Source organism: Bradyrhizobium oligotrophicum S58 (genome assembly GCF_000344805.1).
In the GTDB taxonomy this organism is placed as follows: Bacteria; Pseudomonadota; Alphaproteobacteria; order Rhizobiales; family Xanthobacteraceae; genus Bradyrhizobium; species Bradyrhizobium oligotrophicum.
On sequence record NC_020453.1, the window covers coordinates 6756354 to 6814024 of the forward strand.

The following is a 57671-nucleotide window of genomic DNA, read 5'->3' on the forward strand; positions in this document are numbered from 1 at the left end:
GCCGATGGGGAAGGGCATGCTCGGGACGACGCTGCGCTTCCCTTACGAGCTGCGCGACGAAGACGAATTCTTCGACGACATCAAGGCGCCGAAAATCACCAAGGACATGGTCGAGCTCGCCGGCCACATCCTGCAGACCAAGGCGGGGCATTTCACCCCCTCGGAGTTCAAGGACCAGTACGAGACCGCGCTCAAGGCGCTGGTGAAGCGCAAGGCCTCCGGCAAGCCGATCAAGCCGCCGGAGCCGGAGGAGAAGCCCGATAATGTGGTCAGCCTGATGGATGCGCTGAAGCAGAGCCTGGGCAAGGGCGGGAAGAAGACCGCACGTGCAGCACCACGGCGGTCGAGCGCGCACCGACGCCCGACGAAGAAGGCGCACCGTTCGTCAGCGCGGCACCGCAAGGCGGGGTGACGAAACGTAGCCCGGATGAGCGCAGCGACATCCGGGATCTCACGAACTGCGGGTGTGAACCCGGATATAGCTGCGCTCATCCGGGCTACGACGTCCTGGCGCGCGACTGCGCCCGCGTTGTCAGCCTTTCCTGGATGATTTCTTCTTCGTCGTCCTCTTGCTGGTCTTCTTCTTGCTCGACGATTTCGATGCCTTCTTGGCGGTCTTCTTCGCTGCCGCCTTGGCGCCCTTCTTCGGCGGCACCTTCTTGCCTTCGCGGCGCGCTTCCGAGAGGCTGATGGCGATCGCCTGCTTGCGGTTCTTGACCTTGCGGCCCGAGCCGCCGCTCTTCAACGTCCCGGCCTTGCGCTTCTTCATCACGCGCTCGACGTCCTTGGACGCGCCCTTCGAATATTTGCGTGCTGTTCGTGCCATCAAGATGGTCTCCCTATGACACGACAGAAATGAGCGGGAACAGCGATAGTTCCCTTTGGTCACCCACGAAAGAGCAGCTCCTCTGCTCGTTGCAACAAGTTTTCACACGGTCTTATCGCAATTTTCAAAGCCCAGGCCTGAGCGGCTTCAATCGCGGGCGCGAGCTCCGCTAAAGATCCAGATCGCCAATGGTGACGATCTTTTCCAAGCGGCAACGTTTCGGTTTCCGAATCGATGCCCACAAATGGAAGGATGTCGCGATCGGACTCGAGCCGCGCGAACATCCGACATGCCACGATGAGCCTGGCCCCTTCAATTGGAGAGACCTCCTCGGCCAAGATCTGGCGCGCCGTCTCGATGATCGTCTCTCGAGCGCGCTCTATTTCTGATTGATTCCAACTCACAACATTCTACTTGCACGATGTCGTATGACGGTCTGTGCTGATCGAAAGACGAAGCTAATCCGGCGCGCGCAGGCGATAGCCGATGCCGGTCTCGGTCAGCACGAATTGCGGGCGCTCGGGGTCGATCTCGATCTTCTGCCGGAGCTGGCGCACGTAGACGCGCAGATATTGCGCGTCGGTCAATTCGTCCCACAGCTCCTTGAGCAGGAAGCGATGCGTCAGCACCTTGCCGGCGTGCTGCACCAGCACGCGCAGCAGATCGTACTCCTTGGGCGAGAGCTTGATCTCCCGCTCGCCGACCTTGACGATGCGGCGTACAAGGTCGACCGAGAGATCGCCGGTGCGGAACACCGGCCGCTCTCCCTGCACCTGCAGCTGGTGCCGCAGCGCCGCGCGCAGGCGCGCGAGCAATTCATCCATGCCGAACGGCTTGGTGATGTAGTCGTCGGCGCCGAGATCGAGCGCCTGAACCTTGCCCACCTCGTCGCCACGGCTGGACAGCACCACGACCGGCACGGCCTCGTTGCGGCCACGGATGGTTCGCAGCAGTTCGAGCCCATCGATGTCCGGCAGGCCGAGATCGAGAATGATCAAGGCGGGCTCCTGCGCCAGCAGATCCAGCGCAAGCTTGCCATTCGAGGCTTCGAGAATGTCGTAGCCCTGCGTGGTCAGGCCCATCCGCAGCAGCTTGCGGATCGGCGGCTCGTCGTCGATCACGAGCACCTTGATCGGAGCACCGGTCATGCGGCCGTATCCAGCGGTCTGGCCTGCGCCGGCACCGGCAGGCGGATGGTGAGGACGGCGCCGCTGCGATCGGCGCGGTTGCCGGCGGTCAGGCGGCCGTGCATCGCCTCGACGAAACCACGCGAGATCGCAAGCCCGAGGCCGGTGCCGGGCCGCACCTGGTCGCCCTTCTGCACGCGATAGAACTTGTCGAACACGTGCTCGGCCTCCTCGGGCGGAATACCGTCGCCCTCGTCGCGCACCTCGAGAACGACCCACGGACCGTCGCGCCGAGACCGCAGCTCGATGGTCGAATCGGCAGGGGCATATTTGGCGGCGTTGTCGAGCAGGTTGAACAGCACCTGCTCGAACAGCACGGCATCGATCACGACCATCGGCAGGTCGGGGACCAGCTCGAGCGACACACGATGACTGGAAAGGATCTTGCTTGCGCGTCGCAGCGCGCTGCCGATGATCTCACCGACGTCGTGGAGCGCGGCGTTCGGCACGATGGCGCCGGATTCCAGCTTGGTCATATCGAGCAGATTGGCTATGAATCGATTCAGCCGCTCGGACTCGTCGATCACGGTGGCGAGCAGATCGAGCTTCTCCTTGTCCGACAGCCGCGCCGCGAGATCGCGCATGGTCGAGGCCGCGCCGAGCACCGAGGCGAGCGGCGTCTTCAAATCGTGGGAGATCGAGGTCAGCAGCGCCGAGCGCAGACGGTCCTGCTCCATGGTGCGCTTGACCTTGTCCATGTCCTCGACCAGCAGCACCCGCTCGATCGCGAGCGCGCCCTGGTCGACCAGCGCATCGAGCAGCCGGCGCTGGTCCGGCGTCAGCAGCGGCCCGGTGCGGTCGTCGTCGATGCCGATGACGCCGATTAATCCGCGCCCGGTGCGCATCGGCAGGAACAGCCGCTTCGCGCCGGGCAGCGTGTCGGAGCCGCGACCGGCCGCACGGTCGTTGCTCCAGGCCCAGCTCGCCGCGGCAAGGTCGGCGTCATCGAGCTGGTCCTCGGGCGGGTAGCCGGTCATGACCGCGAGCTTGCCATCCTGCGGCAACAGCAGCACGACGCGCACCTTCAACATCAGTGCTGCCTGATAGGCCGTGGCCCACAACACGTCATCGAGCGTCGCGGTGCCCGCAAGCTTGCGGCTGAAAGCATAGAGCTGCTCGGTGGTGCGGATGCGCTGGGTCGCGGTGTCAGCCTGCACACGCACGCGCGCGGCGACATTGGAGACCAGAATCGCGATCAGCATGAAGAAGAAGAACGCGCCGATATTGGTCGGATCGGTGATCGTGAATGTGTAGAGCGGCGGCAGGAAGAAGAAGTTGTAGCAGAGCGAGGCGGCGAGGCTCGCCAGCAGGGATGGCCACAGGCCGTAGCGCGCGGCGACGCCGACCACCGCCGTGATGAAGACGAGATCGACGTTCTCGATGCCGAAGAAAGGCTGAATCAGCTCGGCCAGGCCGAGCCCGACGGCCGTGATCAGCAGCGCCTTCAGATAGGGCTTCGGCTGCAACGGCTCGCTGCGCGGGCGCGTCTGTACCGACGGCCCAGCCGCGTCGGGCGCCTCCTCGCCGGCGATGACGTGGATGCTGATGTTGCCGGCACGCCTGACGAGATCGTGCACCACCGAGCCCCGGACGATCTCGAACAGCCGCGAGCGGCTGGCCTTGCCGATGATGATCTGGGTGACGTTGTTAGCCTGCGCGAAACTGATGAGGTCGTCGGCGATGCGGCGGCCGACGCCCGGAATCGTCAGCGCCTCGCCGCCGAGGGTCTCGGCCAGCCGCAGCGTGTCGGCGAGGCGATCGCGCTCTTTGTCCGAGAGCTGCAGATTGCGCCGCGTCTCGATGGTGACGGCCGTCCACGGCGCATGGACCCGGTCAGCCAGCCGCTTGGTGTAGCGCACCAGCCCTGTCGCGCGCGGATCCTCCGACACGCAGACGAGAATGCGCTCGCCGGCCGCCCAGGGCCCCGCGATGGCGTTGGCCTGCATGTGGTTGAGCAGTTGCTCGTCGACGCGCTCGGCGGTCCGGCGCAGCGCCAGCTCGCGCAGCGCGGTCAGGTTGCCGGGCGAGAAATAATGCTCCAGCGCACGCTCGGCCTGCTTGGGCACATAGACCTTGCCCTCCTTCAGCCGCTGGATCAGATCGTCGGGCGTGAGGTCGATCAGCTCGATTGCGTCGGCACGGTCGAAGATCGAGTCGGGCACCGTCTCGCGCACGCGCACATGGGTGATCTGGGCGACGACGTCGTTGAGGCTCTCGATGTGCTGGACATTGACGGCCGTGTAGACATCAATGCCGTGCGCCAGCAGCTCCTCGACGTCGAGATAGCGCTTGGGATGACGGCTGCCGTCGGCATTGGTGTGCGCCAGCTCATCGACGATCGCGAGCTTCGGGCGGCGCGCGATCACGGCATCGAGATCCATCTCCTCGACGATCTGGTCCTTGTAGGAGATGCGCTTTCGCGGCACGACCTCGAGCCCACGCACCAGCGCCTCGGTCTCGACCCGGCCATGGGTCTCGACGAAGCCGATCACGACGTCGATTCCGGCCTTCATCTTGGCGTGCGCGCTCGACAGCATCTCATAGGTCTTGCCGACGCCGGGAGCCGCGCCGACGAAGATCTTGAGCTTGCCGGCAGGACTGTCCTCCCGCCGGGCCGCTTCGAGCAGGGCCTCCGGCGAGGGACGTTGGTCAGGATCGCGGCGTTGACTGGCCATGCGGCATTATAGACGGAGGGACCTCGGCGCCAAGGCCGGGACGCAGCGCGGCCTCATTGCACCCTGGCGGCGTCGAGCGCCAGATTGAGCGCGAGCACGTTAACGCGGGGTTCGCCGAGCAGACCGAGCAGGCGGCCCTGGGTCTGCCGGGCGATCAGGGCCTGGACGCTTGCCTCCGGCAAGCCGCGCGCCTTGGCCACCCGCGGCACCTGGAACAGCGCCGCCTCCGGCGAGATGTCCGGATCGAGCCCGCTCGCCGAGGTCGTCACCAGATCGACCGGCACGGCCTGCGCGGGGTTCTCCGCCCTGAGCTTGTCGACATCCTCCTTGACGCGGTCGGCCAGCGCCTTGCTGGTCGGGCCGAGATTGGACCCGGACGAATTCGCGGCGTTGTAGGGCGCCGGCACCGTCTTGGTCGCATCGTTCGGATCGGCGGCCGATGTCGCCGACGGACGGCCGTGGAAATATTTGTCGTCCTTGAACTCCTGGCCGATCAGCGCCGAGCCGATCACCTGGCCGTTGCGCGTGATGAGACTGCCTTCGGCCCGGGTCGGAAACGCAAAGCCGGCGACGGCGGTCATGGCGAGCGGATAGAGCAGCCCGGTGATCAACGTGAGCGCGAGCAGGACGAAGATGGCGGGACGGATTTCTTTGAGCATGTGAGTCTCCTGTATATCTCCCCGTCATTGCGAGGAGCGAAGCGACGAAGCAATCCAGGGCTGCGCGAGGGACTCTGGATGGCTTCGCTTCGCTCGCAATGACGGCGGTTGTGGTCTCAAGCCAGATGCAAGGCGGTCACGATCAGGTCGATCGCCTTGATGCCGATGAAGGGGATGATGATGCCGCCGAGGCCGTAGATCATCAGGTTGCGGCCGAGCAGTGCGCCGGCGCCGATGGCGCGGTAGGCGACGCCCTTCAGCGCCAGCGGAATCAGCGCGATGATGACGAGCGCGTTGAAGATGATCGCCGACAGGATCGCGCTCTGCGGGCTCGCGAGGTTCATGACGTTCAGCACGTTGAGCTGCGGGTAGAACGCCAGAAACATCGCCGGGATGATCGCGAAATATTTGGCGACGTCGTTGGCGATCGAGAACGTCGTCAGCGCGCCGCGGGTCATCAAGAGCTGCTTGCCGATCTCCACCACCTCGATCAGCTTGGTCGGGTTGGAGTCGAGATCGACCATGTTGCCGGCCTCGCGCGCCGCCTGCGTGCCGGTGTTCATGGCGACGCCGACATCGGCCTGCGCCAGCGCCGGCGCGTCGTTGGTGCCGTCGCCGCACATCGCCACCAGCTTGCCCTTGGCCTGCTCGTCGCGGATCAGCCTGAGCTTGTCCTCGGGCGTCGCCTGCGCCAGGAAGTCATCGACGCCGGCTTCGGCAGCGATCGCGGCCGCGGTCATCGGGTTGTCGCCGGTGATCATGATGGTGCGGATGCCCATGCGGCGCAGCTCGGCAAAACGCTCGCGGATGCCGCCCTTGACGATGTCCTTGAGCTGGACGACGCCGAGCAGCCGGCCATCTTTCGCCACCGCGAGCGGCGTGCCTCCGGTCTTGGCGATCTCGTCGGAGATCGCGCGGACCTCCCGCACCATCTCGCTCTCGACCGGCTGGATCGCACGGACCGTGTTGCCGGAGGCGAGCTGGGTCACGCCACCACCGAGATGGGCCAGGATCGCATCGACCGCGCCCTTGCGCACCGAGGAGCCGCCGGCATCGACGCCGCTCATGCGGGTCTGCGCCGTGAACGGCACGAAGGTCGCGCCGAGCTCGGCCATGTCGCGGCCGCGGATGCCGTATTTCTCCTTGGCCAGCACCACGATCGAGCGGCCCTCCGGCGTTTCGTCGGCGAGCGAGGCGAGCTGCGCCGCATCGGCGAGCTCCTGCTCGCTGACGCCCCTGACGGGGCGGAACGCGGTCGCCTGACGGTTGCCGAGCGTGATGGTGCCGGTCTTGTCGAGCAGAAGCGTATCGACGTCGCCGGCGGCCTCGACGGCGCGGCCGGACATTGCCAGCACGTTGAAACGCACCAGGCGGTCCATGCCGGCGATGCCGATCGCCGACAGCAGCGCGCCGATCGTGGTCGGAATCAAGGTCACGAACAAGGCCACCAGCACCACGACCGAGATCGAACCGCCGGCATAGGCCGCGTAGCTCGGGATCGTCACGGTCGCGAACACGAAGATGATGGTGAGGCCGGCGAGCAGGATGTTGAGCGCGATCTCGTTCGGCGTCTTCTGTCGCTCCGCGCCCTCGACCAGCTTGATCATGCGGTCGATGAAGGTCGAGCCTTGCGCGGCCGTGATCTTGACGCGGATCCAGTCCGACAGCACCTGGGTGCCGCCAGTCACCGCCGAACGATCACCGCCGGATTCGCGGATGACCGGTGCCGACTCCCCGGTGATGGCGGCCTCGTTGACCGAGGCGACGCCTTCGATCACCTCGCCGTCCGAGGGGATGGTGTCGCCGGCCTCGACCAGCACGAGATCGCCGACCTTCAGGCTGGTGCCGGGGACGAGCTTGTAGGTGTGATCCGTCGGGCTCGTGCCCGTCAGCAGCTTGGCCTGGCTCTCGGTGCGGGTCTTGCGCAGCGACTCCGCCTGCGCCTTGCCGCGGCCTTCGGCGACGGCCTCGGCGAAATTGGCGAACAGCACGGTGAACCACAGCCAGAGAATGATCTGGAAGGTGAAGCCGAGGTTCGCTCCGCCGGTGACGACGTCGCGCAGGAAGATCACCGTGGTGAGCGCGGCGACGACCTCGACGACGAACATCACGGGATTCTTGATCATCAGTCGCGGGTCGAGCTTGACGAAGGCGGCCTTGATGGCCGGCAGCACGATCTTCGGGTCGAGCATGGTCGACATCGACGAGCGCTTCTGCAGTTTCATGGTTTCCATGGAGGTTGCTCCAAAATCAGAACACGGTGCCAGCGGTCATCGCGAGATGCTCGACGATCGGACCAAGGGCGAGAGCGGGGAAGAAGGTGAGGCCGCCGATGATCAGGATGACGCCGACGACGAGACCGACGAACAGGCCGCCGGTGGTCGGGAACGTGCCGGCCGAGGGCGGGATCGACTTCTTCTGCGCGAGCGAGCCCGCGATCGCCATCGCCGGGATGATCATGAAGAAGCGGCCGACGAACATCGAGGAGGCGAGCGTCAGGTTGTAGAAGAAGGTGTTGCCGGTGAGGCCGGCGAAAGCCGAGCCGTTGTTGCCGGTGGCCGAGGTGTAGGCATAGATCACCTCGGTAAATCCGTGCGGACCGGCGTTGGCCATCGAGGCCACTGCGGACGGCAGCACCACGGCGACCGCGGTCCAGCCGAGATACATCAGCGGCAGCACCAGGATCGCCAGCATCGCCATCTTGACCTCGCGGGCCTCGATCTTCTTGCCGACATATTCCGGCGTGCGGCCGACCATCAGGCCGGCGACGAAGATCGCGAGCACCACGAACAGCAGCATGCCGTAGAGGCCGGCGCCGACGCCGCCGACGATGATTTCGCCGAGCTGCATGTTGATCAGCGGAATCATGCCGCCGAGCGCAGTGAAGCTGTCATGCATCGCATTGACGGCGCCGCAGGAGGCCGCCGTGGTGATCACGGCGAACAGCGACGATGCGACGATGCCGAAGCGGACCTCCTTGCCTTCCATGTTGCCGCCGGTCAGCCCGAGCGCGTTGAGCACGTTGCTGCCGCTGGCCTCGGCCCAATAGGTCACGGTGACGCCGGCGACGAACAGCACGCCCATCACGGCGAGGATCGCCCAGCCCTGGCGTTGGTTGCCGACCATGCGGCCGAATACGTTGGTCAGCGCGGCGCCGAGCGCGAAGATCGAGAGCATCTGGATGAAGTTCGACAGCGCGGTCGGGTTCTCGAACGGATGCGCGGCGTTGGCATTGAAGAAGCCGCCGCCATTGGTGCCGAGCATCTTGATCGCGACCTGCGAGGCCACGGGGCCGACCGCGATGGTCTGCTTGGCGCCTTCCAAGGTCGTCGCCTCGACATAGGGCCCGAGCGTCTGCGGGATGCCCTGCCAGACCAGGAACAGCGTGTAGACGATGCAGAGCGGCAGCAGCACGTACAGCGTGCATCTGACGACATCGACCCAGAAATTGCCGACGGTGCGCGCCGAGGCGCGTGAGAAGCCGCGGATCAGCGCCATCGCCAGCACGATGCCGGTCGCGGCCGACAGGAAGTTCTGGTGCGTCAGGCCCAGCATTTGCACGAGATAGGAGACCGTGCTCTCGCCGCCGTAGTTCTGCCAGTTGGTGTTGGTCAGGAAGCTGATCGCGGTGTTGAACGACAGATCTTCGGCAACCGCCGACTGCCCGGCGGGATTGAACGGCAGCACGGCCTGCAGCCGCATCACGCCGTAGATGATCAGGAAGCCGCCGACATGGAACAGCAGCATCGCGACCGTGTAGGTCAGCCAATGCTGCTCGCGGCGCTCATCGACGCCGCCGATCCAATAGATCGCGGCCTCCACCGGCCGCAGCACCGGCGAAAGGAAGGTACGCTCGCCGTTGAAGACGCGCGTCATGTACCAGCCGAGCGGCTTGGCGAGCGCGACGATGACGGCGCAGTAGAGCAGGATCTGGATCCAGCCGATCACAGTCATGGGATGTTGTCCTTGAGAACGATCGCGGGCGCTCGGCGGTCAGAACCGCTCGGGCCGCAGCAGCGCATAGGTGAGATAGATCAGAAGGCCGAGCGACACCGCGCCGGCGAGCGAGTAGTCGAAGATCATGGCCCGTCTCCTAGAGTCGCTCGCAGGCGTAGGTGTAGCCGATCGCCAAAGCGAAGAAGCCGGCGGCCAGCGCCAGCATCAGGATGTCCAGCATGGTGTGCTCCTCATGCGCGCAGAGACGCGCAAAGCATAGGGTCAGCCGGGAGCACACAACTTGTGATGGATCAAGCCCCATCGCCGTGCCCGCGGTCCGCTCCATCGTCCCAGATGGCATCCGGAACCATAGGTTTTCGAGACGGCGCCGCCGACAGAGTTATAGGAATCTCATAAAGACCACTGCATTCCCCAGGCAAAATCGCACGGCTGCGGCGGCGTCCGCATATGAGCGGCCGCACGGCGGCGGCGTCTTTATGCGCCGCTTATTTCTCCCCGCCCCCGCCCCTCTCGCATTCCTACGGCCCCGTCGGCCACATTGCCGGTCAGGGCCCATCGGGCCATCGCTTACTGACGACGGGAGGCCACGCATGGCTGCCTTGACCACACGATCGGATATCCCTGAGCCGGCGCAGATCGCGCAGACCACGACGGCGATGCTGACGGCTTTGCTTGACGACGACGAAGGCGTCTCCCCCTTGTCTGCGCGCGGGCGGAGCCGAAAGCGGATCGCACGATTCCTGGAGGTCGAGGCGCGGATCGATGCCGCGCTCGAGCTGATCGCGCTGCAATTGCCGCAATGGCAGCTGCGTCGAATTGCCTATGATGACGGCGAATGGCACTGCGCATTGTCGCGACAGCGGGAATTGCCGGACTGGCTCGATCGTTGCGCTGAAGCCCGCCACAGCGATCTCGCCCTCGCCATTCTCCACGCCGCGACCGAAGCCCGCCGACTCCAGCCAGGCGTCTCGCAGACTGACGCAAGGCGCGGCATCACGACCGAAGCAGGGGTCACCGACCTGCTCTGCTGCGACAATTTCTGAGCCGCCGCTGTCAGTCGCGCGATGCTCCTTTCCACCGACAAGCCCGCGGAGCTTCCGGCCGCCAGGGTGCTGGTTCGATTTCTGCTGCGAATAGCAATCCTCATCCTGTTCGCCGCGTTCGGCAGCATCGGCTTCGGTCGCAGCCTCGCCGCCCTGCTCTGGATGACCACGATCCTGTGTGCCGTGCTCGCGATGCTGCGCCGGGAGCGCGCGTTCGCCGCGAGCCTGAACCATTGGGACGAGATGATCGGCTATACCGCGCTCCATTGCGCGGTGATGGCGCTGATCCAGCCGTCCGGAAACTAAGCTCTCCCTTACGCCGCTCCTATGCGATCGCAGGCGGCGTCATCTCGAATTCCTACCCTTCGCCTTCGATATTGCCGAGCGTGAACGCCGATCGTTCCGACCGGCCTGCTCACACGCAGCAAGGATCAGTCCCGTGAAAAGTCTCGAACCCCCATCGTGCAACATGCCGGCCCCGGCGCTCGTCTTCATCGGCAGGAACGGCCATGGCCAATGGGTCGCCCAGGAGCAGAACGGGCTCTATGGCGGCCTGTTCGTGAGCCGTGCCGAGGCGATGAAATATGCGCTGTTCGAGAACGGCCACCATCCGGAAACCATCGTCGAGCTCTCGCGCACGATCGAGCTCGATACCGATGGCCGGCTTGCTCCGGTCGGCCTGCTGTTCTCGCGGGGCAGGCGGCCGGTCGCATGAGCGACGCGCCGAGGATGCAGCCTGGATCGGCCGCGCGCTGGCTCGCCGGCACCATCGCGGACATTCCAACCCCGTTCGATGCCGACGGTGCGCTCGACCAGCCGGCCCTCGCCAGACTATGCGAGCGGCAGATCGAAGCGGGGGCCAGCGCGATCCTGGTCTGCGAGACTGCAGGCGAAGCGTCCACACTCACCGCGGCAGAGCGCGAACAGGTCATTCGCACGGCAGTGACGGTGGCCGCCAATCGGGTCCACGTCATCGCCGGAGCAGGATCCAACGCGACGCTCCAGGCCGTGCAGAACACCCGCCAGGCTGCATCCGCCGGCGCGGATGCGATCATGTCGGTGGTCCCTTACTACAACCGGCCGACGGCAGAGGGCATCTACGCGCATTTCCGCGCCGTCGGCGATGCGACGGCGCTGCCCGTCATTCTGCATGATTGCCCGTCGCGCACGGGACGCGCACTGCCCGACGATACATTGGTGAGCCTGGCGCGGTGGGCGCAATTCGTCGGCCTGCGTGACGGCAGCGGCGATATCGCACGCACCGTGCATCTGCGATCGCGGCTTCCGGCCGGCTTCCGCCTGCTGTCAGGCGACGATGCGATGGTCGTGCCGTTCGCAGCCGCCGGGGGCGACGGCAACATCTCGCTGGTGGCCAACGTCGCGCCGCAGCTCTGCAGCAAGCTTTTCGCCTACTGTCAGCGCGCTCGCTGGCCCGCGGCACGACGGCTGCACCATCAGTTGCTGCCGCTGATCGAGGCGTTCAACCGCGATACGCCGGCCTCGGTCAAATACGCACTCAGCCTCCAAAGCATCATTGCGCCTCGCGTCCGCCTGCCCCTGACGGAGTTGGAGAGCGCGGCAAAGACGATGGTGGCGCAGGCGATGACGCAGTCGAGCACCTCGTTCGCCACGACCTAGGCACAAAAAAACGGGGCGGCCAACCGGCCGCCCCGCTTGTCTCATCGTCGGTCGATCAGAAGATCTTGACCGCGCTTTCCAACGTCTTCCAGACGCCCCACGCCAGCGGCACGCCGACGAAGGCCCAGAACAGGGCGGACTTGACGTCGAAGCCGCCCTTGCCGATGCCGAACGACCCGTGCTGGATCGCCGACTCGTTCTTGGCGAGCTCCGCCTGGTACTTTGCGACCTCGTCCGCGCTCATGTTCCACTTGTGATCGACAGGCTTGATCAGGAAGTTGCAGATCAGGCCGGCCAGGAGCATGGCGCAGAGAATATACATCGTCGTGTTGTACAGCTGGTCGCGCGGCACGCCGGCGGCGAGCTGGAACTCGCGGATGTAGTTGACGACCACCGGACCGATGATACCGGCGGTGGCCCAGGCCGTCAGCAGGCGGCCATGGATGGCACCCACGAACTGGGTTCCGAACAGGTCGGCCAGATAGGCAGGTACCGTCGCGAAGCCGCCGCCATACATCGACAGGATGATGGCGAAGGCGGCCACGAAGAACAGCTTCGAACCCATCGCTGCGAAGGTCGGCGCCAGTGCATAGAGCACGATGCCGATCAGGAAGAAGCAGTAATAGGTGTTCTTGCGGCCGATGTGGTCCGACAGCGACGCCCAGAAGAAGCGGCCGCCGATGTTGAACAGCGACAACAGGCCGGCAAAGCCTGCCGCGATGCCCGCGATCGCCGCCTTCTGGCCGGCGTCGAGCTGGTTGAAGCTCACGTCGGGCAGACCGATCAGCTTGCCGGCAAAGATCTCCTGCAGCATCGGCGAGGCCATGCCGATCACGCCGATACCTGCCGACACGTTCAAGCAGAGCACCCACCAGACCAGCCAGAACTGCGGAGTCTTGTGCGCGTTGTCCAGATGCACATGGTGGTCGGAGATCATCGCCTTCTTCACCGAAGGCGGCGTCCAGCCCTCGGGCTGCCAGCCGACCGGGGCGACGCGATAGGCGAAGGCACCGATCATCATGAAGGCGAAATAGATCACACCCATCGTGACGAAGGTCTCCCAGACCCCGACCGAGGTCGGCGTCTTGAAGTAGTTCATCAGGAGGTTGGCGAGCGGAGCGCCGATCATCGCGCCACCGCCGAAGCCCATGATCGCCATGCCGGTGGCCATGCCGCGGCGGTCCGGGAACCATTTCACCAGGGTCGAGACCGGTGAGATGTAGCCGAGGCCGAGGCCGATGCCGCCGATCACGCCGGCGCCGACCCACATCATCCAGAGCTGGTGCATATAGACGCCTAGTGCCGCGATCAGCAGGCCGCCGCCCCAGCAGCAGGCCGCCACTGCGCCCGCCTTGCGCGGACCGGCACGCTCGAGCCAGCCGCCCCAGATCGCCGCCGACGCACCGAGCAGCACGAAGAACAGGGTGTACATCCAGCCCAGGCTGGCGACCTTCCAGTCGCAGCTCGTCGTGAACAGCTCCTGCACCAGGCTCATGTCCGGGCAGGCCTGGGTCTGAGTCACGCCGATCGCGCGCGACAGCGGCAGCCAGAACACCGAGAAGCCATAGGCCATGCCGATGCACAGATGGATGCACAGCGCAGCCGGGGGAACCAACCAGCGATTGAAGCCCGCCTTCGCGACCGTGTGCTCACGATCGAAGATCCCCGCTTGCGCACCCGAGAGCGTGCCCGCGCTTTCAATGGTAGCCATGCATTCCTCCCCTACGGACTCTCGTCCAACGCAACAACGTCATGTTCTGTCCCCTTGATCAGAATCAATACGCCCACTCACCCCGCCCGCTGTTGCCGCACCAGCTCAGTTTCGCAACGCACAAACACTCATGACTGGTCTGATGGTCATAACACCCCCACCCGAGGAGTTATGCCCTGACCATTCTTGTGCCCCGTTCTGCCTGGCCCGGTCACCGGCGGGCATGACTCGTCTCCCGCAACCTCCGCGGAAGCGCCTCAATTGGTGCAGAACCGTGGCAAATTGTCGATAGTAAAATGGTAATACTTGGTCAAACTTCGTGGATTGATCGCAATGCACTGCACATGTGTTGCTAACAAACACACAAATTCACGTGCAACCGACGCCACCGCCACTCTCGGCTGTAGACGTGGTGCCCGCGATTACTTTCAGACGGCCGGCTCAGCCCATCGAAAGAATCAACTAATCAGATGATCCGATCGATCAAGACGGACATCGTCGGCGCGTTATGTGCACTTGCTCTCGAACTTGTGAAGAGAAGAACAACCTCTCCTTGCCTCCTAACAGCAGCGCAAGCCTGGACTGAGAACGCGGCATTGTTGTGGGCGGGCCTGGGCACGGATGCGACGATAGGAAGCAGCTCGCGCGCTTGACAGCTGCAGCGGCTCAGGCGCCTCGCACGAACTACTTAGTTTCGACAACCTGCAGCAGGCAGATGGGCGCGCGATCTCGCGGGCAGATCATCCCGCCTGCCCCGTCTTCTCGATCAAAAACAGAATGCCCCGATCGCTGCGATCGACGATCTCGACCCGATCACCCGTCTCTCGAATCAGGTTCGGGATATCGATCACTGCCAACGGGTCCGTGCAGCACACCTCGAGGCGCTCTCCCGCCTTCAGCGACTGCAACGCCTTGCGGGTCTTGAGCGTCGGCAGCGGGCACTTCAGCCCCGTGAGATCCAGCCTTATCATGGTCATCGACGGGAACATGACGAACCGACCCGAGCGCGTCAACAACCCATGACAATCCCGCAGGGCTCAGACTAGGACGAACGGAACTCGGTTCCATGAGGATGCTGCGGCCCAGGGTTCCATTTCCAGTTCCATCAGCGAGACCTGATCGGCACACACAGCGCGAGCACATCAGCCAGGGGCATCGCGAGCTGTCGGACCAGCGCCGCGACCGCCGGGATGTCGTCGAGATGAGCCCGCGGCAAGGCCGCATCGACTGGCGCATCACTGGCGATACCGACGATGCCCGGATCATCGGGGAACAGCAGCGGCTTGCCGTTGCCAGCGCGGTGCACCTCGATCCGGTGATGCGGTCCTGCCTTGTATCCTTCGACGATGACGAGATCGACCGGAGACAGCTTCGCCAGCAGATCGGCCAGCGAGGGCTCCGGCGCTCCGCGCAATTCGTGCATCAGCGCCCAGCGGGTGCCGGACGCCACCAGGACCTCCTCGGCTCCTGCCTCACGATGCCGCCAGGAATCCTTGCCGGGCACGTCGACATCGAACCTGTGATGGGCGTGCTTGATGATCGACACCCGCAGCCCCTCCGCGTTGAGATGGGGGATCAGCCGCGTCAGCAGCGTGGTCTTGCCGGCACCACTCCAGCCGGCGAGGCCGATGACGTTCATCGCAATCTCCAGAAATGCCCCTGCGGGCCTACGGGCAGGAGCGCGAGATCCATCAACGACTCCATGGGCTTCGTCCAGCTCTATATCCGCTGGCGGCGACGTGACGCCAGCACCCACGCGGCCTCGAAGGCCGGGCAAGTGGCCAGCGCGGCGGCCTGACAGGCGCAAATGGTGGATCGTGCCGGGCCGGACACTGACGCAGCAGCGGGAGACGTGATAACGGGACCGATGATGAGAGCCATGATCACGAGTTCGATCCCCGGCGTGCTGCTTGCCGGCGGTCTCGCGCAGCGGATGGGCGGCGGCGACAAGCCGATGCGCATGGTCGACGGCCGCACCATCCTGGAGCGCGTGATCGCGCGACTGGCGCCGCAGTGCAGCCGGCTGATCCTCAATGCCAATGGCGATCCCGCACGATTCGCGGCCTGCGGCCTGACCGTCGTGCCGGATGGCGTCGCCGGCTTCCCGGGCCCGCTCGCCGGCATTCTCGCGGGCCTCGATTGGGTTGCGATGCACACGCCGAGCGCGCAGTGGATGCTGAGCGCCGCCGCCGACTGCCCGTTCCTGCCGCGCGACCTGGTCACGCGCCTCGCCGGCGCGTGCGCGACGGAACAGGCCGAACTCGCGCTGGCGGCGTCCGGCGGACAGACGCACCCCGTGATCGGCCTGTGGCCGGTGGGGTTGCGCGATCACCTCCGCCACGCCCTGGTGACGGACGACATCCGGAAGGTCACCCGCTTCACCGCGCGCTACAAGGTTGCGACCGTGACATGGCCGCTGCTCCCGCTCGACCCGTTCTTCAATGCCAACACCGCCGCTGATCTCGCCGAGGCGGAGCGGATCGCCGCGCTCGATGATTGAGGACCTCTGATGGATGCCACGGCCCCGGTCCGCCGCGCGGTGATCGTCGTCGCTTTGCTCAATCTCGGCTATTTCGGCATCGAGTTCGCCGTCGCGCTCGGGATCGGCTCCGTCGCGCTGTTCGCCGACAGCGTCGATTTTCTCGAGGACGCGTCGGTCAATCTCCTGATCGCGCTGGCGCTGCGCTGGAGCCCGATGCAACGCGCGCGGCTCGGCAAGGTGCTGGCGCTGATCCTGCTCGCGCCCGCGCTCGCCGGCCTGTGGACCGCGGGCGAGAAGTTCTTCACGCCGGTCGTGCCGGCACCGCTGCCGCTCACCATCACCGGTCTCGGCGCGCTGATCGTCAATCTCGGCTGCGCGCTGATCCTGGCGCGGGTCAGGGATCATCAGGGCAGCCTCACCCGGGCGGCCTTCCTGTCCGCGCGCAACGACGCCTTCGCGAATATCGCCATCATCGGCGCCGGTCTGGTGACGGCCACCCTCTGGCAGTCGATCTGGCCCGACCTGATCGTCGGCGTCGGCATCGCGCTCATGAACGCGGACGCCGCGCGCGAGGTGTGGGAAGCCGCGCATGAAGAGCACAAGGCCGCCAAGTCCTGAGCCGCTGACGACGACGATTGCTGTGCTGCAACGCGGACGATCGCGGCCCAGCCGCGCCACGAGGCATGATTGACGATCGCCCTGAATTGATTGCACAAAGGGAGATCGGTTGGCAGAGCCGCGACGAACGACGGCAACAGGCCGATATCAGGGAGGACGGATTGCAGCTCAGGTCTTTGCGAACAGCGGCGTTGGCCGCGGCAGCGCTGCTGGCGACGACGGCCGCACGGGCCGAGATTTCCGACAACGTCGTCAAGATCGGCGTGCTCAGCGACATGAACGGCCCGGCTTCGACGCCGACCGGACAGGGCTCGGTCACCGCGGCGCAGATGGCGGTGGATGATTTCGGCGGCAAGGTGCTGGACAAGCCGATCAGCGTCATCGTCGGCGATCACCAGCTCAAGCCCGACATCGGCGCTGCGATCGCGCGGCGCTGGTACGACACCGAGCAGGTCGATCTCATCGTCGACGTGCCGGTCTCCGCCGTCGGCCTTGCGGTGCAGACCATCGCGACCGAGAAGAAGAAGCTGTTCATCACGCAGTCGACGGGTGCCGCCGACTTCCACGGCAAGTTCTGCTCGCCTTATGCCATGCAATGGGTGTTCGACACCCGTGCGCTGGCCACCGGCACGGCGAAAGAGGTCGTCAAGCGCGGCGGCGACAGCTGGTTCTTCATCACCGACGACTACGCCTTCGGCCATTCGCTGGAGCGCGACGCTTCCAGCGTCGTCACTGCCAATGGCGGCAAGGTGGTCGGCGCCGTCAGGCCGCCGTTCGCGACGGCCGATCTCTCCTCCTTCATTCTGCAGGCGCAGGCCTCCAAGGCCAAGATCATCGGCATCGCTGCCGGTCCGCCCAACAACATGAACGAGATCAAGACGGCGTCCGAGTTCGGCCTGCTCAAGGGCGGCCAGCAGATGGCGGCGCTGCTGGCGCTGATCACCGACATCCACTCGCTGGGATTGCCGGCCGCGCAGGGCCTGCTGCTCACGACGTCGTTCTATTGGGACATGGACGACAAGACCCGCGAATGGTCGAAACGCTATTTCGCCAAGATGAACCGGATGCCGACGATGTGGCAGGCGGGCGTTTACTCCGCCGTCACGCACTACCTCAACGCCATCAAGGCCGCCGGCAGCGACGATCCGCTCGCGGTGGCCGCGAAGATGCGCGAGACGCCGGTCGAGGATTTCTTTGCCCGCAATGGCAAGCTCCGCGCCGACAATCTGATGGTGCACGATCTCGTGCTGGCGCAGGTCAAGTCGCCGGAGGAGAGCAAATATCCGTGGGACTACTACAAGATCCTCGCGACCATCAAAGGCGAGGACGCGTTCGGGCCGTCCGATCCGGCGTGTCCGCTGGTGAAGAAGTGACGCTGGCCGCCGCATGAAAGCTGTCGTCTCGGCGTTCGCCGGGACGACAACGAACTACCTGGCGGCCCCGATCTCCCTCAAATATCTCATCACGCCCGGATGAATGAGATCGAGGCTGGGCGTCGCCGCCACCGTATTGGCGGCCGTGGTCTCGCAGGCCTGCGCCAGCGTCTTGCACAGCGCGGCTTCCGCGCCGTGCAGCGTCTTCGCCAGCCGATAGGCGACGTCGTCCGGCAGGCTGTCGCGCACCAGCACGTAGCTCCAGGACCCGATCGAGTCGATCGGCGTATCCTGCCCGGCATAGCTGCCCGCGGGCACGGTCAGGGCTTTCAGGAAACCGTGCTTCGCCCTGACTTGCGCAATCTCCTCGGCGGAGGGCGCGATGAAGCGCGCGCCGCCCGGCGCCTTCGCCATCGCATCGAAACCGGGCCAGCCGATGCCGGCGCCCCACAGCGCCGCGGCGCGGCCGTCCTGCACCATGGCCGGGCCGTCGCCGGCACGGTCGAGATACACAGACTTGAAGTCCTCGTCCTGCTTCAGGCCGAGCCCATCGAGCATGTAGCGCGACATGATCGGCAGGCCCGAGCCCTTGGCGCCGAACACGACGGTCTGGCCGACGAGATCGCGGATGCTGCGATACGGGCTGTCGGCGCGCACAACGAACAGGCCCGGGCTGGAGAAGATCGCGGTCAGGATCTTCAGCCTAGTCTTCGGGCGGTCGATGCCCATGAACGCCTGGTAGGCCGGCTCGCCAGCGACGAGGCCGAGATCGAGCTCACTTTGCTCCAGCAGCGGAATGTTCTCGTTGCTGCCCTTGGTGTTGCGCGGGACAATCATGAGGCCGGCATCGGCGTCATTCATGACCTTGGTGAAGGCGTCGCCGTAGAGCGGGAAGCCGCCGCCTGGCGTTGCCGTCCCGAGACTGAGCGTGAGCTTGCTGATGGCGTTCCCTCCCTGTTGCGCTGCGGCACCGCCGGAGAGCAGCGCGACGGCAACGCCCAGCATCCGCAATGACTTCATCGGCTCGCCTTTCCGTGTCTGCGACACGAGCTTGTATGCAAGCGCGCAGAACTATGGAAGCATGTCGCAGACAAGAACGACAAGAGCTTCGGGAGGACAAGATGAAGTGGGCGCGTGCGTTCCTGGTCGGCCTCGCGGCCGCGGCCTGCCTGGTGACACAGCCGGCTGCGGCGGCCTATCCGGACCGTCCGATCCGCTGGCTGATCGGATTTTCGCCGGGCGGGCCGGTCGACATCGTCGCCCGCATCATGGCGCAATGGCTGTCCGATCGCCTCGGTCAGCAGGTCGTGGTGGAGAACCGCACCGGCTCGGGCGGCAACATCGCGGCCGCCGCGATGATCAACGCACCGCCGGACGGCTACACGCTGCTGTTCGTGGCGCCCAACAACGCGATCAGCACCTCGCTGTACAAGAAGCTGCCGTATGACTTCATCCGCGACACCGTGCCGGTCGCGAGCATCATGCAGCTCACCAACATGCTGGTGGTCAGCAACGACGTGCCGGCCAAGACGGTGAAGGAGTTCATCGACTACTGCCATGCCAATCCCGGCAAGATCGCCTTTGCATCGTCCGGCAACGGCACCTCGGTGCACATGGCGGCCGAGCTGTTCAAGGCGATGACGAAGTGCGACATGCTGCACGTGCCGTATCGCGGCTCGGCGCTGGCCTTCCCGGACATCATCTCCAACAAGGTGCAGCTGATCTTCGACAATCTGCCGACCGCACTGGAGCAGTCGCGCGGCGGCAGCGTGCGCGCGCTCGGCGTCACCTCGCCGCAGCGCTGGCCGACGGTGCCGGAGGTGCCCGCGATTGCCGACACCGTGCCGGGCTACGAATCGGTCGGCTTCTACGGCATCTCGGCGCCGAAGGGCACGCCGCCTGACATCGTCGAGATCCTCAACAAGGCGGTCGGCGAGGCCTTGAAAGACCCCAAGCTGGTGGCGCGGCTGACCGAGACCGGCGGCATCCCACGCGCGATGACCCCGGCGGAGTTCGGCAAGCTCGTCGCCGACGAGACCGAGAAATGGCGCAAGGTGGTGGAATTCGCCGGAGTGTCGGTGGATTGAGCCGTTTGTTCGGATGCCTCTGACGGCCGGTTGAGACCTTGCGATCCGGCGCGCGCGAGGCCAGCCATCCACCTCCGGCTGCGAGACACCTGGCAACCGCGGTGCCATTGCCGGAACGCAGCAGACGCTGTAAACGAAGCCCGCACCGCCGCCGGGTCCGCCTCGCCGCCGGACAGGCTCACCCCTGCCCGCCGCCGTCACGAGCCCCCTGGCGCCGCGGGGCCTGTAGCTCAATGGTTAGAGCCGGCCGCTCATAACGGTCTGGTTGCAGGTTCGAGTCCTGCCGGGCCCACCAACAAGCTCAATAGTTTACGGCCTGCGTGCCAAGTGCTTCTTGAGATCAACCACCGTTTCGACCACCGATACGTTCTGCTTGCGATCCTTTGACGTAATCGCGGCCGCGGCCTCGCGCATGTAGTCTGGATGGTGATGACCGTAGGTATCGAGCAGCACCTTGACTGACATGCCGAGAAAGCCTGACGCCTGCCAGGGATCGGCGCGCCGCTGCATGAGCCACGTCGCCGCCGTGTGGCGCAGCGTGTGTGGCGAGATATTCCCCTCCTTCAGCGACAGCCCAGACATTCGCACCGCGGTCGCGAATCCGGTTTTGACGGATTTGACCGGCTGGCCATTCCATTCGACAAAGTGCGAACGCACGACGCCGAGACGCGCCCAGCGCCGCATGTGCGCCAAAAGTCGGCCGGGTATCGGTACCGGAGGCTGTCGCTTGTTGGTCGCCCGCTTGCCTTCGGCGAGGCGATAGAAGATACCCCGCTCAAGATCGACGAATGACCGACCCTCGTCACGCACAGGCGAAGCCGACGCGATGGCCCCAGCGCGCGTACCCGTGTACATGCCAATCAACAGGAACCGGGCGATATGGCGCAGCGGCCGCTTATGCGTCTCAATCTTCTGTCCCTTGAAAGGGCCGCGATGGACAGTCTGTGTCTCGCGGGCGCGCCAGCAGGTCCAGATCAGGCGCGCCGCTTCTTCGCGGGTCAGCCAACGCTCGCGCGGCCCCCCCTTCTCCGGCAGCGTCACATGGATCACGGCATGGTGCAGGTTCTCACGGGCATGATGCCCGATCGCCGCCCGCAAATCCTCAAGATCACGGCGAGCGCCGCCGGAATTGCCGCGCGCCCTGACATAAGCAGCGCAAAGCCCGGAGTTGATCTCTCCCAGCATTTTGCCGCCAAAGAAGTCGTTCAGCCGTTCGATCCGTCCATCGAACTTCTTGGGTGACGCTTGCCGATCGCGGCTGTCTTGACGATAGATTGACAACACATCGGCGATGTCAATCACGTCTACATCGCGCGTCTTCCGGGGCGGCTGGTACTTGTTGGCAATATACGCTGCTAAGGCACGCTCGGCTTTGGCCGGCGGTCGTTTTCCAGACGGTTCCGCAAGGCATCCCGTGGCGATATGTTTGCCACCGTCTTTGATGATCCAGACGGAGGCGGCAACGATCCGCCCGTTTTTTCGACGGGCTGGCCGCTTCCAGAGTCGTGGTCCCTTGCTTGTACGCGGCATAACCGTCGCATCTCCTCGATTGCGGCCAGCGTCGTGAACTGTTTCCCGGCCATAACCTCGACGGTAAGCCTTTTTCGGCGGATTTCCTTGCGCAGGCCCGAGACCGTCATCCCGCCCATAGGAAATGCGATCTTGAGGGCATCGGCAAGGCGCAGTGGGGTATCCGGTGCAATTTCGGGCTGCGCTCGATTTGTCATCGACGCTCATGGTGCTTCTAGTGAAAGACCCAGCGATGTGATCGACTATAGTGGCGGCGGCCCGTTCAGAGTAAAGCGGTGCCTTCCTTCTATCGAAGGATCGGTCGTCAATTCGCGTAATGGAGTACACGGACCGGGCCTCGTCAGGCAAAGAGAAGGTTCAGGCCGACCCGCTCGCGATTGTTCTGGCTAAGGTGCACGGAGACACCGTCACCACCAAAGAGACTGGCATCGGTAGCCTCAGCAGAATACCCGGGGTCTGCAACGCGATGAAGGTCGAATGCATCTCGCCTCAACCCGGATCGCCGCTCTCTGGACGGTTCTGGAGCGGCTCCGCTCGGTCCGGCCACGGACGGCGGCGTAGAGGTCCGACAGGGACAGGTAACGCTCGTCCGGCGGCCGCGAGAACCATTCCGACGATACGCGGTCGATCCGCTCGCCGCGCCTCACATCCACCTTGTAGCCGCCAGCGCGGTCGCGAGCGGCGTCCAGAATCTTCACATGGGTCATGGCTAGTCTCCATGACGGACGCAGGAGGCTTATCCTCCAACCCTCAACCCGTCACGGCGAAGCCGGTCCGCCCTCTCGGTTTTTAAAATAGGCGTTGGGGGGATCTCCCCGCAGAAGGGGGGGCGTCGGCGACCGCGGCGCCGGCCAGGGGGAAGGCCTTTCCCTCCAGGCCTTCCAGATCGCGGTCCCGTAACTTCCAATTGGCGGACCGTTGACTTCCAATCAGCCGAGGCCAATAGTTCCGACCTTCCGGATTCGGAGACGGCATGTTCGAGCGGTTTGTGGAGCGACGGGCGGAGGAAGCCCTTTCTGATACGCCAGTGGTCCTGATCGTAGGCCCGCGCCGTGCCGGCAAGACCACGCTTGTCCGAAAAATGGGAGAAGCCGGGCGGACATATATCACGCTCGACGATCAAACGGTCCTCGAGGCCGCCCAGTCCGATCCCGCCGGCTTCATCCGCGGCCTCGACCGGGCCATTATCGACGAAATCCAACGTGCCCCTGACCTGCTGTTGGCCATCAAGAAGACCGTCGACGAGGACTATCGGCCGGGTCGCTTCCTGCTCACGGGCTCGGCGAATGTGCTGACTTTGCCGAGGGTCGCCGACAGCTTGGCCGGCCGTATGGAGACCATCCAGATGCTGCCGCTCGCAAGGGCTGAGATCGAAGGCCGGACGCCGACTTTCCTGGAGCATCTCTTCGCAGGAAAGCTCCGGAGCCAGCGGGAGGCAATCTTGGGCGACGATCTTGTCCAGCTTGTCCTGCTCGGCGGTTTTCCCGAAGTGATCAGCCGCGACAGCGAGCGCCGGCGACAGGACTGGTCGAGGTCCTATCTCACATCGGTCCTCACGCGCGATCTGCGGGATATCGCTGACGTCGAGAAGCTGACGGAACTTCCGAGATTCGTAAGGCTGCTGGCCGAGCACTCCGGCCAGTTGGTCAACTATTCGCAGTTCGGCGCCGGCATCAACGTCAGCCACAAGACGGGGCAGCGATATGTCGGGCTGCTTGAGCAGGTGTTCCTGATCGCCACGGTGCAACCATGGTTCACCAATGCCCTGAAGCGCATCGTAAAGACGCCGAAGCTGCACTTCCTCGATTCCGGCCTGCTAGCGACAGTGCGCGGTCTTTCCTGCGACAGGGTCAAGGCGGATCGCAGCACGTTCGGCGCGCTGCTCGAAAGCTTCGTGTTCGCGGAGGTTCTGAAGCTGATGACGGCCTCGGACCTGCGGCTGACGCCGCACCATTTTCGGGATCGGGGCGGACGCGAGGTGGACATCGTGCTGGAACGCGATGATGGGATGATCGCGGGCATTGAAGTCAAGGCGAGCGCGACGGTCAAAGCCAGTGATTTCGGGGGCCTGCGGGCCTTGGCCGAGGCGTGCGGAGACCGCTTTGCCTTCGGCATCGTCCTCTACGACAGCGCCGACGTCGTGCCATTCGGCGACAGACTGGCGGCGGCGCCATTGTCAAGTCTTTGGAATGGAGCGCCGCAGACGAACAAGGCGGACAAATCAAGATAGCCGCCGGGAAAGGGGGAAACGATGCTCAGCAGAGGGTCAGAATGGCGGAGATGGGAACCGCATATCCACGCGCCAGGCACGGTCATGAACAATCAGTTCAGCGGCCCGAACGCTTGGGGCGATTATCTGACCGCGCTTGAGCAAGCCACGCCGGTCATCGAGGCGATCGCGGTCACGGACTACTACGTGACTGATACCTACGAGGAGGTGTTGCGGCACAAGGCGGCCGGGCGTTTGCCCAGCGCCAAGCTGGTCTTTCCCAACGTGGAACTCCGGCTCGATGTGGCGACGGCGAAGGGAGGCTTTGTCAATCTCCACCTGTTCGTCAGCCCGGAGGATCCGCAGCATCTCGACGAGCTGCAGCGTCTGCTCTCGCGCCTACAGTTCAACGTCATGCAAGATCGTTTCGATTGCACGCGGGCTGATCTCATCCGGCTGGGCAAGAAGGCCGATCCCAACATCACGGACGAACGGGCCGCGCTGGCCTATGGGGCCAACCAGTTCAAGGTCAATTTCCAGCAGCTCCGCGAGGTATTCTCCGAAAGCGGATGGGCGAAGAAGAACATCCTGATTGCGGTAGCCGGCGGAGCCACTGACGGCACGTCGGGGGTGCGGGAGGCCGCAGATCAAACAATCCGACGCGAGATCGAGGGCTTCGCCCATGTGATCTTCGCGGGCAGCCCTGCGCAACGTGAGTTCTGGTTGGGTCAGAAAGACCTCGGGCCCGACGAAATCCGTGCGCGTTATGGCGGGCTGAAGCCCTGTCTGCACGGGAGCGATGCGCATAAGCTCGACGACGTGGCGTCGCCATTTGGAAATCGATTCTCGTGGATCAAGGGCGGGCTCGAATTCGATGCGCTCCGCCAAGCTTGCATCGATCCCGACGGGCGCGCCTATGTCGGTGAGCAGCCGCCGCGTTCGGCCATGCCGTCGCAGGTCATCTCGCACGTCCAGATCGCCGATGCGGATTGGGCCATCACGCCCGACATCCCCCTCAATCATGGTCTCGTCGCCATCATCGGCGCGCGTGGATCGGGGAAGACGGCCCTGGCCGACGTGATCGCAGCGGGAAGCGACGCGATTTCGCCGTCCGGCTGGAACGCCGATGAGAACATCAGCCCATCGTTCCTGGCTCGGGCGCGCAAGTTGATCGGTGACGCATCGACGACGCTGACCTGGGGAGGGGGCGCGACGGTCACGCGCGCCCTGGATGGCAGCGACGCCAACGGCCATATGACCTTTCCGCGCGCTCGGTATCTCTCCCAGCAATTCGTCGAGGAGCTTTGCTCGGCCAAGGGGGTCTCCGACGGCCTGGTGGACGAGATCGAGCGCGTGATCTTCAAGTCGCATTCCCAGGACGATCGTGAATGGGCGCTCGATTTCGCCGAGCTACGCGACCAGCAGATCTCGCGGTTCCAGCAGGCGCGCGAGCGCGAAGCCGAGGCGATCGCCGATATCTCGGACCGGATCGCCACCGAGTTTGAGAAAGAAAGCCTTGTCACTACGCTGACCACCCAGGTCGGGCAGAAGAAGAAGCTGATCGCAGATTACACAGCCGATCGCGCCAAGCTCGTCGTCAAGGGCACCGAAGCGCAGGTCACCCGCCACACGCGGCTCAGCGAGGCGGCCCAGAAGCTCCGCAACAAGATCCAGTCCTTCGGCAATCAGCGCCGCACCTTCGTCGCCCTGCAGGATGAGGTACGCAGCATGCGCGCCACCGGGGCGCCGGAAATGCTCCGCCAGGCCCAAGCGCGACACGCCAACAGCGGTCTCGACGCCAAGCAGTGGGAAGACTTTCTGCTCATCTACAAGGGCGACGTCGATAAGAGCCTGACGGCCTACATCGCGTGGGCCGATGGCGAGGTTCGCAAGCTTAATGGTGTTGCGCCGCCGCCCGGTGATCCGAATGTCGCGCTGGTACCCGACATTGCCGATCTCTCCACGCTTCCGCTCGCGCCAATCGCCGCCGAAATGACGCGCCTCGAGGCGCTGTTCAGCGCCGATAAGGTCGTCCGCGATCAATACGCGGCGCTGACTGGCCGCATCGCGCAGGAGAACTCCGCGCTCCAGACCCTCGAAACCCGGCTCGCCGATGCGCAAGGCGCCTCAGCGCGCCGGAAAGACCTTCAGACCGAGCGCGACGATACCTACGGCCGGGTGTTCGAGGCGATCATCAACGAACAGAGTGCGCTAGCTGCTCTCTATGCCCCGCTGATGGCGCGGCTTGCGGCGTCGTCGGGCACGCTCAAGAAGCTCAGCTTCTCGGTCCGTAGGATCGCCGACGTTCAAGCCTGGGGTTCGGTGGCGGAGACAGAACTCCTCGATCGGCGCAAGACCGGCCCCTTTTACGGGCGGGGCTCCCTAATCGCGGCCGCCACTGAAGCGCTCAAGCCGGCCTGGGAGACGGGATCGGCGGCCGATGTCCAAGCGGCCATGACGGCCTTCATGGCAAGATACCTGAGAGACCTGCTGTCACACGCACCCTTTGCACCGACGCAGCAGGCCGAATTCCGGGCCTGGTCGAAACGGTTCGCGCATTGGCTTTTCGGCACCGATCACATCACGGTCCGGTACGAGATCTCCTACGACGGTGTCGACATCCGGAAGCTGTCGCCTGGCACGCGGGGCATTGTGCTGCTGCTGCTGTATCTGGCGCTGGACGATTCAGACGATCGACCATTGGTAATCGACCAGCCTGAGGAAAACCTCGATCCCAAATCGGTTTTCGACGAGCTGGTGGCGCTGTTTGTCGCGGCCAAGGCGAAGCGCCAAGTGATCATGGTCACGCACAACGCCAACCTCGTCATCAACACCGATGCGGACCAGATCATCGTCGCATCGGCGGGTCCGCATCCTTCGGGCGGTCTTCCGCCGATCACCTATGTGTCGGGCGGTCTTGAGAGCGCGGAAATCCGCAAGGCGGTGTGTGACATCTTGGAGGGCGGCGAGGCCGCCTTCCGCGAACGGGCCCGAAGACTGCGCGTGAGGCTGGAGCGATGAGCGCGGCCGACCTCATCAGCAAGCGGGCCAGGAAAACGCAGCAAATGGACGCCGAGATTTGACCGCGCTGCCTCCAGAATCTGTGGCAGGCGGCGCCAAGTCCGCACTAGACGGCTACGAGTATCAGCTCGGCGTCTCGGTGTTGGCCGCTCTGCGGTTGATGCTAGTCACTAAGTCGGCGAGCCGGATCACGCTCGAACCCGCCAACGAGGAAGATCTGGAGTCGGACCTCGAACCTGCGACGCCTGGCCGTGTCCAACCTAGCGCGAACGTGGCAGACGGCTACAAGCTCGTTGTGCAGGTGAAGCTCCGCAACAGCGGCCCCTGGTCAATCACCGACTTCGAAGCGTTGCTCAAACGCGGCACGACCCGTCGACCGGCCAAACATCATCTCGACGCTCCTGGCACGCGCTATCTTCTGATCACGAACGCCGACGCCGGCGGCGTGGCGCGCGACCTCTTGGTACGGGGCTTGGAGGAGTGGCCGGAAGAGCAAACTTTCCCGGCCAGCCTATCGGGGACGTTACCCCATGGGCCGGAAGGCCGGATAGCTATCTGGGGCGTTCTCACCGAGCGTCTATTGGACTTGGAGATCAACGACATCCTCGGCTCTCTTTTGCGGGTGCCGCAAAGCCGACAAGCCGAATGTCGCGCGCGGCTGCGCGACGAGGCTCGGCAGAGAATGCGCGGGACGAGCCCAGGTGTGTGGACGCGCGAGGACTTGCTGAGCATCATCCGCGGCTGTGGAGGTTATCTGGCGAGCGCTCCACAACTCGAGGCGTTCGTGCCGCCGGGAAACTACAAAGCCCTAAGCGATCTGCTCGAACGGCGGAACGCCCTTGTCATCACCGGACCTTCGGGTACGGGCAAGACTTGGACGGCGCTGGCGCTGGTTGATCAGGCGCGGCAGCGGTCTTCCGCGCCAGAAATCATCCAGGTCAACGTCAACAACGGTCCCTCAAGCATGCGGACGCTGACCGACACCGGCCCGAAGCTCTTCTATGTCGAGGATCCGTGGGGGCAGTATAGCTTGCGGGGTGGCGCCGACGTCTGGACCGAACAACTGCCGAGGCTGCTGCGCGAGGCGCACGCTGGGCATCAGTACGTCATCACCTCGCGTACCGATATGCTCGGCCATGCTAAGGCCGACGAGGGCCTCAAGCGTTGGACCGTGGTGCTAGACGCTGACCAATACCGGGATGGCGAACTCGCGGATATCTACGACAAACGCTTGGAACTCCTGGCGACGGAGCTGCAGGCCAAGGCCCTGGATTTCCGGACGGACGCCTTGGAAGCGCTTGAAACACCGTTCGAAATCGATCTGTTCTTTACTTACATGGCCGACGGCCCTGAGCCGGATGAAGTCGATCTTGCCTTCTTTCGGCGAATCCTCGCGCTGGCCCATCGCGATGCTGTGGAAGGCGTGGTCGTTTCTTATCTGAATGCCGGCGATCAGACCGGCTGGTCGGCAATCATCTGGGCGCTGCTGACGGCCAGATCGCAATTTGACCGCGGCCAGTTGATCGGGCTTGGCCGACAACTGCGGATCACGGACCCGACTTTTTTCGATGGGCTGGAGAAGCTGGTGAATCGGCTCGTCGCGACGCGCCATCTGCGCCAGCCCGGCCCGACCGTCAGCTTTTCGCACCCGAGCGTCCGCGCTGGTTTCGAGATCTTCGTCAAGGAGAATTGGCCGCGTAGTGAAACGGCATTGACGTCGATGATCTCCGCCTTAACCCAGCTCGGCGGTTCGCAGCGGGACTGGGCGCTCGAGACCGCGGCGCGTTCGCTCAAGGCGATCGCCGATCTCGTCGCCGCCGCTGAAAATCTTGACATGGAGTTTGAGGCCGATAGCGCCAGTCGGGCTAGGATCGACGCCTGGCTGGAGGAGAGCTTGGTCGATCCGCGAGCCGATTTCCGGCCCGTGCTGCAACTGGCGTCTGACGTCGGCACGCAGAAGTCGATCCCGTCAGAACTCGCGCGCTGGTTCATCCAGGGTATACGGCGCGGCGGCCAGTTCTTCCTCGACAGATGGCAGCCGCCGAGCTTCGACGACGCTTGGTATGAGCGCGTCTCGGCCGATCCTCGGTCGTTCGTGATCGCTGACCGCTTTGTCCGTGAGCAATTGCCTGAGGACCGGGACGGCTTCGGCGACACCTTTCCTAACAAGCTTGATCGGATCGCGACCGGCCTAACACCAGCCTTCCTCGCGGCGGCGCGCAAATTGGTTGGCTCCGGCTTCGATAGAAATGTCGGCGCGGTGGCGGCTGGGGCCGTGCGAGACCTCGACCGCTATGAAGAGGTGCTCGAGGCGGCGCTCGATGAGCTTGCGGGGCTTCGCCGTTCCTATGAGCGGGAGGGCAAGGAACAATGGCGTGCGATCGAAGACGGGGAATGCGACGCGGCCGTTGAGGAAGGCTATCAATCCCAACATGAGGACGATGGCTATGCAGCCGGCATTTTCGTCGATGCCTATGTAAGGCAGGTCAGATCGCTCGGCCGGTGGCGGAGCCTGAAAGAGCATCCGCGGATCTCCGAGCTGTGCCGCGCTTGGGCGGACGAGGTGGCGCGAGCAAGCGATTCGGTCTCGCTAGAAGAAATTCGGGCCGTCATCTCCGTCACGGCAAACAACAATCACGAAGATCGTGCCTGGGAGGCAGCGCGCGAGCACTGGCAAGCTCCGCTCTCCTCAGACCTTCAACAGCGGATTCTTTCCAATCCGAGTGATGAAAGCTTGCGCGGAGCGCTCGCCTCTTGCGCCTTGATCAAAGCGCCAGCCGCGCTTGCGCAGTGCTTCGAGCGATTGGCCGCCACACCCGCATCTTTCGTGCATCTGCTGGTGGACGCGCACGCGGCGCAGCGCCGCATTTCAAGCAAGACGCGGGCGCGGCGGATACGATCTTTCATGGCGATGCTTCCGGGTGTGGCCGTCGAGATATTTCAAGCCCTGTCCCTGAAAGATAAGGCCGCATCAGCTGTTGGCCAAGAGGCCCTGTACTTGCTGGACCAAGCGGCAGAAGCAGCGACGCCATCCGTACTTGACGAGATCGTGCCGATAATGATCGCCAGCGGCGGTGCCCCGTCAGCGGCCATCCAACGTTGGCTTATTGAGACCGCGGACCATCGACTGGCAAAGGCCGCTGCCGAAGCCGCAATTCTTATCGAGGACGATACGCTGGTGTGGCTCGCGCTTGATCACGGTCGAGCGGACGCCCGTGAGGCTGCGCTTCCGTATCTCGCAGCGCGACTGCAAGATCCGCTGCCGCCGCGCCTGCTGGACTTCTCGTCCGATCCGGGTAGCCGGGTCCGGCACGCCCTGGTCCGCATCCTTGCGACGCGGCGGTGCGCCGAGCATCAAAGCGTGCTCCGCAAACTTATCGATGATGATTGGTCGGATGCTGAAGCGTTTCACAACGAAGAGCCATCCTATGGCATCGCGCGTGAGGCGGTTGCCGGGCTCGCCGCCTACGGCAGCCTTTCGGATGATATTGGTGAGGCCCTATTGTTTAGGGCAGAGCGCACAGACGACCGCTCGTTTGGCAGGGTGGCGTTAGAGACCGCTGCGCAATGCTGCAGTCCGGCCATACGCAAGAAGATCTGGGCTCTGTCCTTCATCGACCAAGCTCGCTGGGTCCGGGTCGACGCCATAGATGCCCTGAGTCAGGCCGATGTCGTCGAAAGCGAGATTCTCGACGCGATCACCGCCAAACTCCTCCTGCGAATAGCGCCGCCCTTGGCAGCTTCCGCCTGCGTTTTGCTCGCGACTCATGGTCGGGTCGAGGCCGTGGTCGAGGCGATGGAGCGAGTTGCATGTTCGACCAAGCGGCGCGCGCTGTTGCTCCTTGGCGTCTGTGGCCTGGCCGCCCGCGACCGCCCAGCCGCGCTCGGGCTGCTGGCCTTGCTCGGATCAGATCACCCCGCGCGGCGGCTGCTCGATCTGGGCGATGACGAGCGGTTGCCGAAAGCAGTGCTCGACGATCTTGGCCATATTCGCATTCGTAAGGCCGTGTGGGGCTGGCTCGACGACAAAATCGCAAAGGACTGAAGCCAGGCGCCCGGGCTCTGGGGGAGCCCGAGCGCGAAAATGATGAACGGAGATGGCGCGTGACGCGGCCAACAAAGCATAGCGATCCCCCTGAGAAGCGCTTCGACCTGCTGGCTTTGGCTGCGGCCTTTGCTCAGCGGCATGGGTCGGACCTCAATCATCCGGCTTTGGTCGAGCGATTCCTTGTCGACGCGGCTGATCGCTTGAGGGCCGCGCTTTGCCGATCCAACTCTTCTTCATGGCGCGCGAACTGAGCGTATGTTCGAGGTAATGGTCCTCAGCCTTGGGCGCTTCCGACTGTTCAAGACCGAGGATGTTGGGCGGGTCCACGCCGCGACGAGCTTTCGTGCCGCGGACTATCGGGTCGTGCTGGACGACGGCGACCAGTGGCTCGTCGAGGTCAAGAACGCGCGCTGCGAAAATCCGCAGAAGCAGCGAACGACAATGTCCGCCGCCTATCTCGCTTTGCTGCAAGCCTATGCCGACGCGGTAACCGCGGCCGGTCGCTACCGCAAATCTCGGATACTGACTGACGGTGAAATTGTTCGCCATTCTTCTCATCGCGACTCAGGACGCAAACCGGCCGACGGGCAGCCAAACCGATCTCGAAACACCTGCCGTGGCGCGGACACGTCGGAGGCAAGCATTATGAATAAGATGAATGACTTATGAGCCATCACCGGTTATTCCCGCGCCTTGATCGCAAATGGGACTCAGCCAGCAGCACCCGTCCTGAACTCGGCTATTAGCTTCGCAGGAACTTGCCGCGGCCGCAGAGGAGTTGATGGCCAATTCTATGAGTGGCTAGCGAGTCCGACCCAGGCTTGGAATCTGAGCAATCGGAGCTAACTATCAGCGTGCTAATCGAACTCCGGGCTGGTCGCCGTCGATGAATTGCACGCCTCCTGCCTCCAAGGCACGCCTGACGGCCGCCAAATTGTTGATTGACGGGATGCGGCGGCCTTTTTCGAAATCACGAATAGTGCTCTCGCTCAAATTTGACCGAGCGGCCAATTCAGCCTGAGACCAGTCGAGCAGACCGCGAGCTGCCCGAGATTGATCGGGAGTCATCAAACCGCCAATTCATGGGACACGGTTTCCGTCTAACAGCCACGAAAAGCGTTGACATCCGCGATTATAAACGCTAACCGTTTATGATAGGCGGTTTCCGTTTACCCGAGCAAAAAAATGCGCGAGCACGCCACGGCCACTGCCCCGGAGCTTACTGGGTCGGAAGACCCAGATGCTCCCTTAATCGATTTCGAGAACCAGTTCTTAGCATTGGTAGCTGAACTCGATGGTGACGTTGGAAATCTCGCACAGTACGACGAGTACCTAACGATAAGGGACGAAGCCGTGTTAGCCCGGCTTGATCCCGTTGAACGAGCGATCATGGAGACGCCCGCCTGTACTGTAACGGGTTTGAGTGTGAAGGCGCGTCATTTGGCCTATGTTCTCTCGGAGTACTGGGAGGCCCCAATCGGTCAACTCACTTGGGAGGGACGAGCGGTGCGTCTGCTCGTTGAAGCGATTTGCAACGTCGCAAACGCGCCTTTGCGGATCCGAGAACCTGAGGACGGGAAATAGCGCTGCACTTGACCAAACCGAGGCTCCGACTCCCTAGGGAAGCGGGGAAGGCCAACAAAGTCAGTCGACTAGGATTTCGTTTGGGTGAAATCGGTATCATTGCTTTGCAAGGTCTTTCAGGACCGCCGCCCAAACGACGACTGAGCTCAGCGCCATGGCCTCACAAGCGTTGCTATTCGACGGCTCCTAGATGCGTCAATTGGGATAGAGTTGCAGTTCGATCGCACGACCCGCCTGCTCGATCCGAACACCTGACCCATCGATCGTCTTCACCCGCCAGCCCTGGTACGTTTCGTTCTCATTGACCCAGGAGCCCCCGCCGGGTCCGCCCTTGCTCAGCAGGTAAGCCTTGCTCATCCTGCCATTGATCATGACACCACCAAGCAGGAGGCCGGGGTCAGTGGCCACCACCGGCGGCGGGACCGCGGGCATTGGGAGCGGTCGCGGTGGCGCGGGCGGAGGTGGAACGAACGGCTCGCGCGATCTGTAGAACACCGGATGAGCTGTGATCTCTGCATAGGCCTCGATAGGAGGCCGTCCTGTAAGGTTCACGATCGAACGCGGCAGCGCGGCCTCCCATGCCGCGCGCGGTGCCCCCACTGCTTCCTCTTCCAGCGCCAGCAATACCAGCTTCGTTCCCAGCAGCAGATTGATTGTACCGAGGAGCGCCAGCAGTCCAGCCAGCGGCGTCACGCGCCATCTCGCCCTTCTCATTGGATCGCACCATAGACGTCGAGCTGTCCCTGGAGCATCGGCTCCTCGGCCGCGCCCTGGCGCAGTGCCGATCCGCCCTTCAGGCTCGCGCTGGAAACAAATAAATAAGGCTTCGCACTCTCAATGGCATGCACCACGCGCATCACTGCGGGCAAGGGTCCCGAAAGGTCGACCCGCACGCCGCTGTACCTGATCAGGTCCACCGTCCGGCCCGGCAGGGACTGGATGGCACGGGACTGGGCGCCAGCATTGCCGAGGATCGCCTTCAATCTGGTCTGAAGATCGGCCGCGATGACATTGTCATTCGCCCCGGTCAGAAATTCGCCGCTCTGAAACTGCGACTCCGTCTCTGAGGAGAGCGCCTCGATATGGGATGCCTGCGCGACAACCGCCCTCAGCCGTGCCAGGAGCCGCTGCTGGTCCTGGATCCGCAGATCGCGCTCGGCAAAGACGGCCTCGATCGGCATCACGAGGCCCCAGACAATCAGGCCCAGAATGCCGAGGTTTGCGAAGACGAACAGGATGCGGCGTGTGAACGGAGCGTAGAGCTCGATGGGGTTCCTCATTGCGTCGCCTCCTTGAGTGCATCAGGCAGGCGGACCCTGGCCTGCAACGAAAAGCGCTCGCGCCCTTCGATCGGATCCATCGCAACCGGCGAGGTCAGCGCCGCGTCCACAAACAGCTTCGATCCGTCGAATATGCTGACGAGACTTGGCGCCGCTGCTGAAAATCCGGTCAGAGTGACCGTGGTGCCGCGTGCATTGGCGCCCTCGGTGAGCCGCAGTTCGGTAAGCCAGGAATGCCTTGGGAGAATGCGTGTGGCTTCGTCCCAGACATCGATCAATCCCGGCAGCTCGCTTCGCTGGAGACGGAGCCGCGACAACGTGGTCCGTCGTTCCCGCAACTGCTCAACCATCGTCCGCACGCGTTCTGCATTCCGACGCGCGACCATGATCTCGGCATCGAGCCGGTCGAGTGCGGCCTGTTGCCGGACATAAGTCAGGGCGGCCAGTCCACCTGCCAAAATAACAGCGCTGCAGCAGAGCGCCGCAATGGCGATCCTAAGCGGCTGACGGGCCGTCGGCTTGCGCGCCAGACGGATCGTCGGCGCCGCCTCGTCGGCGCCGAACTCGACAAAGGTGATCTGATCGGCCGGCAGCCCAAGCTCGTCGGCTCTCTGTTGCACATGCTGTCGCCGCGTCACCCATTGCCGGACGGCGACCCGGCCGTCGGGCGCTGCGCTGGATACGTAGTCCGAATAGATGTCCTCGGCCCTGAATGGCGTCCTGCGCAACAGGTCTTGCGGCACGATGGTGTCGATCGCATTTCTTGCCTCCGCCGGGAGGACGATGTCGCGGCGAAAGACGCTCTGCTCCGGCAACCGCAGTCCGAGCTCGACGTCGGCCCGATCGAGGCCGTGACGCTTTACGAGCGCCGCCATTGCGGTCGTCACGGACTCCTCTGGCGATGTCTCGGAAATGTCCATTCCGATCCGAGGATCGCTCAGCCGAAGCCTGCAGCCGGTCGCGCCGAGATCGACCACGACCCGCGGCCTTCCTGTGGCCAGAACGGCGGCAATCCGCTGCGGCAGCAGATTCGCCAACTCCGCGCACCACCATCTGATGGCCGACCGCACCAGCTCGCGTGGACGCATCGCCCCTGCCGTCGTCAGCAGTGATCCCATGTCACTGTTCTCCCGCAGCCGTAGTCATCGGTGCCATCATCCCATCCGCGTCGCGCGCAGGACCTCGTCGATCGTCGTCTCGCCGCGCCAGACCTTTCGAACGCCCATCTCATACATGCTCTGCATGCCGCGCTCGCGTGCCGCACGCTCGATCGCCGCATCCGCCGCCCTCGCCAGGATCAGGCTTTGACAGGCGTCGTCGATGACCAGCATCTCCGCGATGGTTGAGCGGCCGGAAAAGCCGGCATGGCCGCAATCCGCGCAGCCCTGTGGTTGACGAATGTCTGGATCTCCAAGCGATTCAAGGTCGGTAACGGACCGCTCGAAGCTCTCCGCCCAATAGGTCGCCTGCGGATGCTCACAGGAACAACGGGAGCAGAGCTTGCGCACCAGGCGCTGCGCGATCACGCCCTTCAGCGTCGATGCCAGCAGATAGTTCTCGACGCCGATGTCGATCAGGCGCGTGATGGCGGACGCCGCGTTGTTGGTGTGGAGCGTCGAGAGCACGAGATGTCCGGTCAAGGATGCCTGAATGGCGATGCGCGCCGTCTCGAGATCGCGGATTTCGCCGATCATGATGATGTCCGGATCCTGCCGAAGCATCGAGCGCAGCGCGTGCGGAAACGTCAGCCCGATGTCCGACTGGACCTGGACCTGATTGATCCCCGGCATCTGGTACTCGATCGGATCCTCCACCGAGAAGATCTTGCGCTCGGTGTTGTTCAGCGCCTTTAGCGCCGTATACAAGGTGGTCGTCTTGCCGCTGCCGGTTGGCCCCGTCACCAGAATGATGCCGTTGGGCTGCTGCAGCAGGGCGTGCAGCGTGGCGATGTGCTCGTCCGAGAACCCTAGCTCGGCGAAGTCCAGGCTCACGCGATTGCGGTCCAGCACGCGCAGCACGACGCTTTCGCCGAAGGCCGTCGGAATTGTCGAGACGCGGAAGTCGATGTCGATGCCTCGAACGGCGATCTTGATGCGTCCGTCCTGGGGCAGCCGGCGCTCGGCAATGTCGAGCTTCGACATGATCTTGACGCGCGACGTGATCGCCGCCCGCAGATCCGCCGAGAGCACCTGAACCGAACGCAACACGCCGTCGATGCGGTAGCGCACCAGCACCTGATCCACGTTCGGCTCGATGTGAATGTCGGATGCGCGCGCCTCGACCGCATTGGCGATGATCTGGTTGACCAGGCGGATGATCGGCGCCTCGCTCGCCAGATCACGCAGCCGCTGGACATCGGCCTCATTGGCTTCCATGCCGCCGGCAATGCGGCTCTCGTCATGGCTCGTGTGGACCGGATAGAGCGCGCCGCACGCCTTGTCGAACTCTGCCGCCGTAAACAGCCGCATATCGACCGACAGCCCTGTCAGGAATGCCAGCGCCCGGACCGGATCGTGGTTGAACGGATCCGTCACGCCGACGGACAGCCGGCCGTCGTGGCTTCCGAGCGGCAGCACCCGGTTGTGACGCACGAACTCCGCTTCGACCAGTTGGGGCAAGACGGGCCCGGACGGGACCTCGTCGGCATGCACCAGATCGATAGCCAGAAACTTCGCAAGCGCCGCAACGAGACCTGTCTCCGGCACCAGCCCGAGCTTGGTCAGGACGGTGTCCAGCCGGTCGCCGGTCGTCTGCGACGCCCGGCCAGCCCGGTCGAGACTCATACGATCGAGGATGTTCTCCGCCAGCAGGAATTCGCCGAACCGTCGCAGCAGCTCGGCCCTGTCGGTCTCGAACACCAGATGGCACGGCGACGCGCGCGGCGCGCGGACGCCTGCAGCAGCGACAGGGTCTTGGAGAGTCATCGCCATCGCGTGTTCCGTCATCTCGTTGTCCAGCTCAGCACCCAATAGGGTTGCTGCGGGTTCTCGGTCAGACGAATCGCAACGTCGCCCTCGACCATGCGGGACGCAAAGGTGAACTCCGTTCTAATCGTGAAGGCGCGGCCGCGCAGAACGGTCATCGGATTGCCTTCGACCAGGCCGGAGTTGGCACGTCCGCCGTCACGCGCGGCGATGGCCGCCTCGGCGCTCTGCGCCGACATTCCCGGCAGCACGCGCAGAACCTCGCGCGGCGCGAGCTGCGGATCGACGAACTGCCGTCCCGAATGGACCGTCAGCGCCGGTGCAATCCGTTCAAAGATCGCGGGCGTCATATCCATCACCAGCAACAGCTCACCCACGCTCTGGAACGGACCGTTGCGCGGATGGTAGGCGGCATTGCGCGAGGCGTAGTCGCGGTCCTTGGCGCCGTTCAGGTGCTTCAGTGAGGTGGCCGTTCGCCAATCGACGATCTTGTCGGTCAAGCTGCCGGCAGCCTGCACGTCCAGCCCCGCGGACTGCAGCAGGCTGCTCAGCATGGCCTCGTCGGTTTGGTTGAGGTCGATCCGTCCCAGCTCATCTTGAACCCTGATGCCGATCTGCGTGCCGTTGAAATCGATTTTGTTGAGGCTGCCGTCGGCTCGCCAGCGGCGCTCCGCATTCGTTTCGAGCAGGCCATCGATGGCGGCGTTGACGCCGGCTTCGACGAGCGTGTTGAGACCGGCCTGCTCGATGCCGTTGTGAGCAAGGCTGTACGAGACGCTGCCCGACCACGACAGCGACAGCGACAGGACCGTCAGCAGTGTGAGACCCCAGAGCACCGACACGAGCGGCATGTCGTCCTTCCTCTCTGCTAGCGCCCGCGGCAGCGCATCGTGAGCGCGTCATAGACGCAAGCCACGTCCGCCTGCACGCGCGGCGCGATCACCAGCTCCGGCCAGTTGCGTCCGTCGCCGGGACGCATGAGGACGCGAAGGCGGATCAGGCCTGGACTATCGGTCTGCTCCTGCCAGTGGTTGCTCCACGCTGCATTGTCGCTCCCCGTCCCTCGCCCCGCATAGCTGAATTCGACCCGGTCAATGTTCGACACCAGCAGAGTCCGCTCCGGATTCTGCGGCACGGCCAATTCGGGGCGCGCCTGCAGCACGAGGTCGACCCGATCGCGCTGGCGATCCGCGAACAGCTTGAAGCGGAACCGGCCCGCGCCGCCGGAGACGGCCGGCGCATCGCTCAGGAATTCGAGGCTCTCGGCCTGGCCATCGAAATCGATCCGGTGCTGGGCTGCACCCTCACCCAGCACCATCGGATACAGATTGCCGATCAGCCGCCGCAGCACATCCTGGGCCGCGAGCTCGCGCTGAAACGCCTCGGCGCGCGCGCTGCCGCTACGCCAAGCCTGCAGGCCGAACTTGACGTTGTCGAACAGCAGGACGGCGAGCAGGCTGAACAGTGCGAGCGCAACCAGGACCTCGACCAGGGTGAAGCCCGCGCTGCCGTTATTCCGTTCGACTGCTTCCGACGAGGTCATCGACACTGCTCACTGCGACTTGGCGGCTCTGGGTCCGAGACGAAGCGTCGAGAGTGCAAAGGAGCGTGGGTCCTGCCCCTCCTGCCAGCCGATCTGGACGGAGACCTGGTACAGCTCGACCGGCCGCGCATCGCCGCCCTTCTCCGGACGATAGGGCTGCACCTCGAGGTGCCACCGATAGCCGCTCGCCTCGGTGCCGTCGCGCGCCTCGGTGCGCAGAGGAATGACGGTGCCGACCTGCGCCAAGACCGATTGTGCCAGCGACACGGCGCCTGCCAGACGTTCGGCCATTCCCGTCCGCGTCAGCCCTGTCGACAATAGGCTCATCACCAGGGTGAGACCGAGCGACAGCATGGCCAGCGCGACGATGACCTCCACCAGGGTGAAGCCAGCCTCGTCCTCGTCGGTCATGGCTGCTGCAGCGGCTGTCACGGCTGCCAGCTCGTCACATTGGCGTTGGCAGAGGCCTCGTCCTCACGCCCCTCGGGCCCGAGCGAGACGATGTCATAAGCGCCATGCTGCCCCGGGAATTTGTAGACATAGGGTCGCCCCCACGGATCGTTCGGAACCAAGGTGCCGCTCAGATAGGGGCCGTTCCAGCTAACTGCCGCGGCAGGCTTCTGGACCAGTGCGCCGAGTCCCTCGGCTGCAGTCGGATAGCGGCCATTATCGAGATGATAGAGGTCGAGCGCCGACGACAGGCTGCGGATCTGGATCCGCGCCGTCTTGAGCTTGGAGTCGGAGAGATAGCTCAGCACGCGCGGTCCGACCAATCCCATGATGAGGCCGATGATGGTGATGACGACCAGCATTTCGACCAGGGTGAACCCCGCCTCACCTTGGCTGCCGCGGCGCAGTCGTCGCCGCCCGCGCCACCTCGCGACACGATACGTCACGACGTCCCTGATCCCCGCCCACCCCAGCATCATCGCCTCCATCCCCTCAACATGCCGCCGCCGTGCGCACCGTCCCCGTCAGCCACTCGACGCAGAGCCGCACCTCGCGTCCGCCGAGCCCCAGGCTCAGATCGCCGCCGGTCGACGAGCCGTCCGGAAAGAAACGGAAACCGCCCACCGCCGGCCCCGACTGCGTCGCCGCCGCATAGGTCAGCTTCGCCTGGATGTCCGGTGCGAACGATCGCAGCTTCACTGCATCCGAGCCGAAGGTGCGGCGGTCGACATCGACGCTCAAGGTCATCATCCGGTTCTGCACAATCGCCGCGGCACGCGTGGCGCGCAGCGCTGAGGCAATCTCGCCGGTCGCCGCATCCAGGCTCACAGCGACGGCGCCGCGCGACAGCAGCGGCACCGCCGCGGTCGCTGCGAGCGCCAGGATCACCAGCACGGCCAGCATCTCGACCAGCGTGAAGCCTGCGCTCGTCTCCTCCGGCCAATGTGTCGTCAGCGCGCTCATCGCCCGGCCAGATCGTTGATGCTGAGCACCGCATTCATCACGGGCATGATCAGCGCGCCGATGATGACGGCGATACCGACCGTCATCGCCGGCGTCAGCGCCGCCATGAAGCGGTCGACACGGGTCTGCAGCTGCTTCTCCAGCATCTGCGCGACGCGCAGCAGCATGCGGTCGAGCTTGCCGGCCTCCTCGCCGACCGCGATCATCTGCAGCGCCACAGCCGGCAGCGCGACGAAGTCGCGCAACGCCCGGTGCAGCGCCGTGCCCTGTTGCACGGCCTCAATCGCCTGGTCCATGCCGGCCCGCAGATGGCGGTTGCCGACGACCTCGCTTGCCGATTTCGTTGCCGATATCAGCGGCACGCCGGCCATCAGCATGGTGCCGAGCGTGCGGGCGAACCGCGCGGTGTCCTGCTGCAGCAGGAAGCCGCCGAGCAGCGGCAGCCGCAAGGCGAGCCGGTCGAGCCGCCGACGGCGATCGGCATCGGCCATGGCAAATGCAAGCGCAGCACCGAGCAGCGCGATCGCCGCCAGGGTGGCGATCACGATCTCGAGCCAGTGTGCCTTCAACGCCAGCATGATCTGGATCGTCAGCGGCACGGGCTTGCCGCTCTGGGTGAAGATCGGCGCCATCGACGGGATCACGCCGCCGACGATGATCGCCAGCGTGGCGAGGCTGAGCACGATCAGCATCGACGGGTAGATCAGCGCCGACTGGACGCGCGCCCGGATCTCCGCCCGCCGCTCCAAGAGTTCGGCGAGCTCGACCAGCACCTGGGCGAGCCGCCCACCGGTCTCGCCGGCGCGCACGACAGCGATATAATCGGCGGGAAAGACGCGCGGCTGGCCCTGCATCGCCTCCGACAGCGGCCGGCCGTTGAGCACGTCGGCGAGCAGCGCCTCCACCAGCGTCCGCAGCCGCGGCGCGGACGCCTGCGTCTGCACGATGCGCAGCGCGTCGTCCATCGGGATGTCGGCGGCGCAGAGCGTGGAGAACTCGCGCGTGAACGCCAGCAAATCGCCGCGGTCGGAGCCGCCACTGAGCGAGATCTCGCGGTTCCACCATTTGGTGCCGTCGCTGTCCGCAGCGCGCATCTGGAACGGCGACAGGCCCTGCGCCCATAGCGCCGCATCCGCAGCCGCCACTGATGCAGCCTCGATCGTCCCCTCCGCGAAGGAGCCGTCGGTGCTATAGGCGCGGTAGCGGAAGCGCGGCATCAGTCCAAAATCCTGCGGCCGGTGTCCTCGGCGCGGCGCCGCACAGGCGGGCGGCGATGCGGCCCCTCGATCGCTATGTAGCGGCGATATTCCTCGGTGACGTTGCGCGCCTCGTCGAGGCTGCGCATCACATGCGGCCGGATCAGGATGATCAGCTCGGTCTTGCCGATCACGTTGTCGCGGCTGCCGGCGAAATTGCCGACGAAGGGAATGTCGCCGATGATCGGCAGCTGGCTGCGGCCGGTGGTGCGGCCCTCCTGGATCAACCCACCCAGCACCAGCGCATCGCCGTCGTTCACGACCACCGATGTCCTGATCCTGCGCTGCCGGATGGTTGGCGAATCGATATTCGAGGATGTGGTCGGCGCCACGCTCGACACCTCCTGCTCGATGTCGAGCAGCACCCGTCCGCTCTCGTTGATGCGCGGGATGATCGAGAGGATCACGCCCGTGTCCTTGTAGCTGACGGAATTGACGATCGGCGCACCCGTCGTCAGGGTCGAGGTCGCCGACTGCGTCGTGATCGGCACCTGATCGCCGATCTGCAGCACCGCTGGCTTGTTGTCCATCACGGTCAGCGACGGCGAGGAGACGATGTTGACGTTGGTGATCTGGTTCAGCGTGTCGATGGTCGTGGCAATGTTCGCCGCGGTCAGCGCATAGGAGAAGCCGGGGAACACCGAGCTGACCGCGCCGGAGGCCGCTTCCGTCAGGGTGAATTTCGAGCTGTTCTTGCGCATGTACCATTGCACGCCGAAGCGCAGATCGTCGTTCAAGGTGACCTCGGCGATGGTCGCCTCGATCAGCACCTGGTTCGGCATCTGGTCCAGCCGCTCGATCACCTGCAGTACGCGCTTGTAGTCAGCGTTGGCTGCCTCGATCAGGATCGCGTTCTTGGCCTCGTCGGCGACGATGCGCAGCCGCGGCCCATCCGCATCAGTGTCGCGGCCTGACGACGGAGCAGACGTTGCCGCAGCCGGCATGACGCTCGGGGCCGAGGTGGCCGGCGCCGAATTCCGCATTCCGCCGAAGCCACTGCCGGCCGAACCAAGCCCGCCAGTGAAGCCCGACGACGATGATCCGGACGACAGCCCGCCGCCGGACTGCGACGGTTGCGACTGCACGCTCGCCTCCTGATAGTTCGGCGCCACGGTGCGCCGCGCCGATGTCGTCTGCGTGTCCGCGGGGAACATTGACTGCAGCACGTCGACCAGCTCCTGCGCCCGCCGGTTCTGCACGGCGTAGGTGAAGAGCTGCTTCTCGCTGCCTTGCGCCTGCGCGTCGAGCTTGCGGATCCAGGTCTCGGCGCGGCGCAGATACTGGACCTGCGGCGAGATCACCAGGATCGAGCGCAGCCGCTTGTTGGGCACGAACTGCACCATGCCGGCCATTGGCCCGTCGCGATCTGAGGCAAACACGCTCTTAAGCTCGGTCGCGATCGCGTCGGGCGCCGAAGTTTTCACCGGGATCAGCGCGAACGACATGCCCTTCATCGTGTCGACGTCAAACAGCGCGATCGCGTCCATCATCGCCGCGATCTCCTGGCGATTGCCGGACAGCGTGATCAGGTTGCGCGCATCATCCACCCGCACCACACCGCCGCGCGGCGCGATCGGCTCGACCACACGCCGGATCTCCGACGCGGAGACATATTTCAGCTGCACCACCTGCAGCCCGTTGCCGACCATCTCGCCGCCGTCAGCCACGTCATCCGTGCGATACGCGCCCGACACCGCCGTCTGGTCCGCCGCCACGATGCGATAGATGCCGCGATTGTTGACCACGGCCGCATTGTTGGCCCGCAGCGCCGCCTGGAACAGATCGACGACCGCCGCCCGCGCCACCGGCTTCGGCGTCTGAATCGTGACCCGCCCCTCGATCCCCGGATCGACCGTGTATTTGACCCCGAGAATGTCCCCCAGCACCGTCTTCGCCGCCTGCGGCGCCGGGACGTTGACGAGATTGATGGTGACGCCGTCGGCGACATCCTCCGTGCCGCGCTGCACGGCGCCCGTCGGTGGCTCACCGACGAACCGCCCGGTGCCCTCGACCATCGTCGCCGGCCCGCCCTTGTTGTCGTCGAGAAGCGGCGAGCCGGACAGCCTGCCCGGCGAACGCGCACTCCCCGCAGGCGTCCGCATCGCGGCTTGCGCCTGCGCTGTCGCTCCGGCGTCCGCAGCACTCGTGCTCCAAGCGAAGGACGACGTGCCCTCCTCCATGGTCTGGCACGCCGACACCGCCAGAGCGACGGGGAGCGCCATCAACCCAATTCTGCGAACCCCGCCCCGCAACGCAATCACCCCGACTTCGAGCAGGTTGGCTGCTCAACGACTAACAACTGCAGTCTAAGTGCTTTCGATCGCGAGTGATATTGATTGCTGGATGTGCGATGGAGTCATGCACACACTTTTAGACACTTTTCCCAGAACAGTCGTTCTGCGCAATCAAGCAACAGATTCAGTTCGCGCCGATTTCGAGCGCTATTCGATCACGGTAGCTGGAGTCGTACACCCGCGACGTCCACGATCTGGGCTGCTCTAGAGTCCCTGCTGGGACGGGCGAGACCGGGGCTTCGCTATCGCATCTTCGCCGTGCAGCGAGATCTTGTTACCGCTCAATGTGTCGGACAAACATCGTCGGAAGAGTGCCCCCGATTGCGCCACCCAGGCGCTCAACCAGTTTGCCCGCAAGCCAACCTGCAGCAGCGAACGGCTCTCGTCCTACAATGCCACAGCCAGCGCATTCTGTAGACCGGCATCATTGTTGATGGACGCCAACATCGGAGAGGCCAGGAAGCTCGACTCGGCCGTGGAATACGTCGCCATTGCCTGCACGAGTTGAGCGATCTGTCTATCGGTATCGATGCCAGCGCTCGCCTCGCCAATACTCCCGAGGATCGCAGCCAGATTTACACCATCAGCATTGCCCCCCTCCGAGCTCGTCTGAGCGCTAATATTGGCCGCCTGAGCCGTACTTGCGACGGTCACCGCTGATGTCAAGGCAGGGCGCGTATCAATAACCGTCGTGGCAGCATCAACGGCAGCAGCTGCGACAGCTGAAGAGGAATTCACCCCGAGCTTGAAGATGGCGCCCTGGCCATACTGGCCGCCACCTTGCGTTCCTCCGAACAAGTTACCGGCGGCATCCATGATGAGCTGGCTAGGATACAAGCCGTTTAGACCAGTGAAAGTGCTCATGAAGACCGGGGCGCTGTCATAACCACTGCCGCTCTTGACAATCTTGAATATAGCTCCGTGTCCCGAGATACTGCCAGTACCGGTCGTTCCATATAGATTTCCCGCGGCATCCATCACCAAAGGTCCCGAGGGAAAGAGGCCTGCGCTGCTGAAAGACGCGAGCACGATCGGCGTGTTGCTGTAGCCGTTGCTCGTCTTCGCCAACTTATAGATGGCGCCATTGCCATTCCCGCCAGCGGCATCGACCCCGTAAAGATTGCCATCTGAATCCATGATCAGTCCGCCGGCTGGAGATATCGAACTGGAAAGCACGATCATTGCGCCATAGCTTCCTCCGGACTTCGGGATTTCAAAGACCGTCGTGGCCGTCGCTCCAAACAAGTTTCCGGCCGAATCAAAAATCAATTGACCGAAAGGTTGTACTCCGTTGCTGATGTTAAACGATGCGAGAACCGTCGGCGTGCTGCTGTACCCATTCGCTGTTTTGACGATCTCATAAACGGTCCCGCGACCACCGCTACCGCCCAGCATAGCGGTTCCGAGCAGGTTTCCATCCGCATCCATGGTGGGGCTGGATGGATAAGAACCGCTCGTGGCGTTATTGAACGAAACTAACGTCGTTACGCTGCTGTTCCACCCGCTGCCATTCTTGACAAGCTCATAAACGATACCCGCGTTGTTTGCGCCGCCCAGGCCGGACCCGAATATATTCCCAGCGGCGTCCACGAACAGACTGCTCGCGGAACCAATACCCGCGAGCGGCGTAGGCGAACTCCATCCGCTCCCGCTCTTGGCAAGCTCGAAGATCGCATAACCATAAGATGTAGTTCCAAAAAGATTTCCGCCCGAGTCCATCACCAGACCACCAGCGGGGCTTTGTCCGTTGTTGCCGTTGAACGAGGCCAGCACAGTTATTCCGCCATAGGCGGGAGCGACATATCCGGTGCTGCTGTCCGACAAGGTGAACGTGGTCGTGCCGCTAGTATTGGGCACGCCTTCGGCTGGAGCGAATGTCAACGCTCTCAGTTGGCCGGTGATCGTGGACGCGCTGCCCGACAGCGTATAGACGCCATTCGAACCGCTCAGTCCTGTACCCGACAAGATTCCGCCCGCCCCGCTCAACGTGATCGTCAGCGTATCCGTCGCGCCGACGTTTAGATCTTCGATCGTCACCGTGCTGAACGGATGAACCGACGCCTCCGACGTCGTCATCTGGCCTGTTATGGTGCCGGTAATCTTCGGCAGGACACCGGCATAGCTGTCAACGATCGCGGGACTCGTGCCGACATTGCCGTAGCTATCGGCCACTGTTGCAACGATCGCATTTCCACTCAAGCGCTGCAGCGCGACACTCGCCGAGAAAGTGCCGTTGGCCTGTACCGTCGCTGTGCCCACAGTCACGCCGTTGTCCGTCAGCGTGACGGACCGGCCAACGACCGTAGCGGCTCCACCCGAGACCACGGTCCCAGCGATGGTCTGGGTAGCTCCGTAGCCGTTGTGGGACACACCCGTAATGGCAACCGTCGGAGCCAGACTGTAAAGGAAATCGACCACAGATGCGCTGGAGCCAGTACTACCGAAGCTGTCGGTCACGCTCGCAACGATCGCGTTGCTTCCCTGGTTGGGCAATGTCACGGTTGCCGCAAAGCTGCCGTCCGCTTGCACGGTTGCCGTTCCTAGCGGCACGCCATTGTCGGTCAGGGTGACGGTCTGCCCGGCGACCTTGGCAATCCCACCCGATGTTACTGTCCCTGTGATGGTCTGAACGGCGACGTTGCTCGTTTCGGCAGCGCTCGTGATGGTCACAGTCGGCGCCGCGTTGTTGCGCAGGTCGACAACGCTCCCGCTCGCGCCGAACTGAAGCAGTTCGACCACAGTGCCCGCCCCCAGGAACTGGTCCTTGATCGTGAGTGTCTCGCCGCTCGACAGGATACGAAGCAGGAGGTCGTTTCCGCTGCGCGTGATGTCGACGTCGGCCGCGGTCAATCCCACGAGCTCGACGACGTCATTGCCGGTGTTGGCGACGACCTCCTGGATCACGTCGTTTCCAGATCCAGCCCGGAAGAGATAGGTATCTGCGCCGCTACCGCCGTTGAGGGCGTCGTTTCCGCCACGGCCGTCGATGATCTCCGCATTGGCCGTGCCGGTGATCGTGTCGGCCGCATCGGTGCCGAGAATGACCGGCTGGCTCGCAATGATGCCGCCGATGGCCGAAGCAGTCCACGTGACGCCGTCATTGAAGGTTACGCTCGCCAGATTGCCGCTGCTGAACTGGCCCTTCACGGTTATAGTCTTGCCTGTCAGCGTGTTCTCGATCACGAGATCGGCGCCATTGCCAGGCCGGCTCAGGATTACCGCTGTAGAGGCAATGTCCTGCATCACAAGCACGTTGTCGTTCGTGCTGTCCTCGATGACATCATTGCCGCCAGCCGACGTGTAGATATAGGTGTCGGCGCCGCTGCCGCCATTGAGATAGTCGTTCCCGGCGCCCCCTTTCAGCGTGTCGTTGCCGCCCAGCCCATACAGCGTGTCGTTGCCGCTGGTGCCACCGATCACGTCGTTGTTCTGGTCGAAGCCGGTAATGCTGGTCGCGCCCGCTGCCATCTGTTGCGCGATGTAGGCGCTCTCCAGCTGCTGCTTGCTCCACACCGTGCCGTCGCCGAGCACCACCTGCTCCAGACCGACGCTGCTGCTACCGCCGTCGAACGCCACCATGCGGATCGAGCCCGCCTGGTCGCTGAAACTCAACGTCACATCTCCACCGCTGCGGCCGATCACGAGGTTCGCTGGCGTCAGCCCTGCCCCCAGAACGAGCCTGTCGTTCGATCCATCGAACGCGGTGTTGTCCGTGATCGTATCATTGCCGTCACCAGCGTTGTAGATATAGGTGTCGGAGCCGCTGCCGCCGTCCAGGGCATCGTTCCCGGCCCCGCCGGTCAGCGTATCGTTGCCGCCCAAGCCAGACAGCGTGTCGTTACCGCTGGTGCCGACGATCACGTCGTTGTTCTGGTCGAAGCCGGTAATGCTGGTCGCGCCCGCTGCCATCTGTTGCGCGATGTAGGCGCTCTCCAGCTGCTGCTTGCTCCACACCGTGCCGTCGCCGAGCACCACCTGCTCCAGACCGACGCTGCTGCTACCGCCGTCGAACGCCACCATGCGGATCGAGCCCGCCTGGTCGCTGAAACTCAACGTCACATCTCCACCGCTGCGGCCGATCACGAGGTTGGCTGGCGTCAGGCCCGCCCCCAGAACGAGCCTGTCGTTCGATCCATCGAACGCGGTGTTGTCCGTGATCGTATCGTTGCCATCACCGGCGTTGTAGATATAGGTGTCGGAGCCGCTGCCGCCGTCCAGGGTATCGTTCCCCGCCCCGCCGGTCAGCGTATCGTTGCCGCCCAAGCTAGACAGCGTATCGTTACCGCTGGTGCCGATGATCACGTCATTGTTCTGGTCGAAGCCGGTAATGCTGGTCGCGCCCGCCGCCATCTGCTGCGCGATGTAGGCGCTCTCCAGCTGCTGCTTGCTCCACACCGTACCGTCGCCGAACGCCACCTGCTCGAGACCGACATTGGCGCCGCTGTCAAACGCCACCATGCGGATCGAACCCGCCTGATCGCTGAAGCTCAACGTGACGTCGCTGCCGCTCCGGCTGATCACGAGGTTGGCTGGCGTCAGGCCCGCCCCCAGAACGAGCCTGTCGTTCGATCCATCGAACGCGGTGTTGTCCGTGATCGTATCGTTGCCATCACCGGCGTTGTAGATATAGGTGTCGGAGCCGCTGCCGCCGTCCAGGGTATCGTTCCCCGCCCCGCCGGTCAGCGTATCGTTGCCGCCCAAGCTAGACAGCGTATCGTTACCGCTGGTGCCGATGATCACGTCGTTGTTCTGGTCGAAGCCGGTGATGCTGGTCGCGCCCGCCGCCATCTGTTGCGCGATGTAGGCGCTCTCCAGCTGCTGCTTGCTCCACACCGTCCCGTCGCCGAACACCACCTGCTCGAGACCGACATTGGCGCCGCTGTCAAACGCCACCATGCGGATCGAACCCGCCTGATCGCTGAAGCTCAACGTGACGTCGCTGCCGCTCCGGCTGATCACGAGGTTGGCTGGCGTCAGGCCCGCCCCCAGAACGAGCCTGTCGTTCGATCCATCGAACGCGGTGTTGTCCGTGATCGTATCGTTGCCATCACCGGCGTTGTAGATATAGGTGTCGGAGCCGCTGCCGCCGTCCAGGGTATCGTTCCCCGCCCCGCCGGTCAGCGTATCGTTGCCGCCCAAGCCAGACAGCGTGTCGTTACCGCTGGTGCCGATGATCACGTCATTGTTCTGGTCGAAGCCGGTAATGCTGGTCGCGCCCGCCGCCATCTGCTGCGCGATGTAGGCGTTCTCCAGCTGCTGCTTGCTCCAAATCGTCCCGTCGCCGAACACCACCTGCTCGATTCCGGTGCCAACTCCGCCGTCCTCCGCAACCAACCGGACGGAGCCTGGCTGGTTGGTAAAGGACAAGATGATGTCCGTACCATTTCGGCTGATCACCAAAGCCGACGGTGTCAGGCCCGCACCGAGCACCAGCTGGTCGGTGGCGCCGTCAAAGACCGAGCTATCGGTGATCCCGTCATTTCCGTCTCCCGCATTGTAAAGATACGTATCCGATCCACCGCCGCCGTCGATAGTGTCGTCGCCGAGTCCACCGGCGATGATTTCGGACCCACTGGTGCCGGTCAGCGTGTCGTTACCAGCCGTTCCGGCGATCGAGATCAGCATCGTACGCAAGATAGAAGGCGACCAGACGGTCCCGTCGGCGAAAATGATGCTTTCGACGCCTTGGCCATTGAGATTGTCCAGCTCCGCCTTCAGCAGCACCGAACCGCCGTCGCTACCTCCTTGCGTGCTTGGAGCTATGACCAGGGTGACGTCGTTGCCGTTACGCGTCAAGGACACGCGAGACGGCATGATATCGATCAGAATGAGCTTGTCGACGCTGCCATCTGCCGCGCCGCTCTCGGTGATCGTGTCATTGCCGTCACCGCCCTTGTAGAAGAACGTATCGGAGCCGGCGCCGCCATTGAGCTGATCAGCCCCAAGGCCGCCGTTGATGAAATCGACCCCAGATCCCCCATTCAGAGTGTCGTTGCCGGAGGTGCCGGAGATCAGCCGCCAGACCGCGCCGTCAGCGAAGGAGATCGTGTTCAGGCCTTTAGCGCCAGCGCCCAGAAAGGTGACACTATCGCTGGTGCCCGCGAGCACCACTGCGACGTCGCCATTGACGGCGGTCTGGACGGTCACCTCGGACTGTGCGATCCCCGCAGCCAGCTTCAACGTCGCTCCGGTGCCGGTCAGGGTAACGGTCGCATGGCCGATGCCGCGGTTGAAGATGACGACATCGTTGGCCGAGCCAGCCGTGACGGTATCGCCGCCCGGCCCAAGCTCGAAGATGTTGGTGCCGTAGGAGCTGCCGGTCAGAACGGTGTTCGTATCGGTCCCGATGTAGGTGAACGTCAGCGGCTTGGTCAGATTCCAATTCGTACCATCTGCAAAATGGACATTTTTCACCATCGCGGAGAAAGCCGCAAGGGCCGACTGGATCAGGACCGAGTCGGTCGAGCTGCGGAACCGGACGTACAAATCATTTCCGACGGCCTGCAGGAACGCGTCGCTTGCGGCAAGGCCGCGGCCGAACGCCAGGGTATCGGTTCCGCCGGCCTCGATGATCGTGTCTTGGCCATCGTCGGCGTTGAAGATGTAGGTGTCGTCACCGCCGCCGCCCTGCAGCACGTCGTTGCCGCGCAGCCCCTCGAGCGTATCGTTGATGCCGGAGCCAACGATCGTCTCGGCCGCATTGGTACCGAGCGTGACATTGTCCGTTCCACCGATCGCCGCAGCGAGGGTGTCGGAGCTCGACCACACCGTGCCATCATCGAACACGACCTGCTCGATGGTGCCGGTGCCGGCGAACTGGCCTGCCAAGGTCAGCCGGCTGCTGTGATCGGCCTCGAACAGCAGCAGGGCATTGTCGCCGCTGCGCACGACATGAACCTGGCTCGGCACGATGCCATGCAGCAGAACCGTATCACCATCGCTGCTGGCCTGATCGTCGATCACATCGACGCCATCGCCGAGCGAATAGATGTACGTGTCGGCGCCGCCACGCCCGATCAGCCGGTCGTTGCCCGCGCCGCCCGCCAGTGTATTGGCCGTATCGTCGCCGCCGAGGACATCGTCGCCACTGGTCCCTAGCAGCGACTTCGCCAGCAATGTCGCGCGGTCCCACACCGTGCCGTCGGCGAACTGCACGAGATCCACGCCGCCTGTCGTGCCTACCAGCTGATTACCGAGCACGACGCTGTCGCTGCCGCCGGCAATGCTCAGGACGATGTCCTGCCCGCCATTGGCCTGCGCCACCACGATGTCGGCCGGCGCGATATCAGCCGCAAACTGCAGGCGATCGATATCGGCCGCCGCGCCATTGTCGTTGATGCGATCACTGCCGCCACCGCGGCCGAACAGATAGGTATCGTTCCCGACGCCTCCCTCGAGGTAGTCGTTGCCACCGGCGCCGGCGAGTGTGTCGTTGCCGGCCGCGCCATAGATCGTATCATTCCCAGTTCCGCCGGTCAGGACATTGTCGGCGTAGTCGCCATAGAGGGTGGCGTTCGCCGGCGTCGGCAGGGTCGCCTGAGAGAGCAGGTCCGCCCGGCTCCAGACGGTGCCATCCGCGAACACGACCTGGTCGACGCCCCCGGTCTTGGCAATCAGCTGGTTCTGCAGGAGAACGCTGTCCGTCGTCCCGGCGATCGAGAGCAGCAGGTCGCGCCCGCCATTGACCTCGGTCACGGAAACGGCGCCGACGGCGATGCCAGCTCCCAATCGCAGCGTGTTGACCTCGCTGCTGTTCGAAGTGCCGTTGTCGAGAATCGTGTCCTGGCCGTCGCCGAGATTGAACAGATAGGAATCATTGCCGGCGCCGCCGACCAGCACATCACTGCCGGTGCCACCGGCCAGAACGTCGTCGCCTCCCGCGCCATACAGCGTGTCGTTGCCGGCGCCGCCGTTCAGAGTGTTGCCGAGATAGTCACCATAGAACGTGTCGTTGCCACCAGTCGGCGCCGTCGCCTGCGCCAGCAGCGCCGCGCGCGTCCACACCGTGCCGTCGGCAAAGACGACCTGATCGACGCCGCCGGTGGCCGACACCAGCTGGTTCTTCAACGTGATCCTATCCGTCGTGCCGCTGATCGCGAGCACGAGATCCGCGCCGCCATTCACCTCTGTCACGACCACAGTCGCAGGCAGGATCCCGCTGCCGAGCTGGAGCGTATTGGTCTCGCCGCTCGCGGCGCCATTGTCCGTGATCGTGTCCTGGCCATCACCGAGGTTGAACACATAGGTGTCATTGCCGACCCCGCCCGACAGTGTGTCGTTGCCAGCCCCGCCGATCAACGTATCGTCGCCGGCACCGCCCGACAGCGCATCGTTGCCCGCAGCGCCGTTCAGCGTATTGGCGTTGTAGTCGCCATAGAACGTATCATTGCCGCTCGTCGGCGCCGTCGCGAGCGCCAGCAGCGCCGCCCGGTTCCAAACCGTGCCATCGGCGAACACGACCTGATCGACGCCGCCGGCCGCTGACATCAGCTGATTGCGCAAGGTGATCTTGTCGGTGGTGCCGGTGATGCTCAGCACGAGATCCCCGGTGCCGGACTCCTTGACGGTGACCTGCGACACCGAAATCCCCGTTCCGAACTGCAGCGTGTTGACCTCTCCACTGCCGGCGCCGTTGTCGAAGATGGTGTCCTGGCCGTCACCGCGGTTGAAGATGTAGGTGTCATTGCCGAGCCCGCCCTGCAGCGTGTCATTGCCGAGCCCACCAATCAGGGTGTCGTCGCCGGCCTGGCCGTAGATCGTGTCGGCGCCCGATGTGCCGGTGAGCGCGTCGTTGCCTGATGTGCCGAAGATTGTAGCCACGAACACCTCATAAGTTGGGTAAGTGATAGTATCTAAAACTCGGAGCTCTTCAGTCCATCGAATCAGCTGCTCGCCGTCGAAGCCAGAATTTGTGCTTGCTTAGCTTGAAACACATTCGCGGCGATTCTTGTCGCAACCTGTAGATCAAGTAAGGTTTCAAGTTTGCTCAAGAGCGCATCGACATAAAGCCTATTGAATTTCTAAGCTGGAGAACCACGAGAGCCAAGCTTGCTATTCCAAAACGCTGCTATCCGATCCAACTCGTCCATTGGTATAGGAGGGTCGACTCGCGCAGCTGCCACTAGTTTCAGAATTTTTTCCACCGCTTCATGGTCAACGAGCTTTGTCAATTCTTGCGTTCTTTCTGCTTTCCAGTTTCGCCCTTCCTCTTCGGGATCGACTGCAGCGAGCATCGGATAAATGAGAAAGTTCTCCATATCGTCCCGAGCTAACCATTCGTCGATCATCAGAGGCAGGATTGTGGCTAGCACTTCTGCAGAAGCATACGCCGGGGAATCGGGCCGATTCGATATCTCATCATAGGAGAACTCCCCCGACATGAATTTTCGAAACATTGCCTCAGCTTCGGCTGATTCCAAAGTAGGATTCGCTCTGGCGTGCGGAGCCAATAGTTCCACCGGCTTCTTGCCTGTCATGCTCTTATCACTTTCTCAAGTGTGGCTGGGCCAACAAACTCCGACACTTATCAATAGCGCGTTCACGCTGTCTGACTTCCTCGACATGCCCCGGGTTCCCTCCCCGGAAGCACGCGTCATTAATGCGCTTTCGAGCATCCATACATTCAATGTGTAGATCAATTTTGTCATACAAAACTTCTACAGAATCAGTCCCAACGCAACGGGTTGCCGCACCGCACTTGGCTTTCACATCATCCTGCAAGCGCCGATGCTCATCATCCGTACAGTCTCCAGGCGGATCCAGAGCATTAGGAACGACTTGCTGACACATCTGCAAGATTAGCCCAACATACTTCCACCATAATGGCAACTTGGGCATCGGAATCTGCGGCACAGGTGTCGGACCCGGTACGGGTGCCGGTAACGGCCCCGGGAACGGAACTGGCACTACTACTTGCAAACCAGTAGGATCTACTTGCATTGTCGGCGCAGATTTAGCGTACGAATAGATGCTAGGCCCATTGATGAAGTCCAGGGGATCTGGCTGCACATACCGAGCTAACGTCGGGTCATAGTGCCGACTCCAATTGTAGTAGAGTCCAGATTCCAGCAGAAAATACTGTCCAGGAAAGCGCTGGTTGTTCGTAGCGGATCCAAGTATCAGATCCACTGCGCCGAACGGCAAAAAATACGCATTCCAGACCACGCTCTTTCCGTTGTCTGTCATCCGAATCGGACGGTAAAGCTGATCGACGTGGACGTACCAGAGCTTAGGCGTCCCCGTGTCGAGATCATCCGCCAGCGCGAGCGGCATATCGTCGAGCCATATATATTCCCGTGTGACACCGCCGGCAGCTGTCGCCTCGGCGATCAGATGACCGGTGAGGTCGTAGACATAATGCATGGTGCTTGGTGGCGAGACGGCCCGCACCGTGCGGACCGCCATGCGCTCCAGCCCGTCATAACTGTAATCGGCCGTGACGGCTGAATTGACGCTCAGTTCGTCAAGTCGCCCCCGGTTGTTATATCGGTAGGCATAGATCGTACCAGACCGGTTATCGATGGTGATATTGCCGGCCGCATCATGGCTGAACGCTCGGACGCCCGTTCCGTTTCTGGTCACGTCGACCAGCCGATTTGACGTCGTCTCGTAGTCTGTCACCTGCTCCGTAACAGTACCACGGCTGTCGTAGGACTCGAGAACCCGGTTGCCGACGGAATCGTAGGCATAGGCGAAAACGCCCCAGGGGCCGGTAGCACGTTCGAGCCGGCCGGTCGGTGTATAGGAATAATTTTCGCTGCGTGACGCGTCGAGGTTGTCGATAACATCCGTAATATTGACGCCGTCATTGCGGCTGTATTGCCGATTGAGCACGTCGGTTCCGGATGAAGTGTCCGTCACAAGCATCTGCCTGAGCAGGTAGTCCTGATCATACGTCTTGATCAGCGTCAGACCGTTGCCGTATGTCAGCGATTGCAACGGCCCCGCCGCGCCATACGTCACGTTAGACGCCAGAGGTACGGTAGCGCTGCCGGTCCGCGAGGTCACACCGGTGATGCGACCGAGCGCATCTCGTGTATAATCGACCACCCGCCCCGACGGATAGGTCATGCGGATGATGTTGCCATCGAGATCATAGCTGTATCCGACGGCATAGATGGCCGAGCCTGTGGCCTTGCGCTCCTGCGTCACCTGCCCGAGCGCGTCGAAGGTCCAGTCGATCGAGCCGGTCGCGTCCTGAATCCGGGTGACCCGCCCCTTACCCTTGTTGCCGTTGCTGATGTCGTCCCAGGTATAGGTGACGTTCTCGCTGGGCGCCGCCGGATATTGCTTCGCCAGTAGACGGCCGGCATTGTCATAGATCAGGTTGGTAACGACGCCACGGGCATCGACGATCTGCGTCGGCTTGCCCTGGACGTTGAAGGTGTAGGTCGTCGTGCCGCTGTCCGGGCTTACTCGCTGGATCATCTCGCCAAAACCGTTGCGGACGTAGCTGGTGGTCAGCGAGCGCGGGTCGGTATAGGCGGTGATGTCGTCGGCGCCGTTGCGGGTGACAGTGACGGCGTTGCCCTCCTCGTCCGTTGTGCCGATCAGTCGGTTGAGACCGTCGAAGCTCGATCCGAACACGTTCGCGCGGGGATCCGTGACCGAGACCTCGTTGTGGGTGCGATCATAGGCGTGGGTCCAGGTCTGCCCGGATGCGCCGACGAAGGTCAGCAGCCGGCCGAGCTCGTCGTATGTTGCCGTCTGCGACGCCTGCAGAATACCGCTCGGATCCTTGATCCGCCGCGCCGTGACGTTGCCGAGATTGTCGCGGTCGTATTCGACCGTGGCCCCGGTATTGTCCTGCACGCGGACGAGACGACGGCCGTCGTCATAGCTGTATTGCAGGAACGCGCCGTTGGGCCTGATAATCCTGCTGACGTCGCCCATGGGGTTATAGTCGAACGACGTCGTCGCGACCAGGCCGCTGGGATCGACGGCCGTGCTCTTCAAGCGGCCAAGGGGATCGTAGGTCAGGTTGATGTAGACGCCGTTGGGGTCGAGGACTGTGGTCGGCTGCCCACGCCCGTTGTGCGACATCACCTTAGTGACGTGGCCCACCTCGTTGGTGATCGTCGCCACGAAGCCGGTCTGGTCGTAGCTGTAGAGAACCGTATCTCCAGACCCTGGCAGCGGGCCATCGACAGAGGCGAGCAGCCCTGCCGTGGTGTAGCCGTAGGTCCAGGTTCTCGTCTGGCCGTTGGTCGAATATGGCACCGTCTGGCTGGTCGTATCGGTCTTCGTAAGCTGGGTCAGAAGACCGCCGGTCCAGGTGAAGTCAGTGGTCATGCCGGACTCGACCGCGCGCGAGGGAACATTGAGCGTCGGATGCCACGTGTAACTGTTCGACTGCGCGAGTGGCGTTCCATAGCCGCGCGTGACGACGATCGGATTGCCCCGGCTGTCGCGGACATAATGCGTGGTCCGCCCCTCTTCGTCGGTCTCGTCGGTGACATAGTTGTTGACGTCATAGCCGATGACGGAAGCCGAGCCGACGCAATTGGCAGATGGCTGCCCCTCGATACTGGCGAGAATGTTATTTCCCCTCGCGTCTTTGGTGTAATGATACACTGCGACCTTCGACAGCGGATTGGTCACAGTCGCCGTGTTCGCCGCATCATCATAAGCAATCGAATAGCGCTCGACGCCGCCCGCATGCTCCGATGTCAAAACCCGTCCCGTCGTATCGTAGGTCCAGGTCGCGTAGCGCACACCGGCCTCGTTGGTGATGGCGGTCAGAGCATAGGGAAAGCTCGCATTCTCGTAATGATAGCGGATCCGCGGATTGTCCGCCGGATCCGCGGTCGTGTCCGGCTGGATAACATATTCGAGGGCAAAGAAGTCCGCGGCCATCTTCAGCGGATCCGGATCGCCCGTGCCGACGATCGTGTACCGCGGAATGAACGTGTAGCGGTAGACCTGCCCACCCGGAACCGTCATCGTATCGAGCAGCCCCTGTGGCGTATAGGTGAACTGCAAGGTCCGTCCGAAGCTGTCGGCAACCTGAGTGTTGTTGCCTGCGCCGTCGTAAGTCAGATTTTGCGTATAGCCATTCTGGAAGATGATCGACTGCAGCACGCCGTTGGCGTCATAGACCCAACTCATATTATCGTCGGTCGTCAAGGTGTAGAGCTGCGTGGCGGCATTCTTGACCAACGTCGCGGCCCGGCTGCGATTGCCAATGACGAGGCTCTTCAGGCTCCAGTCGTAGTAGCTCTGCGCGTAGAGACCCGTGGAGCTGACGTAGCTGAAGAAGACCACCTCGCCGTTGGGGAGCGTAATCGTCACATTGCTGGGAGTTATGATGGCGCCGGTATCGAAATTCGACCGCCAACCGCTGCCTAGCCGCGACGGACGCAGATGCCCGCTCAGCGTCGCCTGATCGCTCGTATAGAACCGCTCGAACTTGAGCGACACGCCGCCATCGCTGCCGCTCCGCGTCGTGAAATCGGTATAGGTCTCGATCTTCATGCCGCTGCGAAGATCGACGGGATTGGCAATCTGATCTCGGCACGATGGGCAGTGATCCGCCGGGGGAAGGACCAGACAGCCGCTGCCAGAAGCAACCTCCCCAGGATCGCAGCCGAACAAGCCTACACCGCCGCGATACGCCCCGCCCGAATGACCATCACAACCGGCGCCAACCAGGACCCCGCCGCTGTTATAGTTATAATAACATTTATCTAGAACAACGCCTCCCTCTACAGCCCAATATTTCCAAAAATCCTGCCTCGCACACGTAATGCCATCTGAACAAACGTCGCCGTGTGGATTGAACCAGTGGCCGGCGATCGCAAACTGAGGTTCGAAGCAGACCATAAATGCGACGAGTACGATGATCTTCGAGAATATGATTGAGGACAGCCATTGTGATTGCCGTACGAATTTTCCAACCTGGATCATGTGCCCCAACGTCTGATTGCGCCAACAACAGCGACGAAAAGCGACTCAATTTAAGATTGACGTTATGGTACGATATCACCTGAACGTGTCAATCGAACAACACGGCTATCCACATTAGCTTCAAAGAAGTCGGCGGAGACTTGTAGCCGTCCTCGCGGATTAGTTTCACCGCTCGCGAAGACTCTCGGATTTGTATCTAAGCAGCGGCGACATCACATATTCGATGATCCGCCGCGTCCCCGTCTTTATCTCCACTGTCACCGCCATGCCGGGCGCGAGCGCGACCATCTTGTCCTCGACCTGCATCTGCTTCTCGTCCAACGACACCCGCGCCGAGTAGATGAACTCTTGCCCGGCCGGCTCGCTGGTCTCGGCGAGGGCGCCGGCGGGCTTACCGCCATTTTGCTT

43 protein-coding genes, 1 tRNA gene and 2 pseudogenes (2 of these 46 cut by a window edge) are annotated in these 57671 nt (G+C 63.6%); 14 read left to right on the forward strand and 32 right to left on the reverse strand.

The window, feature by feature from the left end; all coding sequences use genetic code 11:
- Positions 1-412: the end of a non-homologous end joining protein Ku gene (gene ku / locus S58_RS29235; RefSeq protein WP_015669030.1), read on the forward strand. 467 nt of this gene lie to the left of the window's left edge; 412 of the gene's 879 nt are visible here — the last part of the coding sequence; the start codon falls outside the window, past its left edge; the stop codon is at positions 410-412.
- A 120-nt stretch (positions 413-532) separates the two neighbouring features.
- Here ku and S58_RS29240 read toward each other — a convergent pair whose 3' ends face one another.
- From S58_RS29240 to S58_RS29280, 9 genes are all read right to left on the reverse strand, one after another.
- A complete protein-coding gene (locus tag S58_RS29240) occupies positions 533-826 on the reverse strand; it encodes a DUF6496 domain-containing protein (protein WP_015669031.1) in 294 nt (97 codons plus the stop codon).
- A gap of 59 nt (positions 827-885) precedes the next feature.
- The gene (locus S58_RS37865) at positions 886-1230 is read right to left on the reverse strand and encodes a hypothetical protein (protein ID WP_144058412.1); all 345 of its coding nucleotides are present in this window, start codon (positions 1228-1230) and stop codon (positions 886-888) included.
- Between the two features lie 54 nt (positions 1231-1284).
- Complete coding sequence (locus S58_RS29250) at positions 1285-1974, reverse strand: response regulator (RefSeq protein ID WP_015669032.1); 690 nt, start codon at positions 1972-1974, stop codon at positions 1285-1287.
- Entirely contained in the window at positions 1971-4688 is a 2718-nt protein-coding gene (locus S58_RS29255) for a sensor histidine kinase (RefSeq protein ID WP_015669033.1), read from the reverse strand. Before S58_RS29255 ends, S58_RS29250 begins: the two co-directional genes overlap by 4 nt.
- 53 nt (positions 4689-4741) lie before the next feature.
- Positions 4742-5347 carry a K(+)-transporting ATPase subunit C gene (locus S58_RS29260; protein WP_015669034.1) on the reverse strand — a complete coding sequence of 202 codons (606 nt, stop codon included), beginning with the start codon at positions 5345-5347 and terminating at the stop codon, positions 4742-4744.
- Between the two features lie 116 nt (positions 5348-5463).
- Entirely contained in the window at positions 5464-7581 is a 2118-nt protein-coding gene (gene kdpB / locus S58_RS29265; RefSeq protein ID WP_015669035.1) for a potassium-transporting ATPase subunit KdpB, read from the reverse strand.
- A gap of 16 nt (positions 7582-7597) precedes the next feature.
- On the reverse strand, positions 7598-9301 hold the full coding sequence (gene kdpA / locus S58_RS29270) for a potassium-transporting ATPase subunit KdpA (RefSeq protein ID WP_015669036.1): 1704 nt from the start codon (positions 9299-9301) through the stop codon (positions 7598-7600).
- Positions 9302-9340: 39 nt separating this feature from the next.
- The gene (locus tag S58_RS29275) at positions 9341-9430 is read right to left on the reverse strand and encodes a K(+)-transporting ATPase subunit F (RefSeq protein WP_042340291.1); all 90 of its coding nucleotides are present in this window, start codon (positions 9428-9430) and stop codon (positions 9341-9343) included.
- Between the two features lie 10 nt (positions 9431-9440).
- A complete protein-coding gene (locus S58_RS29280) occupies positions 9441-9629 on the reverse strand; it encodes a hypothetical protein (RefSeq protein ID WP_015669037.1) in 189 nt (62 codons plus the stop codon).
- Between the two features lie 265 nt (positions 9630-9894).
- Here S58_RS29280 and S58_RS29285 point away from each other — a divergent pair, with 265 nt between their 5' ends.
- The 4 genes from S58_RS29285 to dapA all read left to right on the forward strand — a co-directional run bounded on the left by S58_RS29285 (position 9895) and on the right by dapA (position 11985).
- Positions 9895-10347 carry a hypothetical protein gene (locus tag S58_RS29285; RefSeq protein WP_015669038.1) on the forward strand — a complete coding sequence of 151 codons (453 nt, stop codon included), beginning with the start codon at positions 9895-9897 and terminating at the stop codon, positions 10345-10347.
- A 21-nt stretch (positions 10348-10368) separates the two neighbouring features.
- Entirely contained in the window at positions 10369-10653 is a 285-nt protein-coding gene (locus S58_RS29290) for a hypothetical protein (protein ID WP_015669039.1), read from the forward strand.
- A gap of 133 nt (positions 10654-10786) precedes the next feature.
- Positions 10787-11062 carry a hypothetical protein gene (locus tag S58_RS29295; RefSeq protein WP_015669040.1) on the forward strand — a complete coding sequence of 92 codons (276 nt, stop codon included), beginning with the start codon at positions 10787-10789 and terminating at the stop codon, positions 11060-11062.
- On the forward strand, positions 11059-11985 hold the full coding sequence (gene dapA / locus S58_RS29300) for a 4-hydroxy-tetrahydrodipicolinate synthase (protein WP_015669041.1): 927 nt from the start codon (positions 11059-11061) through the stop codon (positions 11983-11985). The genes S58_RS29295 and dapA overlap by 4 nt, the downstream gene beginning before the upstream one ends.
- A 55-nt stretch (positions 11986-12040) precedes the next feature.
- Here dapA and S58_RS29305 read toward each other — a convergent pair whose 3' ends face one another.
- The 3 genes from S58_RS29305 to mobB form a co-directional block, all read right to left on the reverse strand.
- Positions 12041-13696 carry an OFA family MFS transporter gene (locus tag S58_RS29305; protein WP_015669042.1) on the reverse strand — a complete coding sequence of 552 codons (1656 nt, stop codon included), beginning with the start codon at positions 13694-13696 and terminating at the stop codon, positions 12041-12043.
- Positions 13697-14436: 740 nt separating this feature from the next.
- Positions 14437-14685: a sulfurtransferase TusA family protein gene (locus tag S58_RS29310; RefSeq protein WP_015669043.1), complete on the reverse strand. Its 249-nt coding sequence runs from the start codon at positions 14683-14685 to the stop codon at positions 14437-14439.
- A 116-nt stretch (positions 14686-14801) separates the two neighbouring features.
- Positions 14802-15335 carry a molybdopterin-guanine dinucleotide biosynthesis protein B gene (gene mobB / locus S58_RS29315; RefSeq protein WP_015669044.1) on the reverse strand — a complete coding sequence of 178 codons (534 nt, stop codon included), beginning with the start codon at positions 15333-15335 and terminating at the stop codon, positions 14802-14804.
- A 240-nt stretch (positions 15336-15575) separates the two neighbouring features.
- Here mobB and mobA point away from each other — a divergent pair, with 240 nt between their 5' ends.
- The 3 genes from mobA to S58_RS29330 all read left to right on the forward strand — a co-directional run bounded on the left by mobA (position 15576) and on the right by S58_RS29330 (position 18169).
- Entirely contained in the window at positions 15576-16196 is a 621-nt protein-coding gene (gene mobA, locus S58_RS29320; RefSeq protein ID WP_015669045.1) for a molybdenum cofactor guanylyltransferase MobA, read from the forward strand.
- Positions 16197-16205: 9 nt separating this feature from the next.
- Positions 16206-16796, forward strand: a complete 591-nt coding sequence (locus tag S58_RS29325; RefSeq protein ID WP_015669046.1) for a cation transporter — start codon at positions 16206-16208, stop codon at positions 16794-16796.
- A 161-nt stretch (positions 16797-16957) separates the two neighbouring features.
- The gene (locus S58_RS29330; RefSeq protein ID WP_015669047.1) at positions 16958-18169 is read left to right on the forward strand and encodes an ABC transporter substrate-binding protein; all 1212 of its coding nucleotides are present in this window, start codon (positions 16958-16960) and stop codon (positions 18167-18169) included.
- 54 nt (positions 18170-18223) lie between these two features.
- Here S58_RS29330 and S58_RS29335 read toward each other — a convergent pair whose 3' ends face one another.
- Complete coding sequence (locus tag S58_RS29335; RefSeq protein ID WP_042341002.1) at positions 18224-19189, reverse strand: TAXI family TRAP transporter solute-binding subunit; 966 nt, start codon at positions 19187-19189, stop codon at positions 18224-18226.
- A gap of 101 nt (positions 19190-19290) precedes the next feature.
- Between S58_RS29335 and S58_RS29340 the strand changes: the two genes are divergently transcribed.
- Positions 19291-20256 carry a Bug family tripartite tricarboxylate transporter substrate binding protein gene (locus S58_RS29340; protein ID WP_015669049.1) on the forward strand — a complete coding sequence of 322 codons (966 nt, stop codon included), beginning with the start codon at positions 19291-19293 and terminating at the stop codon, positions 20254-20256.
- Positions 20257-20475: 219 nt separating this feature from the next.
- A tRNA-Ile gene (locus S58_RS29345) sits at positions 20476-20551 on the forward strand.
- Between the two features lie 14 nt (positions 20552-20565).
- On the opposite strand, the gene S58_RS29350 is transcribed toward S58_RS29345, so the two are convergent.
- Positions 20566-21786 (reverse strand): site-specific integrase, encoded by a 1221-nt coding sequence (locus tag S58_RS29350; protein WP_052351227.1) that lies wholly within the window; start codon positions 21784-21786, stop codon positions 20566-20568.
- A 316-nt stretch (positions 21787-22102) separates the two neighbouring features.
- Here S58_RS29350 and S58_RS39175 point away from each other — a divergent pair.
- Positions 22103-22216: pseudogene (locus S58_RS39175) on the forward strand (hypothetical protein); the annotation flags it as partial.
- Between the two features lie 55 nt (positions 22217-22271).
- On the opposite strand, the pseudogene S58_RS39180 reads toward S58_RS39175, so the two are convergent.
- Positions 22272-22493: pseudogene (locus S58_RS39180) on the reverse strand (DUF932 domain-containing protein); the annotation flags it as partial.
- Positions 22494-22759: 266 nt separating this feature from the next.
- Here S58_RS39180 and S58_RS29360 point away from each other — a divergent pair.
- From S58_RS29360 to S58_RS29370, 3 genes are read left to right on the forward strand one after another with little or no spacing between them, the layout of a single operon-like run.
- Positions 22760-24016 carry an ATP-binding protein gene (locus S58_RS29360; RefSeq protein WP_015669053.1) on the forward strand — a complete coding sequence of 419 codons (1257 nt, stop codon included), beginning with the start codon at positions 22760-22762 and terminating at the stop codon, positions 24014-24016.
- Positions 24017-24037: 21 nt separating this feature from the next.
- Positions 24038-27016 carry a TrlF family AAA-like ATPase gene (locus S58_RS29365; RefSeq protein ID WP_015669054.1) on the forward strand — a complete coding sequence of 993 codons (2979 nt, stop codon included), beginning with the start codon at positions 24038-24040 and terminating at the stop codon, positions 27014-27016.
- A 58-nt stretch (positions 27017-27074) separates the two neighbouring features.
- Positions 27075-31061: an nSTAND3 domain-containing NTPase gene (locus S58_RS29370; protein ID WP_015669055.1), complete on the forward strand. Its 3987-nt coding sequence runs from the start codon at positions 27075-27077 to the stop codon at positions 31059-31061.
- 153 nt (positions 31062-31214) lie between these two features.
- Here the strand turns inward: S58_RS29370 and S58_RS37870 are convergent, their stop codons facing one another.
- The 17 genes from S58_RS37870 to S58_RS29455 all read right to left on the reverse strand — a co-directional run.
- Complete coding sequence (locus S58_RS37870; RefSeq protein ID WP_144058413.1) at positions 31215-31613, reverse strand: hypothetical protein; 399 nt, start codon at positions 31611-31613, stop codon at positions 31215-31217.
- 300 nt (positions 31614-31913) lie between these two features.
- Entirely contained in the window at positions 31914-32132 is a 219-nt protein-coding gene (locus S58_RS36955; protein ID WP_035638728.1) for a helix-turn-helix domain-containing protein, read from the reverse strand.
- Between the two features lie 711 nt (positions 32133-32843).
- Positions 32844-33341: a hypothetical protein gene (locus S58_RS29390; RefSeq protein ID WP_015669058.1), complete on the reverse strand. Its 498-nt coding sequence runs from the start codon at positions 33339-33341 to the stop codon at positions 32844-32846.
- A gap of 17 nt (positions 33342-33358) precedes the next feature.
- Entirely contained in the window at positions 33359-33928 is a 570-nt protein-coding gene (gene gspM / locus S58_RS29395) for a type II secretion system protein GspM (RefSeq protein WP_015669059.1), read from the reverse strand.
- Positions 33925-34905: a PilN domain-containing protein gene (locus tag S58_RS29400; RefSeq protein WP_244440657.1), complete on the reverse strand. Its 981-nt coding sequence runs from the start codon at positions 34903-34905 to the stop codon at positions 33925-33927. Before S58_RS29400 ends, gspM begins: the two co-directional genes overlap by 4 nt.
- 177 nt (positions 34906-35082) lie before the next feature.
- On the reverse strand, positions 35083-36858 hold the full coding sequence (locus S58_RS29405) for a GspE/PulE family protein (RefSeq protein WP_015669061.1): 1776 nt from the start codon (positions 36856-36858) through the stop codon (positions 35083-35085).
- Positions 36859-36869: 11 nt separating this feature from the next.
- Positions 36870-37703 carry a type II secretion system minor pseudopilin gene (locus S58_RS29410; protein ID WP_015669062.1) on the reverse strand — a complete coding sequence of 278 codons (834 nt, stop codon included), beginning with the start codon at positions 37701-37703 and terminating at the stop codon, positions 36870-36872.
- A 17-nt stretch (positions 37704-37720) separates the two neighbouring features.
- Positions 37721-38395, reverse strand: coding sequence for a prepilin-type N-terminal cleavage/methylation domain-containing protein (locus S58_RS29415; RefSeq protein WP_015669063.1), 675 nt, complete (start codon positions 38393-38395; stop codon positions 37721-37723).
- 9 nt (positions 38396-38404) lie between these two features.
- Positions 38405-38827, reverse strand: coding sequence for a type IV pilus modification PilV family protein (locus S58_RS29420; protein ID WP_244440658.1), 423 nt, complete (start codon positions 38825-38827; stop codon positions 38405-38407).
- Positions 38824-39324 (reverse strand): type II secretion system major pseudopilin GspG, encoded by a 501-nt coding sequence (gene gspG, locus S58_RS29425; RefSeq protein WP_244440659.1) that lies wholly within the window; start codon positions 39322-39324, stop codon positions 38824-38826. The genes S58_RS29420 and gspG overlap by 4 nt, the downstream gene beginning before the upstream one ends.
- A gap of 13 nt (positions 39325-39337) precedes the next feature.
- Positions 39338-39808 carry a GspH/FimT family pseudopilin gene (locus S58_RS29430; RefSeq protein ID WP_015669066.1) on the reverse strand — a complete coding sequence of 157 codons (471 nt, stop codon included), beginning with the start codon at positions 39806-39808 and terminating at the stop codon, positions 39338-39340.
- Positions 39805-41025, reverse strand: coding sequence for a type II secretion system F family protein (locus tag S58_RS29435; protein WP_015669067.1), 1221 nt, complete (start codon positions 41023-41025; stop codon positions 39805-39807). Before S58_RS29435 ends, S58_RS29430 begins: the two co-directional genes overlap by 4 nt.
- On the reverse strand, positions 41025-43286 hold the full coding sequence (gspD, locus tag S58_RS29440; RefSeq protein ID WP_015669068.1) for a type II secretion system secretin GspD: 2262 nt from the start codon (positions 43284-43286) through the stop codon (positions 41025-41027). Before gspD ends, S58_RS29435 begins: the two co-directional genes overlap by 1 nt.
- A 459-nt stretch (positions 43287-43745) precedes the next feature.
- A complete protein-coding gene (locus S58_RS29445; RefSeq protein WP_015669069.1) occupies positions 43746-52178 on the reverse strand; it encodes a calcium-binding protein in 8433 nt (2810 codons plus the stop codon).
- A 200-nt stretch (positions 52179-52378) separates the two neighbouring features.
- Positions 52379-52834, reverse strand: coding sequence for a hypothetical protein (locus tag S58_RS37875; RefSeq protein WP_015669070.1), 456 nt, complete (start codon positions 52832-52834; stop codon positions 52379-52381).
- Positions 52835-52841: 7 nt separating this feature from the next.
- Positions 52842-57263: an RHS repeat-associated core domain-containing protein gene (locus S58_RS29450; protein WP_083938699.1), complete on the reverse strand. Its 4422-nt coding sequence runs from the start codon at positions 57261-57263 to the stop codon at positions 52842-52844.
- A 165-nt stretch (positions 57264-57428) separates the two neighbouring features.
- Positions 57429-57671, reverse strand: partial view of an HlyD family type I secretion periplasmic adaptor subunit gene (locus S58_RS29455; protein WP_015669073.1) — the final stretch only. 1212 nt of this gene lie beyond the right edge of the window; only the last 243 of its 1455 coding nucleotides appear in the window; its start codon lies beyond the right edge, outside the window; it ends in the stop codon at positions 57429-57431.

What these genes read in the sequence shown, in the direction of transcription:
- S58_RS29240 (WP_015669031.1), bottom strand. Translation starts at nt 826, where the DNA reads ATGGCACGAACAGCACGCAAATATTCGAAGGGCGCGTCCAAGGACGTC.
- S58_RS29250 (WP_015669032.1), bottom strand. Translation starts at nt 1,974, where the DNA reads ATGACCGGTGCTCCGATCAAGGTGCTCGTGATCGACGACGAGCCGCCG.
- S58_RS29255 (WP_015669033.1), bottom strand. Translation starts at nt 4,688, where the DNA reads ATGGCCAGTCAACGCCGCGATCCTGACCAACGTCCCTCGCCGGAGGCC.
- S58_RS29260 (WP_015669034.1), bottom strand. Translation starts at nt 5,347, where the DNA reads ATGCTCAAAGAAATCCGTCCCGCCATCTTCGTCCTGCTCGCGCTCACG.
- kdpB (WP_015669035.1), bottom strand. Translation starts at nt 7,581, where the DNA reads ATGGAAACCATGAAACTGCAGAAGCGCTCGTCGATGTCGACCATGCTC.
- kdpA (WP_015669036.1), bottom strand. Translation starts at nt 9,301, where the DNA reads ATGACTGTGATCGGCTGGATCCAGATCCTGCTCTACTGCGCCGTCATC.
- S58_RS29275 (WP_042340291.1), bottom strand. Translation starts at nt 9,430, where the DNA reads ATGATCTTCGACTACTCGCTCGCCGGCGCGGTGTCGCTCGGCCTTCTG.
- S58_RS29280 (WP_015669037.1), bottom strand. Translation starts at nt 9,629, where the DNA reads ATGGAGCGGACCGCGGGCACGGCGATGGGGCTTGATCCATCACAAGTT.
- S58_RS29285 (WP_015669038.1), top strand. Translation starts at nt 9,895, where the DNA reads ATGGCTGCCTTGACCACACGATCGGATATCCCTGAGCCGGCGCAGATC.
- S58_RS29290 (WP_015669039.1), top strand. Translation starts at nt 10,369, where the DNA reads ATGCTCCTTTCCACCGACAAGCCCGCGGAGCTTCCGGCCGCCAGGGTG.
- dapA (WP_015669041.1), top strand. Translation starts at nt 11,059, where the DNA reads ATGAGCGACGCGCCGAGGATGCAGCCTGGATCGGCCGCGCGCTGGCTC.
- S58_RS29305 (WP_015669042.1), bottom strand. Translation starts at nt 13,696, where the DNA reads ATGGCTACCATTGAAAGCGCGGGCACGCTCTCGGGTGCGCAAGCGGGG.
- S58_RS29310 (WP_015669043.1), bottom strand. Translation starts at nt 14,685, where the DNA reads ATGTTCCCGTCGATGACCATGATAAGGCTGGATCTCACGGGGCTGAAG.
- mobB (WP_015669044.1), bottom strand. Translation starts at nt 15,335, where the DNA reads ATGAACGTCATCGGCCTCGCCGGCTGGAGTGGTGCCGGCAAGACCACG.
- mobA (WP_015669045.1), top strand. Translation starts at nt 15,576, where the DNA reads ATGATCACGAGTTCGATCCCCGGCGTGCTGCTTGCCGGCGGTCTCGCG.
- S58_RS29325 (WP_015669046.1), top strand. Translation starts at nt 16,206, where the DNA reads ATGGATGCCACGGCCCCGGTCCGCCGCGCGGTGATCGTCGTCGCTTTG.
- S58_RS29335 (WP_042341002.1), bottom strand. Translation starts at nt 19,189, where the DNA reads ATGAAGTCATTGCGGATGCTGGGCGTTGCCGTCGCGCTGCTCTCCGGC.
- S58_RS29340 (WP_015669049.1), top strand. Translation starts at nt 19,291, where the DNA reads ATGAAGTGGGCGCGTGCGTTCCTGGTCGGCCTCGCGGCCGCGGCCTGC.
- S58_RS29350 (WP_052351227.1), bottom strand. Translation starts at nt 21,786, where the DNA reads ATGCCGCGTACAAGCAAGGGACCACGACTCTGGAAGCGGCCAGCCCGT.
- S58_RS29360 (WP_015669053.1), top strand. Translation starts at nt 22,760, where the DNA reads ATGTTCGAGCGGTTTGTGGAGCGACGGGCGGAGGAAGCCCTTTCTGAT.
- S58_RS29365 (WP_015669054.1), top strand. Translation starts at nt 24,038, where the DNA reads ATGCTCAGCAGAGGGTCAGAATGGCGGAGATGGGAACCGCATATCCAC.
- S58_RS37870 (WP_144058413.1), bottom strand. Translation starts at nt 31,613, where the DNA reads ATGGCGAACAATTTCACCGTCAGTCAGTATCCGAGATTTGCGGTAGCG.
- S58_RS36955 (WP_035638728.1), bottom strand. Translation starts at nt 32,132, where the DNA reads ATGACTCCCGATCAATCTCGGGCAGCTCGCGGTCTGCTCGACTGGTCT.
- gspM (WP_015669059.1), bottom strand. Translation starts at nt 33,928, where the DNA reads ATGAGGAACCCCATCGAGCTCTACGCTCCGTTCACACGCCGCATCCTG.
- S58_RS29405 (WP_015669061.1), bottom strand. Translation starts at nt 36,858, where the DNA reads ATGGCGATGACTCTCCAAGACCCTGTCGCTGCTGCAGGCGTCCGCGCG.
- S58_RS29410 (WP_015669062.1), bottom strand. Translation starts at nt 37,703, where the DNA reads ATGCCGCTCGTGTCGGTGCTCTGGGGTCTCACACTGCTGACGGTCCTG.
- S58_RS29415 (WP_015669063.1), bottom strand. Translation starts at nt 38,395, where the DNA reads ATGACCTCGTCGGAAGCAGTCGAACGGAATAACGGCAGCGCGGGCTTC.
- gspG (WP_244440659.1), bottom strand. Translation starts at nt 39,324, where the DNA reads ATGATGCTGGGGTGGGCGGGGATCAGGGACGTCGTGACGTATCGTGTC.
- S58_RS29430 (WP_015669066.1), bottom strand. Translation starts at nt 39,808, where the DNA reads ATGAGCGCGCTGACGACACATTGGCCGGAGGAGACGAGCGCAGGCTTC.
- S58_RS29435 (WP_015669067.1), bottom strand. Translation starts at nt 41,025, where the DNA reads ATGCCGCGCTTCCGCTACCGCGCCTATAGCACCGACGGCTCCTTCGCG.
- gspD (WP_015669068.1), bottom strand. Translation starts at nt 43,286, where the DNA reads ATGGCGCTCCCCGTCGCTCTGGCGGTGTCGGCGTGCCAGACCATGGAG.
- S58_RS37875 (WP_015669070.1), bottom strand. Translation starts at nt 52,834, where the DNA reads ATGACAGGCAAGAAGCCGGTGGAACTATTGGCTCCGCACGCCAGAGCG.
- S58_RS29450 (WP_083938699.1), bottom strand. Translation starts at nt 57,263, where the DNA reads ATGATCCAGGTTGGAAAATTCGTACGGCAATCACAATGGCTGTCCTCA.